Below are 57,671 nucleotides of genomic sequence, written 5' to 3'. Positions count from 1 at the left end.
TAGACCCAGTTTTTTGGTAAATATTTCAAACAGCCAGCTATTTCAGCTACTTTCCCCTAAATTAGATAGTTACTTGCGGGTGAAGTATGATGTATTATGTAAGTAATACTTAAAAAAAACTACGGTAAAAGTATATGTAGTCCCTGGTTTCAATCAAATTCGGTTCAAGCGGCGAATGTTAACTGACTGATTCGTTTCAGTTCGTCGCGAAATGATTTGATTACAGTCGCCAAGGTAAAAATTCAGAGAAAAAATTGATTGATATCCGCGTATCCATCATATTGAGGATTCGCGATCGCAATTTGAAAATGAAGACACAGTGTTTCATTTTCTTAATTTTGCATTGTCAACATATCTCCAGAAAAACTGAAAATGTCAAAATCAGAAAAGAAAAAAATGGCAACCAGTCGCGAAGTTTACCATCGCATTATCTGGGATGTGCGTCTTGATAGCAGCGCTTTTATAGTCGGTTATCAAGAACGTCTTTCATCTACAGGAATCCGAGAAAAACCTCTCGCACAATGGACGACAGATGGAGATATTCCATTTCACCGCATCCGCTATATCCGTTGTCAAGATGTGGTTGTTTGGGATCGAGAACAATATTTAGATTTAATTTCCTCTGGAGAATTACCTGCGGCGGCTTGGAAAAGCGAGACTAGAGAAAATTTAGGGGAGAACGTTGTCACTATATTAAATAGCACAGCAATATTCACTCCGCGACCAGTTTATAAATACGATATCCAAGGTTGGCAAGCAGATACACAAAAAGCCGCGGATGTCAAATTAGACAATTTGGCGATCGCTAGTTTTAACGTGCTTTGCGACCTCTACGAAAAGGAGAAAATTGCTACAGAAAAAAGATTACCAGCAATTGTTGAGCAATTACGTCAATGTAATGCGGATATTATCGCTATTCAAGAAGCTACACCACCTTTGATAGAGTTACTTTTATCACAAAATTGGGTGCGTAATTATTACATCTCCGATAACAGTGCAGCCGCAACAGTGCGACCTTACGGTAATTTATTATTGTCGCGTCTGCCTTTTACACTCGTTGAGCATCAATTTTCTGGACACAAGCGGGTATTGGTAGGAAGTTATCAAATTAACGGTCAATTATTGCACGTTGCAGTTGTACATTTAACCAGCGACTACGCGCAAAATGCTTTAGAAAAACGTCAGCATCAACTAGCTACCATCATTGCATATCTGCAAAAGCTACCGGGAAATAGCTTAATAGCTGGTGATTTTAATACGCGAGGTAACGAACAACAAGACATATTAACCGGTGCAGGATGTGTTGATATCTGGGAAAAACTACATCCAGATGCAGCAGGTTATACATTTGACCCCCAACACAACACCTTAGCAGCCTTGATGAGTTTAAAGGGAATACCAGTTAGACTCGATCGCATTTTACTACGAAGTCCAAACCATGATTGGCAACCACAGTCAATTGACTTGTTCGCTTGTGAACCCATAGCAGATACAGAAGAGAAAATTTATCCATCCGATCATTTTGGTATTCGTGCAGTTCTAAAATTTGCCAAGTCTTTTCCAGCTTCTCCATTAAGTTCGGCATTAAGTACAGTGCGCCCAGTTTATCAAAGTGCTGTAGTTGTAATTCCACCAGACAATGTTTTACCTGCTATCCAAGCGATTCGTGAGCGTTATGATGCCAGAGTAGAGCGTTGGATGGCTCATATTAATTTACTCTACGGTTTTCTACCAGAATCTTATTTTGCCGAAGCGGTAGAAATTATTGCACCTGTACTTGCTCAACTACAACCATTTCAAATTACCTTAGCCGACTTCCAAACATTTACACACCGTAAAAGTTCTACAGCATGGTTGCGTCCTGTTGTCGAGCCAGAAACCGCATTACATGAGTTACAGACGATACTGGAAAATCTGTTTCCCCAATGTAACGAACAAAGCAGCAAAACAAAAGCAGGTTTTACACCCCACCTCAGCGTCGGACAATTCCCCAGCCCGGAAGCAGCGTTTGCTGAGTTACCAGAATGGCATCCAGTTAGTTTTACAGTTGACTCTATCGCCTTAATTAGCCGTCGCGGTGATGAGCCTTTTGAAGTGAGACATCTTGTGTATTTGGGACAAGGGAAGGGGGACAGGGAGGACAAGGGGGACAAGGAGGACAAGGGAGGGAAGGGGGGAAGTGAATTAGGGGAGTTGATTAAGGAACTGGAACCGGAATTAACTCCAGCACAGCAATTACAGCGCGATACGGTGTTAGAAGTGGTGACTCAAGCTTGTGCAGAATGTTTGGGTTTTCAAACATCATTGCAGTTATTGGGTTCGGCGCGTCTTGGGGTGCAAAGTCCCGATAGCGATTTGGATGCTGTGTGTGTAATTCCCACTTATCTAACTGGGGAAGCGTTTTTAGTTAGCGTTCAACAACGGTTACAAGGATTGTGTCACACTCAACTAGTATTAGATGCACGAGTACCAATACTGCGCCTAAAATTAGAGGGAATATCCTTAGATTTACTTTACGCACGAGCAGAAAACTATCAATTGGCGAGAAAACATCCGCAAAACCTTGACTCAATTAGCTTAAAAGCTATTATTGGTTGTTGGGAAGCAGATGTAATTACTGAGATAGTTAGTAAATATGTCTCTCTAAACACCTTTCGTGAGTTATTGCGAGCAGTACGCGCCTGGGCTAAAGCTAGAAAGATTTATGGCAATGCTTGGGGTTTTCTTGGTGGTTTCTCTTGGGCGTTACTTTGTGCTTTTTGTTGTACATTTGACAAAGAAGTAGAACCAAGCAGAGAGAAATTACTGGCTAATTTTTTTCAACTTTTGCATCATCGTGATTGGCAACAAGCGATCGCACTTACAGATTTTGGTAGACAATATCAGGTACAACTACCGAGAGACTGGCTACCTGTAATTACATCAATAGAACCATTTCAAAATACTGCTCGTAATGTCACCCGTTCTACTGCCAAGATAATCCAAAGTGAATTTGCTAGAGGCGCAACATTGACTAAGCGAATTTTAGCAGATGAGGAGAAATGGACAACTTTATTTGCGCCAATTGATTTACACCAAGAATCAGAAATTTTCTTGATATTAAAGGTGAGCGATCGAGATGAGCATGAGCTAGAAAAATGCTGCGGTATTTTAGAAGGCTACATTATTGGTTTGATTATTCAGCTTGAGCAACTTGGGATATTTGTCAGACCTTGGACGGGTGTGCAAAAGATGGAGAATACAGCGCGTTTAGTGTTAGGCTTGCATCTTAATGCTGATTGTACAAGCGATACTGTAGAACAGTTGGCGAAAGATTTTTTATCGCGCTGCGCGTGTCAGTTGTTAGTTGTCAGTTGGTGAAAGGATCTGGTTTAATATAGCCTCCTTGTGATTAAATCCAAAAAGCAGGGAAAAGCACGGCGTAAGCTTACAATTATCTTGACTGCTGCAATTTGCAATCTACCCTCAGAGAATGTAAGCTATGCCAGTAAATCTCCCGTTAATTACTCTTGCTCAAGAACATAACGAGAAAATAGCGATCGCAACAAATGAAGGAGCATTTACCTATAGAGATTTGCTGCATACTTCCAGTCAAATAGCAACACATCTTCTCAAAAATACAGCAGATTTACAAGAGCAACGAGTTGCATTTCTGATTCCACCAGGGTTTGAGTATGTCGCTACACAGTGGGGGATTTGGCGCGCTGGCGGAATCGCTGTACCTCTGTGTATTTCTCACCCAAAACCAGAATTAGATTATGTAATTACAAATTCAGGCGCATCAATTATTGTTGCTCATCCCAATTATGAGCAGATATTACGCGCGATCGCCACTGAAAAAAATTTGCGATTTATCCTCACCTCAGATACTCTGCCAAATTCTGTTAATCCTCTCCCTGATGTCGATATTACCAGACGCGCCTTAATTCTCTACACTAGCGGAACAACAGGGAAACCCAAAGGCGTGGTAACAACTCATCAAAACATCCAAGCCCAAGTAACTAGCTTAATCGCTGCTTGGGAATGGACAGCAAGCGATCGCATTTTACATATATTACCCCTGCATCATATTCATGGAATTATTAACGTTCTGACTTGTGCTTTATGGGCTGGAGCAGAATGTCATATGTTGAGTAAGTTTGATGCTGAAGTTGTTTGGAACCGAATTTCTCAGGGTGATTTCACCTTATTTATGGCAGTCCCAACAATTTATGTCAAACTAATTGCTGCTTGGGAAAACGCTACCAAGGAACGCCAAAAAAGCATGACAGCAGGTTGTGAGAAAATGCGCCTCATGGTTTCTGGTTCCGCAGCTTTACCAGTTCAAGTTTTAGAAAAGTGGCGCAGCATCAGCAGCCATTTTTTGCTAGAACGCTATGGAATGACAGAAATCGGTATGGCGCTATCCAACTCTTTACACGCTCAACGATACTCAGGATATGTAGGTCAACCATTGCCCCAAGTGGAAGTAAGATTAGTAGATGAAAGTGGAGAATTAGTACCACCAGGAACACCAGGAGAAATCCAAGTCAAAGGCCCCACAGTATTTTTAGAATATTGGCAAAATCCCCAAGCAACCGCCAAAGCTTTTCAAAATGGCTGGTTTTGTACTGGAGATCTCGCCGTAGTTGAAAATGGTAACTACCGCATTTTAGGCAGAATCAGCGTAGATATCATCAAAACCGGAGGATATAAAGTTTCCGCCTTAGAAATTGAAGAAGTATTAAGAACCCATCCAGATATTCAAGAATGTGCAGTCGTAGGAGTTACCGATCCAGAATGGGGTGAACGAGTTTGTGCGGCTTTAGTATTGCAACCCCAACGCCAGTTAACATTAGAATCTTTTCGCATATGGGCAAAAGAGCAATTAGCAGTTTATAAAATCCCCACCCGAATTTTGACAGTTGCAGAATTACCGCGCAACGCAATGGGAAAAGTAACCAAGCCATCAGTAATTGAACTATTTCGCTAACTCTAAGTAGGGTGGTGCAAAGATAGCTGCTAAAGGCTGTCATTAGTCATTTGTCATTAGTCATTTGTCATTATTCTTCCTTGTCCCCCTTGTCCCCCTGCCCCCTGCTCCCTGCCCCCCTGCTGCCTACGTGTAGTCATATTTTGGAGAATTGGTATTACTCATCCTCTGCGTACCTTAGCGCATACCTTAGCGCACCTTTGCGTTAAAAAAATGGGATGACTAAGAAACACAGAACGCTTATTTCGCCTCAAAGCTCCAAAATCACCCCAAATCATACAAAAAGCTCCTAACCTTTCAACTTATCCTTTGGAGGATTTGGCGGACACCAAAAGAGATTTTTGCTAGAAACACCAATAGATTCCAGAATTCCCCGCATTACTTCTGTGCAATATAGCCAATGTCCCAAGTCATCATACATGCGATCGGGATTGAACTCTACATTATAATGCAGCAGGCGAGGTAGTCCTAAAAACTCATCGCTAGCTTGGGGAGAAAGCAGGAGTAACTGAAATGGCTTACCCTGACAATGCTTTTCTAACTTATTTAGTAAATCCATCGCTCCAGCGCGATCGCTAATTCCTGTACGGACGAAAAGCACTTGGTCGCAATTTTCAATACTATACCAAAATCTTTGCGATCGCGCCTGGTAGCGATCGCGCATTCTTCCATGAACGGGAGACATATTATTTACAGGATCGTCTGTATCCTCAACTTCATGGGCAAAGGATAAACCCGTCCATTTGCTGTGGTAAATTCTACCTGCTTCTGGATTGTAATGCAGAAAGCTTGGATTCCACATATCAGCAAAGCGATTTTCGATGATATCTGCAATATCTGCAATTTTGGTAGTGCGCGTTAAATCAAAGGGAAAAGCGGGGCCATCATACTCCATTTTATACAACATCATCCGTACAGCACAGCGATCGCCCAGGGGAATTATCCCTACACGGCTGATGTCTGATAATTTACATTTATATTGAAATAATACAGCCGATTTAGCTGGTATTTTTACCCGACTTTCTAACCCGTAATTGCCAATCATCATTGTCCGGAAAGGAATATCGGGATGTAGAGGGTCTTCATAAACACCCGTTGGCAGAGCTTTGAGGGCGCTCCGTACCTCCTGCCACATGGGTTGAATATTATACTCATGATCTGATTCATTGATCGCCCACAATTGCTGCTCGTCGGCTTGCAAAAGTCCCAGATGTCCGTCATAAAATAAAACTTGGGCGTTGTTGGGCGCAAACAGATTAAACGCCGCCACATATTCTACCTCAGCACCAGGGGGAATTTCTACCAAAGTAGCGATCGCGCCATCTTCCGGCACTGCAAAAAAGGGAAGCGTTCCTTTCTGGGGATTTTTGGCAATGTAGATTCCTGGAATCAATCCGGCTTTACTTTGCAGTACAGTTTGCAGTTCTTGCCAATAGGGAGCAATGGTATAGCTATATTTTGAAGGATTAACGATTCGCAAACGCTTCTCCTCAATAGAAGCACAGACATAAAACCCTGCATTGTCAAGATAAATCGGTACTTCATCTGGTTGCCAAAAACGTTGCTTTTGTTTGGCGAGTTCGTCTTTGTCAATTTGAAACAAATTCAAGTCGATCCCTTGATACATCAGGCGATGACCAATAGTGTTAGGATGAGCTGGATCGAAGGATATCCCTTTTCGCCAGCGTCCCTGTCCGTTATCTAGTAATGCTAACCAATCGATTATAGGCACACCCCAATTCAACATCCGGTTGTGGGTATCTTGCAACAGCCAGTGATGTTCTGAATTATAGTCATTATTGGGATAAACTCCGCCGAGAATGGGAATTGCTCCCAATGCGCGCGTCATTTTCACCAGCTGCTGTAAGCCGCTTTCAAAGCGTCGCTGTACCGCGCGCCGTTCGTGAGGGGGACAGTAAGCTAACCCTTCGTTCCCCAAAGACAAAGCAATAATCACAATATCTGGTTGTTCTGGGGTGACTGCTGAAGCAAATCGAGCGATGGTTCTGCTGACATTCGCTCCTACCTCAGAGACATTTACCAGTCTGTGTCCGTATTTTGCCGATAAAGCCTGTTCTAATTGCCAAACCCAACCTTCTAACAACCAAGCTCTATGACCTACAGCTACAGAACTGCCAATAACGACAATTTTTAAACCTGCATCACCTGATTCTAAAGGCTTCTTAACAGCAGACTGTTCAATAAAACCAAAGGGGTAAGGCTGCAAATAACCAAAAGCGCCATCATCTACAACTATAGTACCAGACTGCTTATCAGAGTTGAGCGGTAGCCAACGATTTGCGCCTAAAGCCTCCCATCGCCCATTACCTTTGCTATCGAGACAGACATACTTATATTCCACCTGCGGCTGTTCCCTAGATGGTAAAGATGGCTGAATATCGATTTCTGTCTCTGTCCACCATAAAGGATAGCGATCGCTACTTGTGCAAAGGCGAATACATTTGCTAATATCCCACAATCCCAATTCAGGAGTAGAACCCACTAGAGCAATAGATTCACCCGCTTGTGTGTATGCAATAACCTGGAATTTATACATAGGTTTTTTGCTGATTTAGAGAGAATATTCCAGACACAAAAGCTAAATTTTCATAGATGCTTTGACAGAAGAGTATCACATAGAACATCTAATACCAATTCAAATTTCAAATTTCACAATTCAAAATTAAGAAATTCAGGCTGTATCTGAGTTTCCGGTTGTGAATGGGTTGCTCTATTTTAGAGAATCGCGATAAATTCTCTATGACAGATTACTTTAAATTTTCCGCAATCAACTCTTAACCAAAACCTAATCTGAGCAAATCTTTTTAGTTTTCAATTAGTAGTTTATTGCCAAAATTTTGATTGACAAAAAACCGAGACGCATAGCGGCTTCCCGCAGGGTAGTGAAAAGAAGAAGAAACTTACCCCTTATAATTAATAATACAAATTACTAGTACTCTGGCAATCCAACTTTAAGGGGTAAAGAAACGAACCACGAAGACGCGAAGGGCGCTAAGAAAGAGGTAAAGAAGAGAAGTAAAAAAATGATTCACCCAGTAAAGTTGAGTTGTCAGAGTACTAGTCTCAGCGCCCCTATTTTATAGGAGTTGGAAGCTACTATGGATATTGCTCAGGGCGATCGCGGTTTGTTAACTGCGCTCAAAAAGACTTCCCAGGTTTGCAGCCTTGGCGTTGTGTTGATCGGCTGCGTTGTGCTGCTGGGTTGGGTGTTTGATATTCCTACTATCAAAAGTATTTTACCTCAGTGGGTAACGATGAAAGCTAATGCCGCACTGGGCTTTGTGTTTGCCGGAATGGGGTTATATTTTTTACAATCAACTAGCTCAGGTAAACGAAGATTAGCTCAAGGTTGTGCTTTATTTATTACCTTACTAGGACTGCTGAATCTCAGTCAGTATGCATTTGGCTGGAACCTGGGGATAGATCAATTAGTATTTACAGACGAACCAAGAGCGATCGCTACTTCTAACCCTGGAAGAATGGCTCCGGTGACAGCATTGAATTTTACCCTTATGGGTATAGCTTTGTGGCTGTTGCTGGGGAGAATTATTCGTTATCAACTGGTGCAAATATTAGCACTGGTTACCGCGTTAATTACCTTACAAGTAGTCATTGGTTATACTTACGGCGCTGAACCGATATTTGGATTAGCATTTTATACTTTTACTGCTCTACATACAGCGATCGCCTTTTTTATTCTCTCACTGGGTATATTATTTGCTGCTCCTGAGGGAGGATGGATGAGTTTGTTTGTCAGCAATACCGCCGGGGGAATTACCGCCAGGGTGCTGATACCGGCGGCGGTGGCGATTCCCTTTATTTTGGGATGGTTGCAGTTGTTGGGAGAAAAGATTGGCTGGTTTGATGAGGCTTTTGGGCTTTCTCTCCATGTTACGGGAAATGTCGTGGCTTTTTTAGGCTTAACTTGGTACTGCGCCCAAAGATTAGTGCAGGTGGATCTCAAGCGTCAATTAGCCAAGTCAGCTTTGAGAGATAGCTACGCCCGCCTAGAAATGCGTGTAGAAGAACGCACAGCCGAGTTATCCCAAACTAATGTAGCTTTAGAACAATCTTTGCGGGAATTAGCAGATATTAAGTTTGCCCTTGATGAGTCCTCAATTGTGGCAATTACTGACGCCAGAGGAATTATTAGCTACGTTAATGATAAATTTTGCGAACTTTCCCAATTTTCTCCAGCAGAATTAATTGGACAAAGCCATCGAATTATTAATTCTGGCTATCATCCCAAAAGCTTTTTTACCCAAATGTGGAAAACGATTTCCCAAGGAGAAGTTTGGCAAGGGGAAATTAAAAACCGCGCCAAGGATGGTAGCTTTTATTGGGTAGCGACAACTATCGTACCGTTTCTAGACGATCGCGGTAAGCCATATCAATATATTGCCATTCGCTCTGATATTACCAATCGCAAGCAAGCGGAAGCAGCTTTACAGGAAAGTGAAGAACGTTTCCGGCGGGCGATTTTAGACGCACCTTTGCCGATTATTCTCCATGCTGAAGATGGGCAAGTGTTACAAATTAATCATGCATGGACAGAAATTACCGGGTATCGTCCCGAAGAAATCCCCACAATTGGCGATTGGACAGAAAAGGCTTATGGCTTGCGTCAAGCACAAATGCAGAATGCGATCGCCCGATTATATCAATTAACAGAACGCACTCCCCAAGGGGAACATTATGTAACAACTAATACCCAAGAAAAACGCCTATGGGATTTTTATTCTGCTCCTCTGGGTAAATTGCGCGATCGCCGTAAAATGGTAATGACAATGGCTATTGATATTACCGAGCGCAAACAAGCCGAAGCCGATTTACAAAAATATCAAGATATCTTTCAATTTGCCGAACATGCCTTAGCAATTAGTAGAGAGGCGGTAATTGAATTAGTTAATCCGGCTTTTGCGCGAATGCATGGTTATACAGTAGCAGAATTAATCGGAAAACCAATTTTAGAATTATTTCCCCCTGAATCTCATGTACAGGCGCGGATGTTTATCCAACAGGTGAACGAAACCGGACATCTGACTTATGAATCAAAACATCTTCGTAAAGATGGCACAATATTTCCAGTATTTATTGATATCACGGTTGTTAAAGATGAGTGGGGTAATATCCTTTATCGCATTGTCAATGTATTAGATATTACCGAGCGGTATCAAGCCGAAGTTGCCCTGCGCGAAAGTGAAGCTCGCGCCAGAGCCAGAGCCGAAGAATTAGAAATATTTTTAGCAGCGATTCCCGTCGCCGTTTGGATTGCGCACGATCGCGAATGTCATGTGATGACAAACAACCGCGCCGCCTATACCATGATACGCAGACAGCCAGGGGGAATCATGACAGCTACACCTGCTTCTGGGGAATATCCCTTTGATTTCAAAATTCAAAAAAATGGTGTAGATATTCCTCCCCCAGAATTACCCATGCAGAAAGCAGCCAGAACCGGGGAAAGTGTAGAAGCTAAGTTTGAATTTGTCTTTAATGATGGTGAAGTCAAGTTTCTCGATAGTCGCTCCGTGCCATTATTCGATGATGCGGGTAACGTGCGGGGCGTGATTGGTGCATTTTGGGATGTTAGCGAACTGCAAAAAGCCGAAGAAAGGTTTCGCGCTACCTTTAATCAAGCCGCAGTGGGAATTGCCCATGTAGCATTGGATGGTAGGTGGCTGCGAGTCAACCAAAAACTCTGCGATATTGTCGGGTATTCCCATACAGAATTAATCCAGAAAACCTTTCAGGAAATTACATATCCTGAAGATTTAGAAATTGATTTAGCTTACGCGCAACAGTTGCTAGTAGGAGAAATTCAAACCTACTCAATGGAGAAACGTTATCTTCGTAAAGACGGTTCTCTGATTTGGATTTACTTAACAGCCTCCTTAGTCAGACAACCTGGGGGAATTCCCGACTACTTTATTAGTGTCATTCAAGATATTAGCGCTCGCAAAGCCGCAGAATTAGCAGTCAAGCAACTCAATGAAACCCTAGAACAACGAGTAGAACAACGCACCGCCCAACTAGCAGAAGTTAACCAAGAATTAAAACGCTTTGCTTATAGCGTATCTCACGATTTGCGATCGCCCCTACGCGCCATTCGCGGTTTAATTGAAGCCTTAGTTGAGGATAATGGCGATCGTTTAGACGAACTCGGACATGAATATGCTCGCCACATTGCCGATTCTGCCCAGCGCATGGATCGGTTAATTCAAGACTTACTCGCCTACAGCCGCCTCAGCCAAACAGAAATTCAGTTGCAAATCGTTGATTTAACAACTCTTGTCTCAGAAATTCTCCAGCAATTGGAACCTGAACGCCAAGCCAAACAAGCCGAAATTACCGTAACCCAGCCTTTACCCCAGGTAATTGCCCAGCGTACCATCTTAACTCAAGTCCTAATTAATTTATTGACAAATTCCCTAAAATATGTAGCAACAGGTGTAAAACCACAAATAGAAGTTTGGACAGAAAAACGCCAAGATTGGGTTCGCATCTGGATTGCAGACAATGGTATTGGCATTGAACCCGAATTTCAAGAACGAATTTTTGGCGTATTTGAACGGCTACATAGCTCAGATACCTATTCAGGTACGGGAGTAGGACTTGCGATCGTCCAAAAGGGTATTGAACGTCTAGGCGGGCGCGTCGGCGTTGAGTCCGAGCTAGGAAAAGGTAGCCGTTTTTGGCTAGAACTAATACCAATTCAAAATTCAAAATTCAAAATTCAAAATTAAAGACATTTTCAGACAGTTAAAACGCTTACCCCACAAGCCTTTTACCCCTCCCCTAACCCCTCCCCGTAAACGGGGAGGGGAAGTTTTGGCTTTAGACAAAACTGGGGTGGGGTAACGCGGAGCTTAATGGTAGGCGATGGTAAAAATCGAGCCTTGGCAAGGGTTTCACGTTAAGTTGACAGGTATGATAGCTAAAGCTTAAGTTCTGATTTATACCCAAATGACCAATGACAATTGTACAGACAAGGGTTATCGCGTCTCTGAGCAATGACCAAACTTTAGACAGAAGTGTGTGACTATGAACTCTAGTATTCTGTTACAGGCGTAAAATTATCGCCACTCCAGAACAAAATCATTGAGCAATCAACAGTTAACAACTATGAGTAATACTCAGCAGAATTTGCTGCTGCTAGTAGAAGATGAGCCAGGAAATATATTATTAATTAAGCGGGCAATGAGTAAGCTGAAACTCAATATTCAAATTCAAGCAGTTGAAGATGGAGAACAAGCCGTAAACTATCTGAAAAAATCTCCTTTACCTCAGTTAATTTTGACAGATATTAAAATGCCGCGCATGAATGGGATAGAATTACTTGCCTGGATTAAACAACAACCAGAATTTTCGCAACTACCTGTGATTATGTTCAGCAGTTCTGGAGAAATTGAAGATATTAACCAAGCAACTGCCTTAGGAGCTAGTTCCTATATTGTTAGACCAGGATCTTTTGCTGAGTTAGTAGAAGTGATGCAACAAATTACCTCATACTTTAATCGGGCGGTGTAGGTGGTTCACCCAGGACGCCTAGCTACTTGATTAAGCCACTCAATTAAAGGTCTTAAGGTTCCTGGTAATGCAGCTTCGCTCACTGTGACTGTATGTTGCTTACCTTGGTCTTCTACTGTCAATTTATATTGAAAGCGATCGCTCTGGGGATTAGGTGAAGTAATTTTTTCTGGTAAATTAAACAAACCCGCCGCTTCCACCAGTATAGGTAGTTCTTGGGCTTCGTTGGCTGGGAGAGTCGCTGTATCCACGGTTGTTTTCTTGCTAATTCCAGCAAAGCCGCCTGTGCGTTCAAAGGAGATCCGCATTGTTTCCTCTCCGTTGTCCTATCTATGGGAAAATAAAAAACTGGAAGATTTTAACTGTCATCTTCCAGTGTAACAACAAAGGACAACTTAGTATAAATGCTGAATGCTAAATGATGAGTGATGAAAACTTCAGCATTTCTAAGACTTACGCAGTGTCAGATATTTTTCATGCTTTTTGTCAATGGTCAATAGTCCATAGTCCAAAAATCTGAATTTTGACCATTGACTTTTGACTTTTGACAACCCTTGTGAAGGTTTTTGTGTTCAGCGCGTAAGTCCTAATTTCTAACCATTGACTATTTGATTACACCTACCTTTTGCCAAGCATTCTGTACAGCTTTTTGTTCCTTACTATTGTTACCGTACAGTTCGCCAGCTACCTTAATTGTAGTGTTGGCGGCTGTTTTAAAATTAGCATTAGCACGCAGGCGATCGCGCAAAGTAATATACCAAATTTTCCCGGCTTTTTCCCAAGCATAGCCGCCAATCTCCACAGCCGCTAGATAAAAAGCATGGTTAGGAATACCCGAATTAATATGCACTCCGGCGTTATCTTCCGTACCAGTATATTTATCTTTCATATATGCTGGTTGGGGATCTTTACCCAAAACTGGATCGTCGTATGCGGTTCCTGGTGCTTTCAGGGAACGAATACCCACCCCTTTGACTGCTGGTGCTAAAAGTCCTTCGCCAATAATCCAGTCGGCTGCTTCTGCTGTTTGATTTTTACTTTTTTGCTTAACTAAAGCACCAAATACATCAGAAAATGACTCATTCAGCGCCCCTGATTCAGCGTAATACTGTAAACCAGCTTCATATTGAGTCACACCATGAGTTAATTCATGGGCAATCACATCTATCGATTTAGTGAAGCGTTGGAATAATTCACCATCACCATCACCATAAACCATTTGGTCGCCATTCCAAAAAGCATTATCATATTTAATGCCGTAATGGACGGTAGAATCTAAACGCAGTCCTTTATCATCAATAGAATTGCGATCGAATATCTCATAAAACAGGTCGTATGTCGCACCAGCATAGTCATAAGCTTCATTTACAGCTTCATCAGTGCTTGGGGGATCGCCTTCACCCCGTACTAATTTACCAGGTAAATTTTCTGAAAATTGAGCATCATAAATAGTGCGGCGCTTTACACCTGGGGATGGTGCAAAGGAGATAGCACCTACTATATTTCTTCTACCGCGCAATTGTGCAGAAACATTTAATGTTTGAAAAGCCCAACTACGCTGTTCTGGGTTACCATTTACGGCAACATTTTCCAGCATATGTGGGGGAATAATACAACATATAGGGCATCTAGAGTAGCCTGGATGTTTACAGTTAAAACCAGTAGATTTCTTCTTATTTCGAGCCATCCGAGATATTCTCCTTTTTTTGACTAACTGATGGCAGACAAAGGAACAAAAAAATTAATGTCAGTTGCTTGTCCCTATTTTTTTAATTCCGAAAACTTTCTACTCTATTTTTTAGGATAGTTCTGTTGAGAAGGGACAGGTAGCATCGCCAGATATTTTAATGTTAGGACATGACATAAAAACACAAGAAAAAATCAGATTCCGCAAATTTCCGCCAAAATCTTGAATCTTGTCATGCACCACCTCCTTGACAACCCAACGGCTTTATATAATAAGTCTTGTTATCAAGAAAAGTGTAATTTATTACTTATTTGTTACTTAAAGGGCAGGGAGCAGGGGGCAGGGGGACAAATGAAAATTGTACAGACGCGATTCATCGCGTCTCTGTTGTTGCATATCGCTGGCGTGAGGTTTGGCATTAATTCATATAATTGCACAGATGGCGATCGCCTCTGCCTACTCTCAAAATCCTTAAACATTGGTGCGATCGCAAAACATTGTAATTTTACCGTAGGGGCACGGCATCGGCAGTCTTTCGTTCCCACCGCAATTTTATCGGTGCCGTGCCCCTACGATGCATCCAGTTTAGCAATATAATATACTGGTTATTCATGATTATTACTTAAGAGAATTGGGATGGCATACAACCCCAAAAAACATCATCGCCGTTCTATTCGTTTACCAGAATATGACTATACCCAAATCGGAGCTTATTTCACAACGATTTGTACCTATAAAAAGCAATGTTGGTTTGGCGATGTCATGAATGGGGAAATGCAACATAATCAATTGGGGATAATTGTTTATACCTTTTGGCAGGCGCTTCCGCGTCGGTTTTCTCACATCGAATTAGATGCTTTTGTCGTTATGCCAAATCATGTGCATGGTATTCTCATCATCACCGATGCCGTGCCCCGGCAACCAACAGCAGAACAATTTGGTAAACCTGTTCCTGGTTCTATTCCTACAATTATTCGTGCTTTTAAATCAGCTGTTACCAAACGAATAAACCTAATGCGAAAAAGGCCATATCCTCCTATTTGGCAACGCAATTATTACGAAAGCATTATCCGGCAAGATGGATTGGATAATGTACGCCAATATATTCTCAGTAATCCTTTTGCATGGGCAGAGGACGAAGAAAACCCTTCGCATCACCCACAAGCACAACTAGATTTAGATGTATATTTTTGAACCCACATTACCTATAAAATTAGCAAATAATTTTCCCAGTAGGGGCACGGCACAGATAAAATATCGGATTTACCGAAAGTCTGTCGATGCCGTGTCTTATCATTATTAATGTGCAATAGGTCGTAGGGGCACGGCACAGATAAAATATCGGATTTACCGAAAGTCTGTCCATGCCGTGCCCCTACTGAGCGTATCTACTGCAAACAAACTTATAAAGGCACGGCACAGATAAAATATCGGATTTACCGAAAGTCTGTGGATGCCGTGTCTTATCATTATTAATATGCAATAGGTCGTAGGGGCACGGCACAGATAAAATATCGGATTTACCGAAAATCTGTGGATGCCGTGCCCCTACTTAGGGTTTCTACTGCAAACAAACTTATAAAGGGTGCTACTTTTAGCTAAAAAATCGAGTCAAACTTATAAATAATCGACTCAAACTAATAAAGACTTATACTTTTAGCTAAAAAATCCAGTCAAACTTATAAATGATTGACTCAAACTAATAAAGACTTATACTTTTAGCTAAAAAATCAAGTCAAACTTATGAATAATCGACTCAAACTTATAAAAGTCGCTGTTTTTAGCTATCACCAAAACCCCCTCCCCCTGGTGTTTCTATCACAAAAACATCTCCCACTTCCATCTCAACAGTTGCAGTACTATCTAACTCTTCTTGCGTTCCATCCTGACGCTGTATCCAGTTGCATCCAACTTTTCCCGGTTCCCCACCATTTAAGCCAAAGGGAGAAACACGGCGATGATTAGAAAGAATATTCGCTGTCATCGGTTCTAAAAACTTGATGCGACGAATCACGCCATTACCACCGGAATACTTTCCTTTACCACCGCTATCAGGACGCAGACTAAAGCTTTCTACCAATACAGGATAGCGGGTTTCTAAAACTTCTGGGTCAGTTAGGCGGGAGTTTGTCATGTGGGTGTGAACTGCATCAGTACCATGAAAGTTAGCGCCTGCACCAGAACCACCGCAAATGGTTTCATAATATTGATAGCGTTGATTGCCAAAGGTAAAATTATTCATGGTTCCTTGAGAAGCTGCGATCGCACTTAAGGCACCATATAAAGCATCAACAATAGTCTGGGATGTCTCTACATTACCCGCTACTACTGCGGCTGGGTAGGTAGGATTGAGCATACAACCTTCAGGCACAATAATTTCTAAAGGTTTTAAACATCCAGCATTTAGGGGAATATTATCATCAACTAAAGTTCGGAAGACATATAAAACTGCGGCTTGGGTAACGGCTTTAGGGGCATTAAAATTACTGTTTAATTGGGCAGATGTGCCAGTAAAATCAATAATTGCACTGCGATTTTCTCTGTTAATTGTGACTTTAACTTGAATTTTAGCGCCGCTATCCATTTCATAGATAAATTCCCCATCTTTGAGGACAGAAATTGCCCTTCTTACTGCCTCTTCTGCATTATTTTGGACAAATTTCATGTAAGCTTGTACAGTTTCTAATCCATATTGCTCAACCATCTTGCGGAGTTCTTGTACTCCCCGTTCATTAGCGGCAATTTGAGCTTGAAAATCAGCAATATTTTGGTCGGGATTACGCGCCGGATAGGGATGATTGGCTAAAATTTCTCTGACTGCAGTTTCGCGAAAATTACCCGATTCAACTAATAAAAAATTATCAAATAAAATACCTTCTTCTGCTACCGTGGTACTATGGGGAGGCATCGAGCCGGGAGTAATTCCGCCAATATCTGCTTGATGTCCGCGCGAAGCGACGTAGAAAATGGGCATTGGGCATTGGGCATGGGGCATTGGGCATTGGGCATTGGGCATGGGGGAAAGATTATTTTCACCGCTTTCCAAAAATACAGGGGTAATGGCTGTGACATCGGGTAAGTGAGTTCCGCCGTTATAGGGATTATTTGATAAATACACGTTTCCCAGTTTAATATTATTGCTCTTATCATTAATTAAACTGCGGACACTTTCACTCATTGAGCCTAAATGTACAGGTATATGAGGAGCATTAGCTACTAATAATCCAGATTCATCAAAGATAGCGCAGGAAAAATCTAAGCGTTCTTTGATATTCACTGATGCTGCTGTATTTTGCAGCACAATTCCCATTTGTTCCGCGATAAATTGATAAAGGTTTTTAAATATTTCTAAACGTACTGGATCGGGTTGAGATATCGGTTGCATTTTAGTTCCTAGTTATTGAGATCAGAGAACCACATCTGTCGTAGGGGCACGGCACCAGTAAAATTATTGTATGTACCAAAAGATTGTCGGTGCCGTGCCCCTACAGATTTTTTGTTATTGGTTAGGTATAATTGGGTTAGCACTGCATTCAAATTAGAGATTACGTATCCCAGTATTTATCTTAGTTGGTTTTGGGGTAGCGAGTATTGGGGGTGCTTGGTTAGGGAGAATTTTGCAGAAAATCCCCATTGCAGCGATCGCAGTTTAGAAGGCTGTATCTTCATACTAATCGATCCCCCCTACCCCGCTTAAAAAGGGGGGAAATACAATCAAAGTCCCCCTTTTTAAGGGGCAGCCCTGCGTTGCGGGGGTTCCCCCCGTTGTAGCAAGTGACGTGGATTTAGGGGGATCTAAAACTTTTTGCTACTAACGACAGGACTTTTAAAACATCTTCTAAGATACTTCCCAACTAAAAAAATATACAACCACTTTGGTAAGCAGGGGGAGAAAGAATTTTTGAATTTTTAATACATAATACGATGTAATAGTTGAATTTATAAATTTTGTGGGAAGTATAACGATGAGATAAATTTCCTACATACTTTTAGTTGATAATATGACACGGGCGGCAAGCACCTACACAAATCTATTCCCCGAAATTCCTGGCTATAAAATCGTTGAGCAATTATATGTGGGTTCTCGGACGATTGTTTATCAAGCAGTGGAAGAATTAAGCCAGCGTCAGGTTGTCATCAAATTGCTACAACAAGATTATCCTAGCTTCAGCGAATTGTTACGTTTTCGCAACCAATATACTATTGCTAAAAACTTGAATATTTCTGGTGTGATTCGTCCCGATCGCCTGATACCATATCGCAATAGCTATGCCCTAGTGATGGAAGATTTTGGTGGTGTGGCGCTATCAACATATAGCCGCAAGCATCAATTAACACTATCAGATATAATAGCGATCGCTCTACAACTAGCCGATATTCTCCATGAGCTTTATCAACATCGGGTAATTCATAAAGACATTAAACCCGCTAATATTCTGATTCATCCAGAATCGCAACAAGTCAAATTAATTGATTTTAGTATCGCTTCCCTATTACCGAAAGAAAACGAAGAAATCAAGCACCCTAATGTATTAGAAGGCACATTAGCCTATATTGCACCAGAGCAAACCGGGCGGATGAATCGGGGCGTTGACTACCGTACAGACTTTTATAGTCTAGGTGTGACGTTGTTTGAATTGTTGACGGGACAGTTACCTTTTGCTAGTAACGATCCTTTAGAACTGGTGCATAGTCACATTGCCAAACCTGCACCCAGGGTAGACGAAATTAACTCCCAAATACCAGAAGCGATCGCGCAAATTGTCGCTAAGTTAATGTGTAAAAATGCCGAAGACCGCTACCAAAGTGCTTTAGGCTTAAAGCACGATTTGGCAATTTGCTTAGAACAGTTAAAGCAAACAGGACATATTCAACAGTTTATCATTGGGCAACGGGATATTTGCGATCGCTTTTCTATCCCGGAAAAACTCTATGGACGAGAAGCAGAAGTTCAAACACTATTAGATGCTTTTGCGCGAGTCAGCAACGGTACCTCAGAATTACTGCTAGTAGCTGGGTTCTCTGGAATTGGAAAGACGGCGGTTGTCAATGAAGTTCATAAACCCATTGTGCGGCAACGGGGTTATTTTATTAAAGGTAAATTTGACCAGTATAATCGTAATATCCCCTTCTCTGCCTTTGTCCAAGCCTTTCGGGATTTAATGGGACAGTTGCTTTCAGAATCGGATACTCAATTACAAGCGTGGAAAGCCAGGATTCTTGAGGCTTTGGGAGAGAATGCCCAAGTAATTATTGATGTCATCCCGGAATTGGAATGTATTCTTGGTATACAACCACCTGTAGCAGAACTATCGGGTACGGCGGCGCAGAATCGGTTTAATTTGCTGTTCCAGAAATTTACTCAAGTTTTTACGACAAAAGAACATCCTTTGGTGATGTTTTTGGATGACTTGCAATGGGCAGATGCCGCATCTTTAAAATTGATGCAGTTGTTGATGAGTGAGAGGGAACAGGGGTATTTACTGCTGATTGGGGCTTATCGGGATAACGAAGTATTTCCCGGCCATCCGTTAATGCTGACTTTAAACGAAGTCAGCAAAGTAAAAGCTACAATCAACAGAATTACCTTAGCATCTTTGAGTAGAACCAGCCTGAATCAATTAGTGGCGGATATGCTCAAATGTGCTGAGGTATTGGCACAACCTCTAGCAGAATTAGTCTATCAAAAAACCCAAGGGAATCCCTTTTTTGCTACGCAATTTCTCAAAACTCTGCATCAAGAGCAATTTATTACCTTTAATATCCAGGCTGGACATTGGCAATGTAATATTACTCAGGTACGCGAGGCTGCATTAACCAATGATGTGGTAGAGTTCATGGCCAAGCAGTTGCAAAAATTACCTGATGAGACTCAGAATATCCTCAAACTGGCAGCTTGTATTGGTAATCAATTTGACTTGAATACTTTGGCGATCGTTTCAGAAAAATTGCCGCAGCAGGTAGCAACTGACTTGTGGAAAGGGTTACAGGAAGGATTCATTTTACCCATCAGTGAAACCTACAAGTTTTTTCAAGGGGATGGTTTAAATGATAACTACAGTGATGGAATTACCGTTGTTTACAAATTCCTTCACGATCGCGTCCAGCAAGCTGCTTATTCCCTGATTCCCCAACAAGAGAAACAGGTTGTGCATCTTAGCATTGGTCGTCACTTATTAAACCATACATCTGCAGAACAATTAGAGGAGCAAATTTTTGATATTGTCAACCAATTGAATATTGGCTGTACGCTCATCAATGATACCCTAGAGCAAGCAAGGCTGGTAGAGCTGAATTTAAGAGCCGGACAAAAAGCGATCGCCACTACTGCCTATGATACTGCCACCTATTGCTTAAAATATGCTTGTAATTTACTGCCGACTGATAGCTGGCAAACTCAGTATGATTTGGCATTAGCTTGCTATAGTAGCGCGGCTGAAGCTGCGTATCTGAATACAGATTTGGCACAGATGGAAACTTTGGCGGAAATTGTCTTGCAACAAGCTCGGAATTTGTTGGATGCTGCCAAGGTGTATGAAATTAAAATTGATGCTTACACAAGCCAAGGTGAATTTACCAAAGCTGTTACCACGGGTTTAAACTTTCTCAAATCTTTTGGGATTGAATTTCCCAGTCAGCCGAATAAACAAGATTTTGCTGATTTTCTCCAGCAAACCCGACAGCAATTGGCAGGACGTTCTCCAGATGAGCTGTTAAACTTACCTGTGATGACTTCGCCTCAATTCCAAGCACTGCTACGAATGTTAGTCCAGATTAGTGGAGCTACTTACTTAGCATCTCCATCCCTGTATCCTTTAATTTGCTGTCAGCAGGTGCAGCTATCAGTCACCCACGGTAATATTCCCGCCTCCAGCTTTGGATATGTGGTTTATGGATTATTACTTTGTGGTGTAGTTGGTGATATCAAAACAGGTTATGAATTTGGTCAACTGGCTTTACAGTTAGTAGATAAATTCAATAATCAGGAATATGCTGCTAAAGTTTTATACATGACCAGCAAGTTTACTGTTCACTGGGTGAAAAATGCGGCGACAACTCTACAACCATTACAAGAAGCCTATACCCTGGGACTAAAAGTTGGCGCTCTTACTTATGCTGGCTATTCTGGTTATACCTACGCCTTTCATGCTTATTTTGTCGGTAAAGAACTTACAGCCTTAGAAACAGAATGTCAGGCTTACAGCATAGGCTTGGCAAACATCAAACAACAAGCACTTTTAGGCTATTTGCATATCGTCCATCAAACCGTTGCCAATCTCTTAGGAAAATGTGAGAACCCAACCAAATTAGTAGGCACAATTTTTGATGAAGGGGTAACTTTAGCCAATCTGGAAAAAGCTAACGACAAAACGGGGTTATGGCATTTCCATATGTGCAAAGTAACTTTAACCTATTTATTCGAGTGCCATGACCAGACATTTTATCATTGTCAACAAGCAAAGCTGAATGCTGGGGGCGGTACTGGGATGCTAAATGTACCAATACTGTATTTTTATACAGCTTTAGCCTGTTTCACCCAGTTATCAGCAAATTCTCAACCAAATGAATTATGGGCATTAATTGCCGATGCTAAAGAAAAGCTGCAAAATTGGGCTACCTATGCACCCATGAATTGTCAGCACCGATATGATTTGATTTGTGCTGAAGAACAGCGTGTTTTAGGACATCCACAGCAAGCAATTGATTTTTACGATCGCGCTATTTGTTTAGCTCAAGAAAATGGCTATATCCTAGAACAAGCGATCGCTAATGAACTTACTGCTAAATTCTACCTTGGTTGGGGCAAAGAAAAAATTGCTGCTGTCTATATGCAGGAAGCCTACTACTGCTATGCTCGTTGGGGAGCGAAAGCAAAAAGTAACGATTTAGAACATCGCTATCCTCATTTACTGCGTCCGATTCTGCAGTCAGTTTCCCAACCCATGAAACTGTGGGAAAGCTTGACAAGCACAATTACACAAGATATTTCCCTGAATACCTCAGAATCTAGCCTAGGTCATAGCACAAACATCAATAACGCTATTGATATTGCCACTATGATCAAAGCTTCTCAAAGTCTATCTGCCACTCTGCAACTTGATGATTTACTACATCAACTCACAAAAATTATTTTACAAAACTCCGGGGGCGATCGCTGTGCTTTAATCTGTCCTAATTCTGAGGGTGAATGGCAAGTTGTCGCTATAGCTACACCAGAAACTACACAACTTTGTTCAGAACCACTCGATGGTAATTCCAATCTACCTGTAAAATTGATTCAATATGTCAAGAACACGCAACAAATCGTAACGATTGACAATCTCAAAACAGATTTACCCGTTATAGATGAATATCTTATTCGTCAACAACCAAAGAGTTTGTTATGCTTGCCAATTATTAGCCACGGACAATTAATTGGCATTGTATCCTTAAAAAATCGCTCAACTAGTGGAGTATTTACTAGCGATCGCATTTTCGTTCTTAACTTCCTCTGCACTCAGGCGGCGATTTCTCTAGAAAATGCCCGACTTTATCAAAAAGCACAAACTTACGCCCAAAAACTAGAACAATCACAACTGCAAATAGTCCAGAGTGAAAAAATGGCATCTTTGGGTAACTTAGTTGCCGGTGTTGCCCACGAAATCAACAATCCCATCGGCTTCCTGAATGGCAGTATTAATAATGCCCAAGAATATGTCCAGGATTTACTCGACTATATCGCCCTATATCAACAATATCATCCCGATGCCGCCGCACCTGTGCAAGAAAAGGCACAAGACATTGATTTAGAATATTTAAGCGAGGATTTACCAAAGTTACTTAATTCTATGCAAGGTGCAAGCGATCGCATTCAGTCTATCAGCACCAGCCTCCGCACCTTCTCCCGTGCTGATACTGAGTATAAAGTCAGAGCTAACCTGCACGAAGGTATCAACAGCACAATACTGATTTTGAAATATCGCCTGAAAGCTAATGATTCCCGTCCCGCCATTCAAGTAATTACCGAATATGGCGAGTTACCAGCAATACAATGCTTTCCAGGGCAATTAAATCAGGTATTTATGAATATCCTGGCTAATGCCATTGATATGTTCGATGAGATGGCGAAAACTCAATCATATCAAGAAATAGCCGCCCATCCGCAAAAAATCGCGATTCGCACGGCAATGCTAGAAAATCAAGTTCTCATCTCGATTCGGGATAACGGCAAAGGGATGAGCGAAGATATAAAAGCGAGAATCTTCGACCATTTATTTACCACTAAAGGCGTAGGTAAAGGTACAGGCTTAGGATTAGCGATCGCTCGGCAAATCGTGGTAGAAAAGCATGGCGGTAGTTTAGAAGTACAATCTCAGTTAGGTAAAGGTAGCGAGTTCTGCATTCAACTGCCAATATGTTAACTATTGACTATTTTGGCGACAATCATCAAGCAGTGCATTTAACTCCGCAATTACTTTCCAAGGATTTCGACCTTTCAAAAAAGCCGCAATCGCTGCTTCATAAGGATTTCTACCATTTTTTCTCACTGCTGAGATTGCTGCTTGATTGGAAAATCCTCTTCCTCTAACTAGCCAAGCAGCTAAAACATGTCCCGTGCGTCCAATTCCTCCAGCACAGTGAACTACTACCTTTTCATTTTGCTGATTTGCTAATAATAGAAAAGGTAAAATTTTCTCTTGTAAAGTTTCCCGACTGACTAATTGAAAATCTTCAATTGGTGCCCAACATACCCTTTCACTGCCAAATTTATCTTGATATATTCCGAGCAAATCTGAATATTTATTTAGTTGCACAGGAGCAAGTAAACAGCAAACACGTTGAATATTTTGGCTTTGCATAAATTCGATCCATTGCTGAATCTGCTCATGGCTATATCCTGGTTTTGCAGCACCAAATACAATCTCTTCCTGCTCATAAGCCGCAGCAAATTTATACATATTTTTAGAAGTTTTTAGAGGTAATAATCAACTTAATGCTGATGCAAATATTTTTTCTGAGTACAAATGAAACCTTAGTTTATAATTTTGATAATTATACATAATTAATAAATCCTCACTTCGCTGCTTAACCACCTGGGAATGAATTCCCAGGCTAATAGCTAAAGTCTACTAAAGTAGACTAATACCAATTTCTAACGCAAAAATTTATATCTAGGAAGAATTTATGGCTTAAAATTTGTTCCTTTTCTTTATAGCATTGATATTAGTTACATACCCCGGTCTACTTGAGTGGACTTACGCTATTAACCCTACAGTTTAGTGTAGGGCGGGATATATATCAACACGATATTGTGAAATTTAAAATCTATCATAAAATTTTATAAATGCTGTAAAATCAAATGATTGCATTCAGTCAACCTAGCTATCCAGTTAGGTTCTACGACAATTGTACTAATTTTCTCCACAATAATCGCCGGGCCATTAATAATATCTTCAGGCTGTAAATCTTCCCGGCGATAAACTGGTGTATCATGCCATTCATCGCCAGCAAACATCTTCACAGTCTCCACAGATTGCGGATATTCATCTAAAGAGCGATCGCGAATTATTAAAGATTCCTCTGGTGTATCCATTTTCTGAATTAATTCTACAGAAACAGACTCAACAATTAAGGGTTTCTCTAATTGCACAAACCCATAACGCGATTTATGCTCAACCTCAAACTTCGCCTGCATTATCGCTACATCTGTATCAAAATCAATGGTCAATATTGAGTTAGTCCCTTGATATTTTAAATTGACTTTTTGCACCACTTCATCATGTCTAATATCTCCCTCGCTGAGTTCGTTTCTCGCCTGAATCAGCAAACTCTGCATTAACTCTTGTAATTGGGGAATTAATGCAGCCGTTAAAGGTTGTTCTACGCCCTTTTCTCTCATAGCGCGGACATCAGCTAATCCCATTCCATAAGCTGATAAAACCCCCGCATAAGGATGGAGAAAAATCTGCTTCATCCCTAAAGTCTCAGCAATTAAACAAGCAACTTGTGCGCCAGCACCACCAAAACAACAAAGCACATATCGGCTGACATCATAACCTCTTTGCAAGCTAATTTTTTTAATCGCATTCGCCATATTCTCAACTGCGATCGCTATAAATCCTGCTGCTACCTGTTCGGGTGTACGATAATTACCTGTAGCTGTGGCAATTTCTTGGGATAATTGGCTAAATTTCTCCAGCACAATCTCTTTATCTAGTGGTAAATTCCCCGTCACGCCAAATACCGCCGGAAAATATTGCGGGTAAATTTTACCTAACATAACATTAGCATCGGTCACCGCTAAAGACCCACCACGGCGATAGCAAGCGGGGCCGGGATTTGAACCAGCCGATTCCGGGCCGACACGATAACTAGAACCATCAAAAAATAAAATTGAACCGCCCCCAGCAGCGATGGTATTAATCGCTAATACGGGGACTCGCATTCTCGCGCCAGCAATTTCTGAATCTAATTGGCGTTCATATTCTCCTTTAAAATGGGCAACATCTGTACTTGTTCCACCCATATCAAAGGTAATAATTAAGTCAAAACCCGCCCTTTTACTCGTTTGTACCGCACCAACAATTCCCCCAGCCGGGCCGCTTAAAATACTATCTTTACCTTGAAATTTATCCGCCGCAACTAAACCACCGTCAGATTTCATAAACATTAATTTCACCCCAGGTAACTGACTCGCTACTTGGTTGACATAGCGTCGCAAAATCGGCGTTAGATAAGCATCAACAACGGTTGTATCACCGCGACTGACCAATTTCATTAACGGACTAACTTCATGAGATACTGAAATTTGGGTAAATCCAACCTCTTGGGCGAGTTGCTGAACTTGTTGTTCGTGGTGCGGATAGCGATCGCTATGCATAAACGCGATCGCACAACTGCGTATCCCCATGCTGTACAATCTTTCTAAGTCTTGTTTGACCTGGGCAATATTGACTGGAGTTAATTCTTGACCCTCAGCATCATAACGTTCCTCTACCTCAATCACTTGTTCGTAAAGCATCGTCGGTAAAACTATATGACGCGCAAATATATCTGGACGGTTTTGATAGCCAATGCGCAACGCATCTTTAAAACCTTTGGTAATTAACAGTGCAACTCTATCGCCTTTTCTTTCTAACAATGCATTTGTCGCCACCGTTGTTCCCATCTTCACTACTTCTATTGCCTCACTGGGGATAGGTTCATCCCTAGCCAAACCGATAATATCCCGAATCCCTTGAATCGCTGCATCTTGATATTGTTCTGGATTTTCCGAAAGTAACTTGTAGACTATAATCCATTCTCTTTGAGGAAGGGGCACAATCAAAAAACGTTCTCTGTGGCTGGATAATCTTTCCACAATCCCCTGATTGTTAGTTACAGCTACAATATCTGTAAATGTCCCACCGCGATCAGCAAAAATTTTTAACATTTGATTGTTTTCTAAATTACAGCTATTTTCAGGTAAATAGACCACGCTGTAGGGGCACGGCACCGACAATCTTTTGGTACATACAATAATTTTACTGTTGCCGTGCCCCTACGACAGATGTGGTTCAAATAGGTAAAAATTGCTGTAACTTAGTTAAATTCCTTAAAAGTAGAATAGCAATACTTATTTTTTAAACACGCTTTAGCAAATTTAAAATTTCTGAAATTTCTGAAACTCCCCGAACAACTGACCAATGAGCAAATCTTAATCAAAAATCTGCCGTTCAATAACATTTCCTTAACCAAGAGCCTCGTATTATAGATTCATTCAAACCCCAAACCCAAATTGTCTTAATCTTTGTCGTAGCCTTACCTAGCCTGCCCTAGCCCAAACCTTAAAACAAAAAACTGTTCTGCTGTCAAGTTGCATGAGATATATACTTTTCATAGTAGGATAGCGATCGCTTGCCATAGACCTAGCTCCAAGTAAAAAAACCAATGCTTCGTTAAAAGCTAACAATATCTAGCAATTAGCTTGATATGTGCTAGACAAAATCGGCTAACTCTACGTAAATAGCCGATGTATTTGTCTGCTTAATGAAATCTATATATATTTGCTGACGATAATCGAGTTAATTCATAAAATCTATATAAACTTACTGTCTAACAAGTGCTATAAATCTCAAAGATGACTGTAATATCTCAGATATTGCAGTTTATAAACACAGATCCACATTCAGTGAAATCAAGTAATAATAGAGTTATCGAAACTTGGTTCATTAATTTGAGGGTCATCTATTGCTAGGAGGGTAATTAAGAGTCAGTCAAATCAAACTGACGCGGTAAGCTAAAGCTTGACAGCCTAAATCACAACACAGTTTTTAAAATTTTCTTGTCGATCGCACATATAGATTAACAAGATAAATTTTTATTACATTTATCATGCGCTCGATAGGTGTACCTAATTTGGAAAAATCACTGTCAGACTATAAGTTGCTCATGTTCGCACAAAGACTAAAAGCGGCTTCCCATCTCGTAGACTGACTAAATCAGACTATAAAGGATTTTCCTGAGACTTACGCGGTTGGATAATTTTTTTTGCCCCGCAGAATTGATTCGCTATCTAGCTCTCACCAAATTAGGATGCATCGGATAAAGCTGCTAAATACATATCCACATCCCTGCGCTCATCACATTTATTTATCAAGAGCGGCTGGAACTAACTTGTTGCAAGTATGCATAAGTAAATAGTTTCAGAAATATAGGTTTGTCTTTATTCTCTAGCTACATCTGTATAGTAGAAACATCGCGATTGTTCATAATTCCTACTATATATAAATTGCGATCGCAATAATTATTGCGACGATGTGCTGTCATGCAAAGTATTAAATCTTCCGCATTTTAGCAGTAAATACAGAATAACAAATGTCAGATTTATTTGATTATAAAATTTTTGTAAAATTACCGAATCAAAATCTATAAACAACGAGAACCTTTTGTATGAAAGCTTAAATCAACTAAAAGGCTTTAGCCATTAACAGCACAGTACATTACCAAAGCTTAAGCGCTTTAGAAGCATGAATTATTCACTCTACAGATTCAATTTAGCGGCTCAAAGATTTAGCAACATCTTTTTTAGAAAACTGCTGAATTTACGCAATAGAGATTTGTTTGTGATGTGATTTTATTTGTCTTCACACCCTTATTAGCTTTGATTATCCGCTTAGATGGTGATTTCTCTCTCCAATCACCTGAATAAAACCGATTGCTCTTGTTGAGAACTGCGTACTTGTAAAGGGTATGAACAAACTAGATAAACATAATTCACAACTTCATCCAGTGCCACAAACATCATGCCTAAGAATAAAGATTTAGACAACTTCAGTCCCTTACAATTAGTACAAATTTTCGACGATCGCGTCAATGGTGTGGAACTGCCAGCACCAGAGAGTCTAGCTTACTCACATAAAGCCAAACGATTCTTTGCTATCGAGAAAAACCAAATCATCGCTATTGATTCTCAGCAAGGGCGAGATAGTAAACGTTCAAATAAAAATATACAAGCTGGTTTGCTCGATAAATCCCTGATAGTTCAGGATGACAAATTTGAGCGGTTGCTAGTTTTGACTCCCAAACAGCAATTAATTGCGATCGCGATTAACTCTGATGGTAGCCTCAATCCCAATCAACAAATTTCTTTCGCTCTTCCTAAGTCGATTAGTAAAGTTCTAGACATAACTATCGAACCAGACACAGGACGCCTATTTCTGCTGCAGAAAAATACTATTATCAGTATTCTGCCAGACTCCCTGGGGAGCTTTGCTAAAGCAGAAGTTGTGCAGATTCCTTTACCATCAGGGATTAAACATGCCAAACACATCGCCTTTGATGTCAGCACTGGTAATCTCCATGTCTTGAGTTTTCCTAAAGAACAAAAGCTGTATGAAATCAATCAAAAAGGTGAGTTGTTAGCAATCCGCGATGCATCTCAACTCGGACTCAAACAGCCAACAGATTTACTTTTTGCGCCAACTTCAGACACCACAGACGCCAGCAGCAGACAAAATCTGTTTGTGGCTGATGCAACTAGTGCCCCCATTACAGAATTATCATTAACAGCAGTTCAAACTACAGCAGCACCCACCACCAAAGCTTATTTAGTCAGGGCTACAGCAACTAAGGTTCTCAGTTCTAGCCCCTGGAGTAATTCTAGTCCCGATCCCTCAGGTATTACCTACCTACCTAGTTCAAATACATTGTTAATGGTTGATGGCGAAGTAGACGAAATGCCAAACATTTTCGTCAATAGTAATGTATTTGAAGTCAAGCTAGATGGTACTCCAGTGAGGAGCGGTAGCACCACATCTTATACGAAAGAACCAACAGGAATCAGCTTTAACCCTAATACTGGACGTATATTTATTTCCTCTGACGACGATCGCCGCATTTATGAAATTGCTCTGGGTGCAGATGGCAAATTTGGCACCGCAGATGATGTAAAGGTAGGTGAGGTTGACACTTCTATTTTCAAGATTATCAATAATAATCAATCCGCTGGTACAGACGTAGAAGATGTAGTTTATGTTAATGACTTGAGCCGTGGTATCAAAGCTCTGTTTCTTGCTGGTGGTGTAGACAGTGAAATTTACCGAGTTAATCCAGGTGCAGATGGTAAATTTGGCACCACAGATGATGTTTATTCTTCCTTTGATACTGCCATCATGGGATTGACTGATGTTGAAGGTATAGCTTATAACTCAGCCAATGGTCATTTATACGCGCTAGGTAACCCTGATAATTTATTATTCGAGATGACTGTTGGTGGTACCTTAGTGCAGACAATTGACATCAGCGCAGCTAATCCTCTCAATCCAGCAGGTTTAGTATTTGCACCAGGTAGTAAAACGCCCAGCGCCACCAACCTCTACATCGTCGCCAGAGGAGTTGATAATGATAGCGATCCTAACGAAAATGATGGCTTCTTATATGAATTTACCCTCACCAATAAACCACCTGCGGTAGAGGCAGGAAATAACCAGACAGTTGCAGTCAATACCGTTTCTTTAGATGGTACAGTGACCGATAGCGGCGCGATCGCTTTTAGTAAATGGACTAAGTTAAGCGGCCCGGGTAATGTTACCTTTGGTAATGCCAACGCTATAGATACAACCGCCACTTTTTCCCAACCAGGTACTTATGTATTGCGTCTGACAGCCGCAGATAGCGAACTAACTGCCCAAGATGAAGTGATTATCAACTACAATAGCAGCTTTTATGTGAGTAGCGTTGATGCTGGCACAATTAGTAGCGCCAATTCTAGTACGGGGGTTGCTTTTGACTATGGAGATGAAGATATCTTAAAGTATGACAGCATCTCTAAAAAGTGGTCGATATTCTTCGACGGTTCCCAAGTAGGGTTAAACCAGACAAATCAGAATAACGAAAATCTGGCGGTAGATATTGATGCTTTTCATATAGTTAGAAATACTGACAATAGTATTAATAGCATTTTGTTTTCTCTAGACTATAACTCTAAAGCGACATCCTTAACGCTTCCTGGGGGCTTAGTTGTTACCAATACTGATATAGTCCGTTTCACTCCCAGTTCTGCTACTTCCTGGGGCAGTAATACTGCGGGGACTTACAGTTTATACTTCCGTGGGGCAAATGTCGGTTTAGGTGAGAAGTTAAATCCTGTGAGTAATCCCAGCGATAATGGCGAGAATATTGATGCTTTTAGCATATTACCAGATGGTCGGTTACTAATGAGTTTCACTGGTAGTCCCAGCCTTCCTGGTGTCAATGGAAGAGTAATTAATGGCAATGATGAAGATTTGTTTGTGTTTACAGCTACAAATACCGGAGCCAACACAGCAGGAACTTGGGCACCATATTTTGATGGTTCTGATTTAGATCTCAATACTAATAGTGATGAAGATATTGATGCTATTTGGGTAGATAACGGTAGCAATATATACTTAAGTACCAGAAGAAACTACGGTGCTATCGGTGCTAACACTACTATCAGTGGAAACGGAAACACAATCTTCACATTCATTCCCAATTCTATCGGTTTAAATACTAGTGGTGATCTCATTCAATTTTGGGATGGCACAGCTGCCGGATTAAATGCAACTAACAGCATTGATGGTTTTGCTGTCGGCTAAAGTCCTAAAAACACAAGAAAGCTAGGAAATGAGAAGGCTACTAAGACAATTGGGTGTTGCAGGGTTAATGAATCATCAAACTGACGATAAATTGATAACGGGTGCATTTGTAATCAAAGCCAGCGATGATGATGGCTTGATTCACCAACCTCATTGTCAAGATTTCATTGACTCAGCGCACAACAAAAAATTTTTTTTATTAAGAAACGGTAAAGACGATCGAATACAATCTGACGTTACCGCGATCGCGCTTTCAGGGCAAATCATCGGTATCCGCCCTATTTTGATGGCTCTAACATGGGTCTCAACAGAGCTAACACTCAAGATATTAACACTGTAGGAATGACAATCATGGAAGTATTTACCTAACTATATTTAGAGCTTTCAACGTTTCTGATCTGATGGAGGAGGTGATGACATTTTCAAACTTAGCCTTAGCTTATTAGCTATCAACACAAGCGGTAACTACAGTTCATTTTGGAACGGCTCCGCTAGTGGATTTTCCAGGATTGTGATGGCTGGTTTTTCTAGCTAATTAGTTGTTCCTGGCTACTGTGAAAATTTTTACTGACGTATTGACGGCGATCGCCATTGTTCTATAACCCAGAGATAAAAAGCATCATTATGGCTACTACTAAATTCTCCCTGACTCAAACTTTACTGAATCCCGCGCCTAATAGCACCCTATTTGCCAATGCAGTGGCTATTTCCGGGACTCATACCTTAGTTTCCTCAGTTGGAGGTGAGGAAGGTGAATCTGGTAATGCTAAAGTCTATCTGTTTGACACCCTTACAGGGAAGAAAGTACAGACTTATCTCAACCCCTCTGCCAAGAGTGGTGATATGTATGGTAATTCCATAGATCTCTCTGAGAAAACTGTACTGATCGGTGCCCCTCGTCATAACGATAAAGGAGAGGTTTATCTTTATGACAAGCTATCAGGGCAACTTTTACAAACTTTTTCCAAACCCAATGCTTCAGGAGGTGACTACTTTGGCTACTCAGTAGCAATGTCTGGCAACTACGTACTAATTGGTACGCCCTACGACGATCGGGGAGAATCCAACAGTGGCAGAGCATACTTGTATGACGCCACTACTGGCGAACTTTTGCGCACCTTCGACAACCCCACACCTTATGGTGGAGACTTGTTTGCCTTCTCGGTGGCGATATATGGTGACACTGTAGTTATCGGTGCTTTCTTAGATGATACAGGTGCAGCTGATACAGGCAGTGTTTATGTATTTGATGCCAAAACTGGAGAACTAGTACATACCATCCTCAATCCCCAAGCTGATGAGGCTGACCTATTTGGTAGTGCTGTAGCTATTTATGGTGACAAAATCGTCGTTGGTGCTCGCGCTGACGATTTAGGTGCTGTTGACGCTGGTTCAGCTTATCTGTTTGATGCTGTCACAGGGAAATTGTTGCAAACCTTTGCTAACCCCACCCCAGAGCCAGGTGACAAGTTTGGGGTTTCCGTCTCCATCGCCGATAACAAAGTCTTGGTTGGTGCGAGTGGTGATAACACTGGTGCAGATAACAGTGGCTCTGCCTACTTGTTTGATGCCATAACAGGCAATTTATTAGAAACCTTGACCAACCCTGATATTGGCAATGGTGACCTCTTTGCTAATTCTGTCGATATTCAAGACGGTGATGCGCTGGTAATTGGTGCTATTGGCCATGACGGCATTAAACCTAACATTGGTGCAGCTTACGTATTTGAGACAGCTAACCACAAATACTATGTCAGCGCTAATGAAAATGGCACTATCAATGGCATCTCTTACTCAGATGAAGATATTTTGGTGTATGACAGCAAACAAGGAAGCTGGTCAGTATTCTTTGACGGTTCCCAAGTTGGCTTAGATGGCAAAGGTGTGGATATTGATGCTTTCTCCGTTCAAGATGATGGCAGCATTTTAATCAGCCTTGATAAGAGTGGTGTTGTATTAGGCAATTTAATTGTGGATAATTCTGACATTATCCGCGTTAAACCAGCAACCCCTAGTGATTACAGCGCTGGAACCTACGAATTATTCCTCGATGGTTCCAAAGTCGGGCTGGAAGATACAGAGAGAGAAAACATTGATGCCATTACCTTTACAGCAAAAGGCGATTTAGTTATCAGCGTCAACGGTAACTTCAATGCAGGCGGGGTGACTGCCAAAGATGAAGACTTACTGAAATTAAATTCCACCAGTAAAACCTGGGAACTATATTTTGTTGGTGCGCAAATAGGACTGGATACTAACACCGATGAAGATGTGGATAGTGCCTGGATCGATCGCTCAGGCAATCTTTTCCTCAGTACCAGAAGAAATGCTGTTCTTGGTATAGGTGATACCAGCCTCACCGGTAGCGGCAGTTCTATCTTTAAAGTCGCTCTCAACAGTGACAACACCATCAGTGGTATTAGTGCTTTTTGGGATGCCGCCAGTGCCGGTTTGCCCAGTGGCGTTGATGGCTTCCAGCTAGTTTAGTAGTGCCGCCTGGTAATTGGTAATTCGTAATTTTAAATTCGCGATTAATTCTAGATGTAATTCTCTGAATCTGTTATTTAAAAATCTGCCTAATATCAAATTACATAGGAGAAAAATCACGAATTATTAATTACGAATTATCTTTCTTTAATCCTCATCAAAATTTCAACTTAAAAATCAATGTTCTATTCTTTATTCCTCATTATCAAATTATTAACTACTGAGCGATCTCCCCCAAGAATGACAATCAAAATTGCTCGCGATTTGTATAGTTTTTAAAAAAATCAACCCATTACATTAATACCTATTTTTAAGCTAGTAGGTATTTCGGCTAGTTACAGTTAGAAGTTTGCAAAGCAAAATTTTTAAAAATTAAAGTAAAAAATTATGGCTAATTTAAAATTGTCTTTGGTTCGCATCATTAATACCTCAAAATTTTCGCCCAGTAGTCCCGATCCATCAGGTATCGCTTACAACCCATATACCAATCGGCTAGTGATTTTTGATGGCGAAGTTGAAGAAATATCGAACCTCTTTCAGGGAGCTAACGTCTTTGAACTGGGTATCAATAGTACGCAAACCGTTTGGGATCGCAGATGGAGTACAACATCCTTCTCTAATGAGCCAGTTGGTGCAGATATTTATTTTAATCCTAGTAACCCAAATGACCCATTAAATGGATATTTGCTGATTTCAGATGACGATCAAAGAAGAGTATATTCCATCAATCCAGTAAATGGAGTTTATGGTGATAGCGATGATGTCCGAACCGTCATTTCCACCTTATCTTTTCGTAATAGCTCTTTTGGTAGTGCTGACCCCGAAGGAGTTGCATGGGGCCCCAAGGCTATTGTCAACGGAGTTGAACAACAAACCCTATTAATCCTTGATGGCCTCAACGCATTCGTTTATCAGGTAACTACAGACGGAACCTTTATTAACAGATTTAGTACAGCTGGTTTTTCTATCGATCCGGAAGGCATAGATTACAACCCGTTTACTAGTTCTATCTACCTGATGGGAGAACCCAAAGATCAAATCCTAGAAGTCAGTCTTTCTGGACAGGTACTCAACAGTCTGGATATTTCTGCAGCAAATCCTGTCAAGACGGCTGGTTTAACAATTGCTCCTACTAGTAATAACCCCAATAGCTTAAGTATATATGTTGTCGATCGCGGCGTTGATAATGACAGCGACCCTAATGAAAATGATGGAAAAATTTACGAATTTGTCCTGCCCACAGCACCGCCACCACCTACAGGCGCAGATTTAGAACTGACGCAAACAGTTAGTAATGCCACCCCCACTGGCGGTGAAAATGTTACCTTTACTCTGAGATTAAATAACAGAGGCCCGCAAAGCACCAACAACGTCACAGTTACAGACCAATTACCAACAGGATTAACTTTTGTATCTGCTACTGCTAGCCAGGGGAGTTACAACAGCAGCACTGGTGTTTGGACTGTGGGTACCGTCAACAGTGGTAGCAGCTTGACACTGAATCTAGTCGCTAGAGTCAACACCACACCAACTACTATCATTACTAATACCGCCCAGGTAACAGCCTCATCTGTGACTGACCCCGACTCTACACCGAACAACAACAACGCCACCGAAGATGACCAGGCCAGCGCCAATATTGGGCCGAATATCATCACCCTACAAAGTCGGATTACTGCTGGTAGCGATGATGCTGAACAAAGAGGAACCAGCGTTGATTTAGGCAGTTCGGATTTAGAGTTGGTGACTGATGGTAGTACTCAAACCGTTGGGTTACGCTTCAACACGATTAATATTCCTAAAGGGGTGACGATTACTAATGCTTATATCCAGTTTAAAGCTGATGAAACTTCAACTACTGCAACTAACCTGATAATTCACGGCGAAGCAGTTGATAATGCTGTGACATTTAGCACAGCTAGTAACAATATTTCTAGCCGCAGCAGAACCGCAGCCTCTGTAGCCTGGAATCCGGCTAACTGGAGTACCGTAGGCGCAGCGGGTACTGACCAACGTACTAGTAATATTGCTGCAATTATTCAAGAAATTATCAATCGACCTGGTTGGACAAGTGGTAATTCCATAGCCACAATTATTACTGGCACTGGTAAACAGGTAGCGGAGTCATTTGAGGGCGATGCAGCAGGCGCGCCACTGTTGCATATTGAATATATTAATCAACCACCAGCACCACTGGGTTCAATTGGCGATCGCATTTGGAGTGACGCTAATAGCAACGGCACCCAAGATAATGGTGAAAGCGGAATTACGGGTGTGAGAGTTAACCTACTCTCTGGTAATAGTGTGATTGCTACTCAGTTAACAGGTGCTAATGGTAGCTACTTATTTAACAATCTCCAAGCGGGCAGTTACACTGTACAGGTAGATACTACTACTCTACCCAGTGGAGCTACCTTAACTGCCGATCCTAATGGTGGTAACGATAACAGATCCCTAGTCACCCTAGTAGCAGGTCAGAACAACCTCACCCAGGATTTTGGTTATCGACTTCCCTTAGTTGGTTCAATTGGCGATCGCATTTGGAATGATGTTAATAGCAACGGCACCCAGGATAATGGTGAAAGCGGAATTACGGGTGTGAGAGTTAACCTACTATCAGGTAACAATGTGATTGCTACTCAGTTAACAGGTGCCAATGGTAGCTACTTATTTAATAATCTCCAGGCGGGCAGTTATACTGTACAAGTTGATACCAATACTCTACCCAATGGCACTATCCTCACTGCCGATCCTGATGGTGGTAACAATAACAGATCCCTAGTTACCCTAACCGCAGGTGAAAACAACCTCGGCCAGGACTTTGGTTATCGATTCTCAACAGCGCCAACAGCTATCCAAGTTAGAGTTGCAGCTGGTAGCGATGATGCTGAACAAAGTTCTTCTGGAAGCATGAGTTTGACCAGTACGGATTTAGAATTAATTCGTGATGGCAGCACAGATCAACTGGTAGGTTTACGTTTTGTTGGTGTGAATATTCCTCAAGCAGCAACAATCACTAATGCTTATATTCAATTTAAGGTTGATGAAAGAACTTCAGAAGCAACTAACCTGATAATTCACGGACAAGATGCGGATAATGCTGGCACATTCACCACGACTAGAGGTGATATTTCTTCCCGTACCCTCACAGATGCTAATGCTGTTTGGAATTCTGTACCCACCTGGAATGTTGAGGGTGCAGCAGGTACTGACCAACGGACTCCGAATTTGGCTGCGGTGATTCAAGAAATTGTCAGTCGTCCTGGCTGGAGTAGCGGTAATGCGCTGGCGACAATTATTAGCGGCACTGGTCATCGAGTGGCGGAAGCCTTTGAGGGCGACCAACTCGGTGCGCCTTTACTCTATGTAGAGTTTATCGCCAATCAATAATTAAAAATTGACATACTCCCCACCCTTGAAGGGTGGGGATTCTGGGGTCAAACAGCAATTGCAGGCACAGCCCGACTGACATCGGGTTAGGCGATGGTTGATGCCCCAACCACTTGACCCTTCGGCTCCGCTCAGGGTCAACAGTGAGCGAAGCCGAACTGTTGAATATTACGTGCGGCGTTTTCGTCTCTTCCGTTAACTGACTGGCAGGAAGGACAACGCCACTGTCTGACCGACAGATCAATTTTTTCTAGAATATGCCCACACTGAGAACAAGTTTTAGTGGATTGTAGTCATGACATGCAATTATTTAATCATCTCATGACAAATACTGTTGATATCCGTACTCTGCAAAAAGCGATCGCTGTTCAGGGTTGACTAGTCATTAGTCATTAGTCATTTGTCATTAGTCATTTGTCAATGGGTTAATATATTAAGGCTTGTGAATGTGGGAAATTGTAGCTTTATTTACGACCTGTTGTAATATTTCAGGAACAACTAAATTCACAATTCACAAATGAATGTGGATGAGTCCGAAATATTTGCAACTATCTCAGGTAAGATTTCTTCTATCTAAAGTAAGAAAAGCAATTAAATTATGAAAATTGCTGGCTGTGAAGAAGACGTAATTTTTTGAATTATTCAATTAACTAAATAGGTGAAAAATCTGGGGATAGTTATTACTTATCGCTAATCCCGTGCAGTCAGAGAAATTTAAGCAGCAAGCGATCGCCTATATTTTGAGTTTTTACTTCTCCTGAATCAGACTATTTTCATTTCTCCCAAAAAATAGCAATTTCAGCAAATATAAACTTTGGTAAAAATATCGCTCCAATATTTATACTTATATGCAAGTATAGAATATATAAAACAAACAATTTTCATGTTAGGCCACCCCCCGCAAATATCATCGTCCCCTTGAGCGTACATGTAGAAGTGGCGATAAAGCGCAATCAACAACGGCAAAAACAGGAGCCGAGTATGTTATTAGCAGACATACTAATCGGATTGTGCTTTTATATCCAAAGTCTAAAATTTATAGAAATCAATTCCAAGCAAACACCATAAAAAACCGATTCCTAATGTCAGATGTTTGTTGTCATAACTGCTTGATATTTTTCTCAACCTCCTCATAATTAATGCGATAGACAAATAGTAGTTCATCGCATTAATTATGAGGAGTAAAAACTAACCGCGTACTACAAAGCAAAACCCGCAGGTAGACGCGAAGTAAGGGAAGGAAGAAAAATAAATCAGCTTACTCCACATCATGAATGAGACAAAGTACTAGTAAGCTGTGCGAAAGTCAACAGTCAACAGTCAATAGTCAACAGTCAACAGTCAACAGTCAACAATCAACAGTCAACAGTCAACAGTCAATAGTCAACAGTCAACAGTCAATAGTCAACAGTCAACAGTCAACAGTCAACAGTCAACAGTCAATAGTTAGTTTCTAAGCTGCGATCGCTTGTACAAAGAGGGCATACAAATTCATTTTTACTCTGCCCAATAAACAGAATTTTCGTCTAGTTTTTTCAATGATGTTCATCATCATAAATGTTATTGATATCTCATCAGTCAAGCCTGAGCAATTGAAAAATTCATTTCCTGCATTACCTAACTCAAAATATTACTTAGCAACCAAATACAGTCATGAATATTACTGAATCCCTAAGTATCATTCAAGAATTACTAGATCGGCAACTCAACTACTGGAAACAGCAACTAGCAGGCGCAAACCCTTTATTAGAATTACCCACAGATCGCCCCCGTCTAGCAGTGCAGACTTACCAAAGTAAAAATCAGTCGTTTATTTTGCCATCAAGCTTGAGTGATGGGTTGGTCAAGCTTTGTCATCAAGATGAAGTAACATTATACACACGCTTGTTGGCAGCATTTGTGACTTTACTTTATCGTTATAGTAAACAAGAAGATATTATTATTGGCTCGGCTATTGGGGAAAAAAATCAAGTAGCGCTCCGCACTAATTTATCAGGAAATCCCAGTTTTCAAGAATTATTGACAAGGGTAAACTCTGTCGTCTCAGATGCACATAAACATCAAGATTTACCCTTAGAGAAGTTATTAGCAGAATTATACCCAGAGCGATCGCTTAGTTATCATCCCTTATTTCAAGTATTGTTTAGGCTGGAAAATGCTACAGAAGAAAGCACAGCACATACAGCAATATTTGACTTAACTTTGTCAATGTCCGAAAAAGACGGGGTAATTAGTGGTACGTGGAACTACAGCACAGATTTATTTGATGACGCCACCATTACCCGGATGATGGGACATTACCAAACATTACTTGCAGGTGCGATCGCTAATTTCAAACAACCAATTTCTCAATTACCTTTGCTCACAGTTGAAGAAACACAGCAGTTACTAGCGCAAGGAAATAATAGCTTCAGTGAATATCCTGAAGATAAAAAACTCCACCCACAAGGGGATGGAGTTTTTGGGCATGGGGAAGAAATCACCAATGCCCAATGCCCCAAGCGGCGGGGCGGCTGTCCCTCTCCACCCACAAGGGGATGGAGTTTCCCGCCGCTTTCAATAAATGTATTCATCAGTTATTTGAGGCACAGGTAAGCAAAACACCAGACGACATAGCAATAGTCTTTGAAAACCAGCAGTTAACCTACCAACAACTCAACAACAAAGCCAATCAACTAGCGCATCATTTAAAAACCCTGGGAGTGCAACCAGATACCCTAGTGGGAATTTATGTTGAACGCTCCCTAGAAATGGTAGTCGGATTATTAGGCATACTCAAAGCAGGTGGCGCTTATGTACCCCTAGATCCCGCCTATCCCCAAGAGCGAATCGCCTTGATGCTGGAAGATTCCCAAGCACCAGTCATTGTCACTCAAAGCCACTTGCAAGCAGGATTACCAGAAACATCTGCTCAAGTGGTTTGTTTAGATAGGGATTGGCAAATCATCAACCAAGAATCACCCAGTAATTTAGCTGTCTCCAGTCAACCAGAGAATTTAGCTTACACCATCTATACTTCTGGTTCCACAGGTAAACCTAAAGGGGTACAAATCATTCAGCAAGCGGTGGTCAATTTTTTAACATCGATGCAGCATCAGCCAGGAATTACCGCCAAAGATGTGTTACTGGCTGTGACCACCATTTCCTTTGATATTGCTGTTCTTGAGCTATTTCTACCCATCACCGTGGGGGCAAAAGTGGTGATAGTTAGCCGACAAACCGCAGCAGATCCCATCGAGTTAATGCAGGCGATGGCTACGCCAACGTCTGCGACGAACGCACAATCACAAGCAACGATTATGCAAGCTACCCCTGCAACTTGGCGAATGCTGTTAACCGCAGGTTGGGAAGGTAAACCAGACTTAAAAATTCTCTGTGGTGGGGAAGCTATACCCCGCAGCTTGGCGAATCAACTCCTCGCAAGAACTGCGGCGCTGTGGAATATGTACGGGCCGACAGAAACGACGATTTGGTCAACGGTTAAGAACCACAATTTCGCCCCATTATCCTTTGCGCAAGAGCCACTGTGGTTATTAGAGCAACTAGAACCGCATACCTCAGTTTACAACTTACCGTATGCAGTCCGTTTGCAAGGGGAATTAAATATACCAGTACTGCAACAAGCCCTAGATGCGATCGCCGTACATCATGAAGCAGTACGTACCAACTTTATTGCCGAAAATGGTGTTCCCAGACAAGTAATTAACCCGCCACAGCCAGTAGGAGTCACAGAAAACTTCTTCGAGTTAGGAGGACATTCATTACTAGCAGTGCGCTTGATGGCACAAATCGAAAAAGTCTGCCAACAAAAACTGCCATTAGCGGCGATGTTCCCCACACCAACTATTGAGCAGTTAGCCACAACCTTACGCCAAAAAGGACAGTCATCACCCTGGTATTCTATTGTACCAGTGCAACCAAAAGGATCGCGATCGCCTTTATTTGGTATCCACAGTACGCGCTATCATGCCTTAGCTAATTATCTGGGAACAGAACAACCGATTTATGCGTTGCGCTATGGTCTAGCAGTGGAAAATGGCGAAAATATGCCAACTCTCCCCGAAAAAATGGAAGATTTAGCCGCCCATTACATCCAAGAAATGCGCATCATCCAGCCCCAAGGCCCTTATTATCTCATGGGCTTATGTATTGAAAGCATCATCGCCTTCGAGATGGCGCAACAATTAACAGCCCAAGGCGAAAAAGTCGCTATGCTAGCGCTATTCGATCCGACTATTGAAGAAGGCGCAAAACCCCTATCTTGGCAAAATAAACTTTTGAATATCCTTAAAATTGGGACTGGGGAAGTAATCCAAAGAGCCAAGAAAAGCTTGGTCAAAAAAATGATTGCTCGCAACAACAAACAAGCAGTAAATAAAGCACAAGTAAAATATAAAGATTATGTCCTCAAACCTTATCAAGGGAAAGCATTTATTTTTAAGCCAGTCGATCGTATTTCTTTAACCTATGATTACGAACCCGATTTAGGCTGGGGTAAATTAATCAATGGGGGCTTAGAAATCCATGAAATTCCTGGCGTTCATACTGATATCTTCCAAGAGCCAAACGTACAAGTAGTAGCAGAGAAATTAAAAGAATGTTTGGGTAAAATTTAGGCAGAATAATTCCCATAGTCACAGATGTAATGAATACTGAATATTAGAGATAAATAGCAATATTCAGTATTCATTTAAATAGCAATATTCAGTATTCATTTAATAATTTTTTGGTAAAATTATCAGGGACAATCAATTCAATGTTGGAAATTACATACAGACAAGAACAATCAGCAACTTTAAAACTTGTCGCCCAGTTATGCCAAGCATTAGAAAATGCTGGCATCAATTATTTTTCTGGAGTCGTATTTAGTTTACCTTTTTTTGTACCAGAAACACTATTTTCGCGTTTACAAAGTACTGGTAGTGAAATCACATCAGGTGACCTTAATGGTAGATTAATTATCTGGCGAGAAGGCTTGGCTTCTTTCTTAAAACATCCATTTTTAGGTGTAGGCTTAGGTGCAATTCGCACAACTAATAGTTTAGGTAAAGTAGCCCATAATTCTTTTATTTCTGTGTTAGTAGAAGTAGGTGCAATTGGCTTATTGCTATTTTTAGCTATCTTTTTGTTGGTTTGTTATTTAGCATCGCGTCAACCAAAAGTTCACTCAATGTTTTGGCTAACTTTACTGATAATTTGGACGATAGGCGCTTCCACTTTAACTTGGGAATGTTTTACTGGGATGTTCCGAAAATTTCTCATAATCATGAACAAAGTTTGTATAAATTGCTGACATGGGAACAAGTACAAGAAATGCTAGATTATGGGATTGAATTTGGTTCCCACACCTGTACCCATCCGGAATTACCGAGTTTATCGCGGGAGCAATGTATCGAAGAAATCACTCGTTCGCGTCAGGATTTAGAGGCGAAATTGAGACGAGAAGTTGTATCTTTTTGCTACCCGCGCGGAAAACTGAATCCAGAAGTGATTCAACTAGTTGAACAAGCTGGTTATCGCGGTGCTGTTGTTACACCTAAACGTTCGCGAATTCCTTTAAATCCTTACACCCTGAGACGAGTTGGTATTTATCAACAAACTACACCATCAGTTTTTCGGCTGAAACTCACGCCTTTGATGAGAAAAAATTACGAACGTTTTAAATGGCTACTTGGTGCTTAGGTAAAAAATTTAGATTATGAATCAGAACAATAAACCCCTGAATATATTGCATATTATTATTTCGGTAACTGACACCAATAGTCAATTTAATGATCATTCTCTACCGATGATGGATAAACGCAATATCGCTATTTGTACTTACTATAAATCAGCGAAAAAAATCCCCTCAGAAATTACTAATTTTGAAGGCGATAATACTTTGATTGGCTTCTTTCGCGCCCTCAAAAAAGCTCTTAATCACCAAAAATATGATGCGATTCATGCCCATGCAGTACCGACTGGCATATTATTGCTGTTAGGGATGATTATTTTTGGTAAATATCACCAGTTGATTGACGCAACTGTCTATACAATTCACACTTCTTACCCCAATTTAAAACCCAGAAATCGTCTGTTGATTATTGCCATATTTGCTACTTTTAGCAAGCTGGTACCTTGTAGTTATGCTTCTTTTACTAGCTTGCCAAAATTTCTCCAAAAGTTAGGTAGTAAAAAGTTACAGATTGTGCAAAATGGGGTGGATTTATCCAGAATTAATCGCGTTTTAGTAAATCGTTAAATTACGCCCAAAAATGATGATTTACATCAAGATTTTATGGTTATATCTATTGGGAGATTAATCAAAGTCAAAAATCCGCTATGTCTTTTGAGTATCTTTGAAAAAATTAGCGATCGCACTATTCACCTACTACTAATAGGTGACGGCGCGATGAAATCTACCTTCATCGCCGAAATGACAAATCGTCAGTTAGAAAATCGCATCAAAATGACTGGATTAATTGCACGAGAAGCGGTATATCAGCATTTAGCAAATGCCGATTTATTTGTCTCTACCTCTTGGTTAGAAGGACTTCCCGTAGCAGTTTTAGAAGCAATTAGTTGTGGCTGTCCCGTAATTTTATCGGATATCCCACCACACCGAGAAATTGCTGATGGAGTCGATTTTATTCCTTTAATTCATCCTGACGATGTAGTAGGATTTGCTGAAGAAATAATGCGATTTCATCAAATGTCCGCCTCTCAAAGAGCAGAAATTGGTCAAAAATGTAAACAATTAGTAGAAGAAAGGTTCAGCTTAACCGCCATGCATAAAAAATATGAAGCAGTTTATCGCCACAATTATCAGCAAGCTCATCAAACAGAGAAAACACCGCATAAATTCTCAATAACTATCGACAAATGACCAATGACAAATGACCAATGACAAAATATCATGCAAATTGAATTAATTGGCTGTACAAGCGCAGGGAAATCCACCTGAATTAAGCATTTACTACAAATTTGTCAACAACAGGGCGTTGCAGCTGTTACAGGCGATGAATTTGTCTTGCAAAAATTTCGACTAAATTGGATTAAAAGCTATTTCTGGCAAAGATTTATTGTAGACTTGCTAGCATTATTGGCTTGTTGCCTTAAGCTTTACAATAACTTTAAAATATATCTATTTGCTAGCAAAATTATGATCGCTTTACCTGGTAAAATAAAGCTAGTACAAAAAATCGCGATCGCCAGGAATGTGCTGAGAAACCTGGGAGTTTATGAAATCATCCAAAATCTCAGTTCTCCACAAGAAATTATCTTCTTAGATGAAGGGACATTACATATAGCCCATTACCTCTTTGTTCATGTTTCTGTGGCACCTAATCACCAAGATTTAGCAACCTTTGCTAAATTAATTCCTGTGCCAGATGTGGCGATTTATCTTCAGCAGCAAGAAGCTATATTAATTGAGAGAACTTTAGCTAGGGGACATAAACGCATTCCCAATATTTCCTATCCGCAAGTAGAGCGGTTTATTAAATTTGCTGTATCTACTTTTGAGGAAATAGTCAAATTTTCTAATGTTAAAAATAATGTAGTAATAGTAGATTGCGATCGCAAAATTCACACATTGCAAGATAATCAAAATAATTCATCACTGCTGTTAGCGAGGGGACTACTAGAACAAGGGACTAGGGGCTAGGGGCTAGAGGCTAGGAGGACGAGGAGGAGAAGGGGGAAAAACAAATGACAAATGACAATTGTACAGACGCGATTAATCGCGTCTCTGACAAATGACTATTTAGATTATTAGGTTGCATTTAATTAATCGGGGTGAAAATCTATGACACATCAAATTCTCGTCACTGGGGGAGCGGGTTATATCGGTTCCCATGTAGTGCGCCAGCTAGGAGAAGCAGGGTATGACGTAGTAGTTTATGATAACTGCTCTACAGGTGTTGCTATTGCGGTGCTGTCGGGAAAATTGGTAGTCGGAGATTTAGCAGATATTGAGAGTTTGTACCGCACTTTTGCTAAAAATAAATTTGCAGCAGTTTTACATTTTGCTGCTAGTACAGTGGTTGCTGAATCTGTCGCCCAGCCCTTAGATTATTATGCAAATAATACTCGCAATACTTTAAATTTATTGCGTTGTTGCCAAACTTTTGGAGTCAAAAAATTAGTATTTTCTAGTACCGCAGCTGTATATGGCAGTCCGGAAGAAAGTCCAGTATCAGAATCATTTCCCACTATCCCCATTAATCCCTATGGACGCTCGAAATTAATGAGTGAGTGGATGATTCAAGATTATGGATTAGCTTCAGAATTACAATATATAATTTTACGCTATTTCAATGTAGCTGGTGCCGATCCAGCAATGCGGATTGGTCAATTTACTCCCAATGCAACACATTTAATTAAAGTAGCTTGTGAAGCAGCTTTAGGTAAACGACCCTCGTTGAGTATCTTTGGTACCGATTTTCCCACAGCTGATGGCACGGGCATTCGCGATTATATCCATGTAGAAGATTTAGCAACGGCGCACATAGATGCATTGCGGTATTTACAAACAGGGGGTAAGAGTCGGGTACTGAATTGCGGTTATGGACATGGTTACAGCGTGCGCCAAGTCATAGCCAAGGTGAAGGAATTTTCGGGAGTGGATTTCCCGGTAATTGAAGCACCAAGACGCTTGGGAGATCCAGCTTGTGTGGTAGCTGCATCAGATGAGATTCGTAAACTGTTGGGATGGAAGCCGCAATACGATCGCCTGGATGAAATTGTAGAGACAGCTTTGGAATGGGAGAAGAAGCTAAATCACACAAAATCAAGCTTCAAGGAGTAAACAAGATGAATTCATTACCAAAAGTCGCTATTTTGGGCGGCCCCGATGTAGATGCGCGAATAGAGTTAATGGATTTGCTCAAAACAGACTTCCAGGTGAGTGCGATTGGTTCTGAACCCCTACTACAAGAGAAATTCTCTCAAGCTGGTTTTGCATATAACCTCCCCATTGTTGTGGGTGGTTATCCCCAGATAGCAAAGGGTAGTGCATGTAGCGATCGCGATCGCGATGGGATGCCAGATGAATGGGAACTCAAACATGGTTTTAACCCCGATAATCCCTTGGATGGTTCCCAAGATGCAGATGCAGATGGATATACCAACGTTGAAAAATATTTAAATGGCAACAGTTGAAGAGGCAAGGGGGCAGGGAGCAGGGAGCAGGGGGACAAGGGAGACAAGGGGGACAAGGAGGACAAAATCAATTCACGCATTCACGCATTCACGCATTCAGAAATATTTTTGACTTTTGACTTTTGACTTTTTATGCCCCATGCCCCATTAACAAATTTAACATCCTTATTTATGACAGAATTCCTTCCTTTTGCTTTACCCACTATTGGTGAAGAAGAAATTGCCGAAGTTTTAGATTCTTTAAAGTCTGGTTGGCTAACTACCGGGCCGAAAACTAAACGTTTTGAACAAGATTTTGCGGAATTTATTGGTAATAATGTCGAAGCGATCGCGGTGAATTCGGCAACATCAGGATTGCACTTAGCGCTGGAAGCTTTAGGTGTGGGTGTTGGCGATGAAGTAATTACTACAACCTATACTTTTACAGCCACAGCCGAAGTAAGCAGTTACTAAAAGGGCGAGTAAAACAGGTTTCTGGAAGTTCGCCAGTAACAGGAAATGGCAATTTACAACTAGGGCAAATGAAACAACAATTAACTACCAAGCTAGTAGAATTAGAATCTACTCGGCAAGGTTTAGTTAGTGAATTAGCTTCTGCATTTAATTATGAAAATAACTATAAACAAAGACTCACTAAAATTCCTCGCTTAGAACAACAAGAACGCCAGTTAGAAGGAAAAGTCCGCGCCTCCCAATCTACTTATGCATTGTTGCTGCAAAAATTACAAGAAAGCCGCATAGCCGAAAATCAAACAGTAGGTAATGCTAGCAAAATATCCGAAGCAATTGTACCGCGATCGCCTGTTTCTTCGGTTTTAATTTATTACCTGAGTGGCGGTTTAATTGGTGTTTTTCTGGCTTTAGCAACTATGTATATTTTAGAAGTTCGCGATAAGACTATTAAGACATTTGATGAAGCCAAAGACTTATTAGGCTTGACTGTATTGGGTGTAATTCCCACATTTAATAAATCTAAAAAGTACATTCGCGGCGAAGAATCATTAGAATTTCCTGTATCTAGTCTAGTAGTCAGAGATATCCCGCGATCGCCAATTAGCGAAGCCTTCCGAATGCTCAGAGCTAACTTAAAATTCATGAGCGCTGATAAGGAATTAAAAGTTATTGTGATTACCAGTTCCGTACCCGGAGAAGGTAAGTCAACAATCGCTGCTAATTTGGGAGCATCCCAAATGTGCAAAAACGCCCTCACCCTATAAGGGTGGGGCTACAAATACGAAGCCTGCCTTCGCAGGCTAAAAGTTTGATAGCCTGCGAAGGCAGGCTTTGTTGGTATAGCAATACCCTTCTAGGGTATTGCGTCAAAATTGGGATGCTCCCGCTAATTTAGCTTTAGCAATGGCGCAAATGGAGCGTCAAGTATTATTAGTAGATGCCGATTTACACCAACCAATACAACATCAAATTTGGGAATTAACCAATAGCCAAGGACTAAGTAATTTAATTGTCGGACAGTCAGAAATTAATCATGCCGTCAAAAAAGTCATGGCTAATTTAGATGTTTTGACTGCTGGTGTTGTACCTCCTTCCCCAGCCTCATTGTTAGACTCAAAACGCATGGCTTCTTTAATCCAAAATTTTGGTTCTAGCTATGATTTTGTGATTATTGACGCGCCATCTTTAAACGTTGCAGCCGATGCAGCGACTTTAGGACAAATGGCTGATGGTGTTTTATTAGTAGTTCGTCCAGGCGTAGTTGATTCTGTCAATGCTGCGGTGGCTGCGGAGATTTTAGAAAAATCCGGACAGAACGTTTTGGGGCAAGTTATTAATGCAGTTATGCCTCAAAATGAAAGCCATAGTTACTACTATTTTACCAACAAGGAAAGCGACTTTCAAGAACATGCTGTTGCTAGTCAAAACTCACAAGTTGATAGGTTTTAAAAATGGGTGAAGAAAGAGCTATTTAAGTAGGTTAGCGTCATGTGTCATTATATACTTGGCAGATTTTGTTGATGAGGAGAAAGCGATCGCACTTTTGTGGGATAGTTCAGTATCAAGAAAATTTGACTTTAAGTCACAAGAGCTTGCAAACCTCCAACCTTTTGCGATAGCCAAGCATACCAAATATCTAAGCCTGCGCCTGTAGTCGATGAAACTTGAAAAATTTCAATTTCTGGATTAACTTGGCGTGCATATTCTATGCATTTTTGCACGTTAAATTGCACGTAAGGTAGCAAATCAATTTTCGTGAGAATCATCACCTGACTAGCACGAAACATGTGAGGATATTTGATAGGCTTATCTTCTCCTTCCGTTACAGAAAGAATTACAACTTTCGCCTGTTCTCCCAAATCAAATAAAGCGGGACAAACTAAGTTACCCACATTCTCAATCATCACCACTGAATTTAATGGCGGGTTGAGTTGTTGTAAACCTCTTTCAATCATTGATGCATCTAAATGACAGCCTGTACCCGTGTTAATTTGCACAACTTTACAGCCTGTCTCTTGAATTTTTTTGGCATCATTTGTTGTTTCTTGATCGCCTTCAATGACACTAATAGATAATTTTGGCTGTAAATCGTGAATGGTGCGCGTTAATAATGTAGTTTTCCCCGAACCGGGAGAACTCATTAAATTTAAAGCCAGGATATTTCGCCCTTTAAACCAGCCGCGATTTTGGGCAGCAAGTAAATTATTTTTTGTTAAAATCTCTTGTTCTAAGGATATAGTTGTACCATGCATTTTTGCATGAATTTCTGATGCTTCTGCGTGGGTATTATGATTGTGAGTGTGAGTAACTACAGTTCCATCCGGTAAGGTGTGAGTATGAGTATGCTCGTGATTATGGTGATGATGATGTTGTTGTTCAACTTCACCAGTCGCTAAATTCGTAACTTTGCTTTCTCCATCTTCAGAACAGCCGCAGGTTACACACATACTTCCTCTATTTCAATTTCTTTAATTTTCAGTTCTTCACCGGTGATTAAATCTAATTGCACGCTACCACATTGACAAACGCCAAAAGGTTTTTCTAAAGGTATTTTTGCACCACATTGACGACATTCTGCCAAACCAGGAATTTCTAAAATTTCTAATTTCGCCCCTGCTAAAACTGTACCTTGAGCGCAAATATCAAAACAAAAGCGAATAGCATCAGGCATAATAGCTGATAACTTGCCAATTTCTAATAATACTCGGTTGACTTTCTTGCCATTGGCATGTTCTTGAACAATCGCTACAATATTTTGCGTAATTCCTAGTTCGTGCATAAGTTTTGATGAGAAGGCAGAGGGAAGGAGGCAGAGGGCAGAATGAATGAGGTTTTTAAATTCATCCAGTTAGGATAAGCATTGATTTATTCTATTTCTTCTTCTCTCTGCGTCCTTGGCGTCTTGGCGGTTCATTTCAATAAAACTTTTTAGATTTCTTTACAGCATCTTCCTGTAAATAGACCACGCTGTAGGGGCACGGCACCGATAATCTTTTGGTACATACAATAATCTTACTGATGCCGTGCCCCTACTACGACAGATGTGGTTCAAATAGGTGAAAACTGCTGTAATTTCCATTTCATGCTTATCTTTTTGGAAATTATCTCCTGATTAAATATTAAACATTAACAAATGCGTGGTAATTGATCGCCAACTAACATATCAACAATTCTTTCAGCATTAAATACAGTTTTTAATAAAACTACCCCTGGTGGTGAAGCTGATACTTCCGCAATAATTGCTGCATCTTTTCCAGCAGGGTGAGATTTCATTGCTGATAAAACAGCCTCGGCAGATTTTTTTGGTACTACGACTACTAACTTACCTTCATTAGCTAAATATAAAGGATCTAAACCTAAAATTTCACAAACTCCTTTCACTTCTTCCCGTACAGGTATAGATTTTTCATCCAGGCGAATTCCTACATTAGAACTGAGGGCAAATTCATTTAACACTGTCGCTAAACCACCCCTGGTAGCATCGCGCATTGCATGAACTTCTGGACAAACTTTCAGGATATTGGCGACTAAATTGTGCAATGGTTGACAGTCACTTTCAATATCAGTATCTAAAGCTAGTTCACCCCTAGCAATTAAAATGGCTGCCCCATGATTGCCCAATTCACCATTAATAATTACTACATCTCCTGGTTGAACTTTTTGAGCAGAAATTTCAATTCCTTTAGGTATAACACCAATCCCAGCAGTGTTAATAAATAATTTATCAGCCGCACCCCGATGCACAACTTTGGTGTCACCGGTGACAATTTGAATATCAGCTTTTCTCGCAGCAGCTTGCATACTAGCAGCTACTCGGCGTAAGGTTTCTGTTGGTAATCCTTCTTCTAAAATTACACTACAGGTAAGATATAAAGGTTTAGCACCACTCACGGCTAAATCATTTACTGTACCGTTAACGGCTAATTCACCAATATCGCTACCAGGAAAAAATAGCGGATCTACAACATAGGAATCTGTAGTAAAAGCTAGTCTATCTCCTTGTGACATGAGATGGGCTAAATTAAAACTAGCTTGGTCTTCTAATTGAGAAAGAATGGGATTATCAAAACTTTTAACAAATATCTCATCAATTAAATCGCGCATGGCTTTACCACCGCTACCATGTGCGAGAGTAATATGAGTATCTCGTACTTTACCTTGGCGACGGCGAACTTTTTCTAGCTTTTGAAATAAGGGGTTTTGTTCGGATGTATTTGGTGATAAATCCATTGACTATTGACGGTTGACTGTTGACTGTTGACGGTTGACTGTTAACAACTGTACGGGCGGGTTCACAAATATTCTCACTGATCAACGATGATTTTCAATCAACCCGCCCCTACTGACTATTGACTGTTGACTCTTTGAGAAAAAGTTGCGACCAGGCAACAAAAATTAACAAAGGAATGGCGCTAACCGATTCTAATAAAATTAAGGTGTTCATTTTTAATGATAGATGCCACATTGGGGTAATAATGTATTGTCCTAAAGTTATTTGGCTCATAATAATATAGAGATAAAGGCAGAAATATGCTGATAAAAATGCCCTTTTAATATATAGATAATAACCTGCTATACATAAGGGTGTCATAACTAGCCAAAGTGAATGTGTAATTTGTGGTGTAAATAAAGATGTTTCTGGATATTCGTCAAAGAAAATAATATGATCGGTGTAATGCACAATGGAAACAAATATATTAATGGCTATTAAAACAAGTAACCAAATTTGGCGCTGATTATAGGTTGTATGCATAGAGATTCCCCGCAATTTTTTATCTGTGATTGATAAGGGCACAACAATGTTGTGCCCTTGATTTATCTACCTGATTCATCGTGTCTGCCACGATGCCTATCACATAGTAACTCACCATTTACAGCCCAGCTTTCTCGTTCAAATTCATCAATATGAATGGTAATCCATTCGGGCTTGGTATCTAGGGCTGCAACTAAAGCGTTAGTAATGGCTTCTACTAATCGCCGCTTTTTTTCAATTGAATGTCCTCTGGCAATTTTAACTGTAACAAATGGCATAAAATGTCTCCTCAAATATGTGGTTGAGATTAGCTATACCAAAGATGTACTACAGGATGGCAGAGGTTCTTGAGATAATGCTAGCTTTGGTTTTTCTGGCATTGTATTTTTGCCAATGGTAGAGAGTCTGCCATATTTATAATAGGCAGCGCAAGCACCTTCAGAAGATACCATACAAGTTCCGATTGGTGTTTCTGGAGTGCAAGCTGTACCAAATACTTTACATTGCCAAGGTTTTAATACTCCCTTAAGAATTTCTCCACATTTACAAGCTTTATGATCGGCAACTTTTATGTTAGGAATGGTAAATTTTAATTCAGCATCAAATTGAGCGTATTCTGGGCGAATTTGTAACCCAGATTCAGGAATATCACCTAAACCGCGCCACTCAAATTTTTCTCGCGCCATGAAAACTTTATTGATAGCAGCTAGGGCAGTTTGATTTCCGGCTGGTTGAACAATGCGATTATATTGATTCTCAACTTCGCAACGATTTTCTAATATTTGTTGCAATAACATCCAAATTGATTGGAGTATGTCTAAGGGTTCAAAACCAGAAACAACAATTGGCTTATGATATTGTTGAGGAATAAATTGATAAGGGTCAGTACCAATTACCATGCTGACATGACCTGGCCCAACAAATCCATCTAGTTGTAAGTCAGGATTATCTAGTAGTGCTTTTAAGGCGGGAATCACGAGAACGTGATTGCAAAACATACTAAAGTTAGATATGTTTTCCGCCGCAGCTTGAAGAATTGTCAAGGCGGTACTGGGGGCTGTGGTTTCAAAACCGAGTCCAAAAAATACTATTTCTTTGTCGGGGTTGTCTTTGGCGATTTGCAAACTATCTAGGGGCGAGTACACCATGCGAATATCTGCCCCTGTCGCTCTGGCTTGCAATAAGCTAGTATGAGAACCAGGAACGCGCATGGCATCGCCAAAGGTGGTGAAGATGACGTTATCATGTTCACAGATAGCGATCGCATCATCTATTCTCCCCTTTGGCATGACACATACCGGACAACCAGGCCCGTGTATTAATTCAATGCGATTTGGTAAAATCTCTTCAATCCCATACTTAAATATAGAATGGGTATGCCCGCCGCATACCTCCATGATTTTTATCGGTTTTTCTAGCTTTTGGCTTAATTTGGTAATTTCACGGCGTAAACCTTCAGCTTTTTCCGGTTCGCGGAATTCATCAACGTATTTCATATTGTGATGGTGTGAGGAAGGGTTTTTACAGAGGAGGCTTGATTATGAAAACGTTAAGGAAAAATAGTTGTCATTTGTCATTTGTCATTTGTTAGAGACGCGATGAACCCTTGTCTGTACAATTGTCATTTGTTATTGGTAAGGGTTGTGGTAGATTTGCTTGCTGGAAAATGGTTGGTTGCAATTATGACTGACTCAATTAGATATAGGTTGCTATTTCCTCTAACATTTTTAATGTTTCTGCGGCTTCTTGTTCGTTAATGCGATTCATAGCGAAGCCTACATGTACTAATACCCAATCACCTATACAAGCTTCTGGGGGATGTTGTTCGTCCACTATACAAGCTATGTTGACTTGGCGCTTCACACCACCTACATTGACTATCGCTAGTTTGTTATTATTGTCTGTGATTTCGACAATTTGACCGGGAATTCCTAAACACATTGGTATTTTCCTTGTTGGAGAGGGACTAACCACAGAGGCGCAGAAAATCTATCCAAAATATATAATTAAATAAGCGTGTTTTCTGTTAAATTATATGCGGCAAGAATGACCGCTTGTCCTAAAGATATACCTCCATCGTTGGGAGGAACTAAACTGTGAGTTAATACTTCTATTCCTAATGTTTGTAATCCCTGGGCGACTTGCTTCAATAAAAGAGTATTTTGAAATACGCCTCCTGTCAGGACTACTTGATGAATAAGATTTTCTTGAGATAGATGTTTAACCATTTCGATAATTGCTGTGGCTAAACTTCTATGAAATTTGGCAGCAATTATCCCTGGAGATATTTGCTGCTGTAAGTCTGTGAGCAAGGCAAGCCACATGGGGCTAGGGTCTATACAATAAATACTATCGAAAAAGGTAAAATTAAAAGGATAGTTTGGCTTTTCTTCAGGATTATTTAAGTTATGACTCTCGGCTAATGCTTCCATTGCGATCGCAGCTTGTCCTTCATCGCTACAATCTTCTCTAAAAATGCCAATCGCCGCCGCTACTGCATCAAACAATCTCCCGGCTGAGGATGCTAAGGGAGAGTTGATATTTTGCTCTATAAGCTGATTGAGTAACTTTAGCGGCTTTTGCTTGAAAAAATTTAATATTTCTAAATCGCTATATTTTTGTGTTAAATTTTGCCAATTATCTGCGGCTATGAGGTGGGCGTAGGTATTTCGCCAAGGCTGATAAATTGCTTGTTCTCCCCCAATCATCGCCACTGGTTTAAATCTTGCTAGGCGTTTAAATTGGCGATAATCTGCTAATAAAAATTCTCCGCCCCAAAATGTACCATCTTCGCCATAACCTAAGCCGTCTAAAGCAATACCTAAAACTGGCGGGGAATTCAGAGGAATCCCATTTTCCGCCATACAAGCTGCGATATGGGCGTGATGGTGTTGAATCGGATAAATTTTGATTTGGTTGGCGGTTGCTAATTCTTTACCCAATTTGCTAGAAAGATATTCTGGATGCTTATCTATGGCGATAGCTTGGGGTTGATGTTGAAATAAATTTAAGTATAAATTTAGAGTATCTTGATAAGTATTAAAAGCCGCAGCATTTTCTAAATCGCCTAAATGTTGCGAAAGAATCGCCTCGCCTTCTCGTAATAAGCAAAAGGTATTTTTTAACTCGCTACCCATTGCTAAAATTGGCGGGATATTTTCAAATCCAGGAGGTAATATAATTGGTGCTGGTGCATAACCTCTAGCGCGGCGAATTGTTTGCACTTTATCGCCGACAACACGCACTACTGAATCATCTACGCGATTGACAATCTCGCGATTATGTAGGAGAAAATAATCAGCAATTTTTCCTAATCTTTCTCTAGCTTCGCCATTATCAATACATTGTGGTTCATCGGATAAATTACCGCTAGTTAACACAATTGGGCGATTCATCCGCTTGAGAATTAAATGATGTAAGGGCGTATAAGGTAACATAAAACCAAGGCTATTTTGCCCTGGTGCAACTGAAGGCGCAATGCAATTTTGGATTTTAGATTTTGGATTTTGGATTGAAGATTGGTTTTGAGGAATTTCTCTCCTCTCCCTCACCTTTAACAAAACAATAGGCGCAGCCGGACTCGTGAGTAATTCTTTTTCTTTAGCGCTAATTATGCAATATTCGGCAATGATATCTATATCTCTTGCCATTAAAGCTAAAGGTTTATGATATCGCTGTTTACGCTGACGCAATTTTTGCACAGCAGCCTCTACAGTTGCGTCACAAGCTAAATGAATTCCCCCTAAACCTTTAATTGCAACTATCTCGCCTTTTTGTAATAAGGTACAAACTGCATCTACATCATCTAACATAGAGAACATAGAAGAGGTAATTGATTTACCATCAGTACGTTCTAACCAAGCTTGAGGCCCGCAATTATAGCAAGCTATAGGTTGGGCGTGAAAGCGGTGATTTTCTATGTCGTAGTATTCCTTCTCGCATTGGGGACACATGACAAATGCAGACATACTTGTATTGCTTCTGTCATAGGGAATGGCGCGAATAATACTTAATCTAGGGCCGCAATGGGTACAATTAGTGAAGGGATAACGGAAAAAGCGGCTAAAGGGGTCAAAAATTTCCTGTTGACATTGGGGACAGATAGCAGCGTCGGGGGAAATTTCTGTTTTTACTGTACCACTGACGCTATGCGCGATCGCAAAATCAGCAAATTCCCATTCACCTACATAAGAGGTTCTGATAATCTCCTGAATTCTCGCTAAAGGCGGACATTCTTGTTGTAATCTTTGAATAAATTCTGCTAAAGCTGCTTCACTTCCAACCGCGCGAATTAATACACCTTCTCCATCATTACAAACATCGCCCCGCAAACCGCAAGCTGTAGCAATACGGTACACAGTCGGGCGAAATCCCACACCCTGAACTGTACCGCGAATTCTAATTTTTTCACTCACCATAATTAAACCGCCACAGCAAAATTCGGTTGTTTCCAGAATCAGCTATTACCGCAGTTTTGCCACAAATTTTTATGCCGTAACACCAATTTAAACTGTCTCTTGTAGGCAAGCCAAAATCGCGATTTTCACCTTTATTTTGAAAATTTGTTTGTCCGGTAACTGCATCTGCTGCCACATCTTGCAGTGATAAAATTGACTCTGGTTTCTTCCATCCTAGCAAGCGCGAATTAGCTGTATCGGCAACTATTAACCAATCACCAGCCACATCTACACCATAAGGCATACTTAAACTAGCAGCAGAAGGAAAATAAACGCCTCGATTTAACTCGGTAAATTCAAAGTTTTTCTGTCCCAATACCACTGCACAAGGGGCATTATTTACTGTTGGTATTCCTTGCCAAATCATCACCCGGTTATTACCAGCATCAGCGACAACTAAATTGTCACCCCAAAAGGTAATATCGTGACACCAGCGCATACTAGAAGCTGTGGGAGAACCGCCGCCATTTTCATTCCGGGATACCATATCTGGTTGTCCCAAAACTAAATCGGCTGGTTGTCCATTTTCTGTTGGTAATTGCTGCCAAATTAACAGCCGCCGATTACCCGTATCGGCTACAAATAGTCGTCCTTGATGATAGCAAATACCATAAGGCCAATGCATTGTATTAGCTGCGGCTACTTGACTACCGCGATTTGGTTCGTTATCAGTAAAATTAGCTTGTCCTAATACCAAATCGGCAGGAACATGACTATCTTCTGGTAATTTATGCCAAATTAATACGCGATGATTCCAAGCATCTGCAACAGCTAATCCTGCACCACAAGCACAAATTCCTGTAGGTACGCTAAAAGTTGTTCTTCCTGGCGTACCTTTAGCATTTTGTCCTTCACGATTAAAATCTGGTTGTCCAATTACCCAGTCAGCACTTTGATTATCTTGAGTAGGTAAATTGCGCCATCCTAATAAGCGATGATGTCCTGTATCCGATACCCATAATGGCCCAGTTTCTGATAATAAACAAGCACCACGAGGGCCAAACATATTTTGGGAATTAGGCGCTAATGGAATCGCTAATTGTCCCGGTTCAAGAATATCACCTAAAATTACCTCGGCACCTGTCAAAGAAAAGGGTAATTTTGGGGCAATTTCTATTGATTCTGGCGGTAATGAAGATGAGGAATTCAGTCTGATGGATTTATGCATTAACCGCTTAGGGATGTGAATCTAATTCGTAATTCGTAATTCGTAATACCCTTCGGGAAGCCGCTTCGCGTCTACGTAATTCGTAATTTAGATTGTCTGATTCTCCCGCTATTTTGTATAATTAGCGGTTGAGAATTAGTTAGAGTTTAAATACTCAACTAATTCCATTACTAATTATTTTAAAGCTCTTGATGTGCTTATTTGTGTATTGGTAGTTGCAATTTAGGAATTGGACATGGGGCATGGGGCATTGGTTATTTGTCCTCCTTCTCTTTTCTACATGGCGATGAAAATTTTTTCATCGAGACTACTGGTATGACGCATTAAATATGATTGCTAAAAAACGAACCGCGAAGACGCGAAGTACGCAAAGGAAGAGAAAATAAGAAGAAACTTACCCCTCAGAATTAACGCGATGAACCACTACTGGTCTGTCCCATTAATTTTGCTGGGTTGCACTAGCTCATGATTAAATAGTAATCTAGGTGCAAACGTACCCACAAACTCACAGGCGATCGCTTGCAAGGAAAAAGG

General features: G+C 40.8%; 36 protein-coding genes and 3 pseudogenes. 23 read left to right on the top strand and 16 right to left on the bottom strand.

Annotated elements, in window-relative coordinates; all coding sequences use genetic code 11:
* The first annotated feature begins 396 nt into the window (after window positions 1-396).
* Both H6G08_RS29080 and H6G08_RS29075 read left to right on the top strand, forming a co-directional pair.
* Window positions 397-3,360, top strand: coding sequence for a poly(A) polymerase (locus H6G08_RS29080; RefSeq protein ID WP_242046316.1), 2,964 nt, complete (start codon window positions 397-399; stop codon window positions 3,358-3,360).
* A 121-nt stretch (window positions 3,361-3,481) separates the two neighbouring features.
* Window positions 3,482-4,972, top strand: a complete 1,491-nt coding sequence (locus H6G08_RS29075; RefSeq protein ID WP_190549440.1) for an acyl-CoA synthetase — start codon at window positions 3,482-3,484, stop codon at window positions 4,970-4,972.
* Between the two features lie 289 nt (window positions 4,973-5,261).
* Here the strand turns inward: H6G08_RS29075 and H6G08_RS29070 are convergent, their stop codons facing one another.
* Window positions 5,262-7,529 (bottom strand): DUF1796 family putative cysteine peptidase, encoded by a 2,268-nt coding sequence (locus H6G08_RS29070; protein WP_190549438.1) that lies wholly within the window; start codon window positions 7,527-7,529, stop codon window positions 5,262-5,264.
* Window positions 7,530-8,091: 562 nt separating this feature from the next.
* Here H6G08_RS29070 and H6G08_RS29065 point away from each other — a divergent pair.
* Both H6G08_RS29065 and H6G08_RS29060 read left to right on the top strand, forming a co-directional pair.
* Window positions 8,092-11,739, top strand: a complete 3,648-nt coding sequence (locus H6G08_RS29065; RefSeq protein ID WP_190549436.1) for a PAS domain S-box protein — start codon at window positions 8,092-8,094, stop codon at window positions 11,737-11,739.
* 379 nt (window positions 11,740-12,118) lie between these two features.
* Entirely contained in the window at window positions 12,119-12,523 is a 405-nt protein-coding gene (locus H6G08_RS29060) for a response regulator (protein WP_190549434.1), read from the top strand.
* Between the two features lie 5 nt (window positions 12,524-12,528).
* Here the strand turns inward: H6G08_RS29060 and H6G08_RS29055 are convergent, their stop codons facing one another.
* The gene (locus H6G08_RS29055) at window positions 12,529-12,831 is read right to left on the bottom strand and encodes a protealysin inhibitor emfourin (protein WP_190549432.1); all 303 of its coding nucleotides are present in this window, start codon (window positions 12,829-12,831) and stop codon (window positions 12,529-12,531) included.
* 296 nt (window positions 12,832-13,127) lie between these two features.
* A complete protein-coding gene (locus H6G08_RS29050; RefSeq protein WP_190549430.1) occupies window positions 13,128-14,210 on the bottom strand; it encodes a M4 family metallopeptidase in 1,083 nt (360 codons plus the stop codon).
* Between the two features lie 636 nt (window positions 14,211-14,846).
* On the opposite strand from H6G08_RS29050, the gene H6G08_RS29045 reads away from it, so the two are divergent.
* Window positions 14,847-15,404: a transposase gene (locus tag H6G08_RS29045; protein ID WP_190549428.1), complete on the top strand. Its 558-nt coding sequence runs from the start codon at window positions 14,847-14,849 to the stop codon at window positions 15,402-15,404.
* A gap of 586 nt (window positions 15,405-15,990) precedes the next feature.
* On the opposite strand, the gene H6G08_RS29040 is transcribed toward H6G08_RS29045, so the two are convergent.
* Window positions 15,991-17,595, bottom strand: coding sequence for a hydantoinase B/oxoprolinase family protein (locus H6G08_RS29040; protein WP_190549426.1), 1,605 nt, complete (start codon window positions 17,593-17,595; stop codon window positions 15,991-15,993).
* 616 nt (window positions 17,596-18,211) lie between these two features.
* On the opposite strand from H6G08_RS29040, the gene H6G08_RS29035 reads away from it, so the two are divergent.
* Window positions 18,212-23,611 carry a trifunctional serine/threonine-protein kinase/ATP-binding protein/sensor histidine kinase gene (locus H6G08_RS29035; RefSeq protein ID WP_190549424.1) on the top strand — a complete coding sequence of 1,800 codons (5,400 nt, stop codon included), beginning with the start codon at window positions 18,212-18,214 and terminating at the stop codon, window positions 23,609-23,611.
* Here H6G08_RS29035 and H6G08_RS29030 read toward each other — a convergent pair whose 3' ends face one another.
* Both H6G08_RS29030 and H6G08_RS29025 read right to left on the bottom strand, forming a co-directional pair.
* The gene (locus tag H6G08_RS29030) at window positions 23,612-24,148 is read right to left on the bottom strand and encodes a protein-tyrosine phosphatase family protein (RefSeq protein WP_190549422.1); all 537 of its coding nucleotides are present in this window, start codon (window positions 24,146-24,148) and stop codon (window positions 23,612-23,614) included.
* 380 nt (window positions 24,149-24,528) lie between these two features.
* Window positions 24,529-26,622, bottom strand: coding sequence for a hydantoinase/oxoprolinase family protein (locus tag H6G08_RS29025; RefSeq protein WP_190549421.1), 2,094 nt, complete (start codon window positions 26,620-26,622; stop codon window positions 24,529-24,531).
* A 1,852-nt stretch (window positions 26,623-28,474) separates the two neighbouring features.
* Between H6G08_RS29025 and H6G08_RS29020 the strand changes: the two genes are divergently transcribed.
* The 4 genes from H6G08_RS29020 to H6G08_RS29005 all read left to right on the top strand — a co-directional run bounded on the left by H6G08_RS29020 (window position 28,475) and on the right by H6G08_RS29005 (window position 37,165).
* Window positions 28,475-31,288 carry a PKD domain-containing protein gene (locus H6G08_RS29020; RefSeq protein WP_190549420.1) on the top strand — a complete coding sequence of 938 codons (2,814 nt, stop codon included), beginning with the start codon at window positions 28,475-28,477 and terminating at the stop codon, window positions 31,286-31,288.
* 28 nt (window positions 31,289-31,316) lie between these two features.
* Complete coding sequence (locus tag H6G08_RS29015) at window positions 31,317-31,628, top strand: hypothetical protein (RefSeq protein WP_190549418.1); 312 nt, start codon at window positions 31,317-31,319, stop codon at window positions 31,626-31,628.
* A gap of 284 nt (window positions 31,629-31,912) precedes the next feature.
* Complete coding sequence (locus H6G08_RS29010) at window positions 31,913-33,775, top strand: WD40 repeat domain-containing protein (protein ID WP_190549416.1); 1,863 nt, start codon at window positions 31,913-31,915, stop codon at window positions 33,773-33,775.
* 387 nt (window positions 33,776-34,162) lie between these two features.
* The gene (locus tag H6G08_RS29005; RefSeq protein ID WP_190549414.1) at window positions 34,163-37,165 is read left to right on the top strand and encodes an SdrD B-like domain-containing protein; all 3,003 of its coding nucleotides are present in this window, start codon (window positions 34,163-34,165) and stop codon (window positions 37,163-37,165) included.
* A 137-nt stretch (window positions 37,166-37,302) separates the two neighbouring features.
* Here the strand turns inward: H6G08_RS29005 and H6G08_RS29000 are convergent.
* A pseudogene (locus H6G08_RS29000) lies at window positions 37,303-37,452 on the bottom strand (zinc ribbon domain-containing protein); the annotation flags it as partial.
* A 987-nt stretch (window positions 37,453-38,439) separates the two neighbouring features.
* On the opposite strand from H6G08_RS29000, the gene H6G08_RS28995 reads away from it, so the two are divergent.
* The 13 genes and pseudogenes from H6G08_RS28995 to H6G08_RS28935 form a co-directional block, all read left to right on the top strand.
* The gene (locus tag H6G08_RS28995) at window positions 38,440-38,622 is read left to right on the top strand and encodes a hypothetical protein (RefSeq protein ID WP_190549412.1); all 183 of its coding nucleotides are present in this window, start codon (window positions 38,440-38,442) and stop codon (window positions 38,620-38,622) included.
* Window positions 38,623-38,818: 196 nt separating this feature from the next.
* Window positions 38,819-39,760 (top strand): condensation domain-containing protein, encoded by a 942-nt coding sequence (locus tag H6G08_RS28990; RefSeq protein ID WP_190549410.1) that lies wholly within the window; start codon window positions 38,819-38,821, stop codon window positions 39,758-39,760.
* A pseudogene (locus H6G08_RS28985) lies at window positions 39,727-41,781 on the top strand (AMP-binding protein); the annotation flags it as partial. The gene H6G08_RS28990 and the pseudogene H6G08_RS28985, both read left to right, overlap by 34 nt.
* Window positions 41,782-41,921: 140 nt before the next feature.
* Entirely contained in the window at window positions 41,922-42,458 is a 537-nt protein-coding gene (locus H6G08_RS28980) for an O-antigen ligase family protein (RefSeq protein ID WP_190549406.1), read from the top strand.
* Complete coding sequence (locus H6G08_RS28975) at window positions 42,443-42,847, top strand: polysaccharide deacetylase family protein (RefSeq protein ID WP_190549404.1); 405 nt, start codon at window positions 42,443-42,445, stop codon at window positions 42,845-42,847. Before H6G08_RS28980 ends, H6G08_RS28975 begins: the two co-directional genes overlap by 16 nt.
* 16 nt (window positions 42,848-42,863) lie before the next feature.
* Window positions 42,864-43,406, top strand: coding sequence for a glycosyltransferase family 4 protein (locus H6G08_RS28970; RefSeq protein WP_190549402.1), 543 nt, complete (start codon window positions 42,864-42,866; stop codon window positions 43,404-43,406).
* A gap of 36 nt (window positions 43,407-43,442) precedes the next feature.
* Window positions 43,443-44,030, top strand: coding sequence for a glycosyltransferase family 4 protein (locus tag H6G08_RS28965; protein ID WP_190549400.1), 588 nt, complete (start codon window positions 43,443-43,445; stop codon window positions 44,028-44,030).
* Window positions 44,031-44,306: 276 nt separating this feature from the next.
* Window positions 44,307-44,810, top strand: coding sequence for a hypothetical protein (locus H6G08_RS28960; protein ID WP_190549398.1), 504 nt, complete (start codon window positions 44,307-44,309; stop codon window positions 44,808-44,810).
* 141 nt (window positions 44,811-44,951) lie between these two features.
* Window positions 44,952-45,953: a UDP-glucose 4-epimerase GalE gene (galE, locus tag H6G08_RS28955; RefSeq protein ID WP_190549396.1), complete on the top strand. Its 1,002-nt coding sequence runs from the start codon at window positions 44,952-44,954 to the stop codon at window positions 45,951-45,953.
* Window positions 45,954-45,958: 5 nt separating this feature from the next.
* Window positions 45,959-46,306: a hypothetical protein gene (locus H6G08_RS28950; RefSeq protein ID WP_190549395.1), complete on the top strand. Its 348-nt coding sequence runs from the start codon at window positions 45,959-45,961 to the stop codon at window positions 46,304-46,306.
* A gap of 132 nt (window positions 46,307-46,438) precedes the next feature.
* Window positions 46,439-46,759, top strand: a complete 321-nt coding sequence (locus tag H6G08_RS28945) for a DegT/DnrJ/EryC1/StrS family aminotransferase (protein WP_277877865.1) — start codon at window positions 46,439-46,441, stop codon at window positions 46,757-46,759.
* A gap of 68 nt (window positions 46,760-46,827) precedes the next feature.
* The gene (locus H6G08_RS28940; protein ID WP_190549393.1) at window positions 46,828-47,523 is read left to right on the top strand and encodes a GNVR domain-containing protein; all 696 of its coding nucleotides are present in this window, start codon (window positions 46,828-46,830) and stop codon (window positions 47,521-47,523) included.
* Between the two features lie 124 nt (window positions 47,524-47,647).
* Window positions 47,648-48,208: pseudogene (locus H6G08_RS28935) on the top strand (tyrosine-protein kinase family protein); the annotation flags it as partial.
* Between the two features lie 128 nt (window positions 48,209-48,336).
* On the opposite strand, the gene hypB reads toward H6G08_RS28935, so the two are convergent.
* The 9 genes from hypB to H6G08_RS28890 form a co-directional block, all read right to left on the bottom strand.
* On the bottom strand, window positions 48,337-49,206 hold the full coding sequence (gene hypB / locus H6G08_RS28930) for a hydrogenase nickel incorporation protein HypB (protein ID WP_190549391.1): 870 nt from the start codon (window positions 49,204-49,206) through the stop codon (window positions 48,337-48,339).
* Entirely contained in the window at window positions 49,197-49,538 is a 342-nt protein-coding gene (gene hypA / locus H6G08_RS28925) for a hydrogenase maturation nickel metallochaperone HypA (protein ID WP_190549389.1), read from the bottom strand. Before hypA ends, hypB begins: the two co-directional genes overlap by 10 nt.
* 347 nt (window positions 49,539-49,885) lie before the next feature.
* Window positions 49,886-50,989, bottom strand: a complete 1,104-nt coding sequence (hypE, locus tag H6G08_RS28920; protein WP_190549387.1) for a hydrogenase expression/formation protein HypE — start codon at window positions 50,987-50,989, stop codon at window positions 49,886-49,888.
* Window positions 50,990-51,098: 109 nt separating this feature from the next.
* Window positions 51,099-51,512, bottom strand: coding sequence for a hypothetical protein (locus H6G08_RS28915; protein WP_190549385.1), 414 nt, complete (start codon window positions 51,510-51,512; stop codon window positions 51,099-51,101).
* Between the two features lie 62 nt (window positions 51,513-51,574).
* Window positions 51,575-51,790: a tautomerase family protein gene (locus H6G08_RS28910; protein WP_096594867.1), complete on the bottom strand. Its 216-nt coding sequence runs from the start codon at window positions 51,788-51,790 to the stop codon at window positions 51,575-51,577.
* Window positions 51,791-51,823: 33 nt separating this feature from the next.
* The gene (gene hypD, locus H6G08_RS28905) at window positions 51,824-53,008 is read right to left on the bottom strand and encodes a hydrogenase formation protein HypD (RefSeq protein WP_190549384.1); all 1,185 of its coding nucleotides are present in this window, start codon (window positions 53,006-53,008) and stop codon (window positions 51,824-51,826) included.
* Between the two features lie 199 nt (window positions 53,009-53,207).
* On the bottom strand, window positions 53,208-53,453 hold the full coding sequence (locus H6G08_RS28900) for a HypC/HybG/HupF family hydrogenase formation chaperone (RefSeq protein WP_190549382.1): 246 nt from the start codon (window positions 53,451-53,453) through the stop codon (window positions 53,208-53,210).
* A 65-nt stretch (window positions 53,454-53,518) separates the two neighbouring features.
* Window positions 53,519-55,930 carry a carbamoyltransferase HypF gene (gene hypF / locus H6G08_RS28895; RefSeq protein WP_190549380.1) on the bottom strand — a complete coding sequence of 804 codons (2,412 nt, stop codon included), beginning with the start codon at window positions 55,928-55,930 and terminating at the stop codon, window positions 53,519-53,521.
* Complete coding sequence (locus H6G08_RS28890; protein ID WP_242046315.1) at window positions 55,920-57,137, bottom strand: NHL repeat-containing protein; 1,218 nt, start codon at window positions 57,135-57,137, stop codon at window positions 55,920-55,922. Before H6G08_RS28890 ends, hypF begins: the two co-directional genes overlap by 11 nt.
* Window positions 57,138-57,671 lie beyond the last annotated feature (534 nt).

The organism is Calothrix anomala FACHB-343 (genome assembly GCF_014696435.1).
Classification (GTDB): domain Bacteria; phylum Cyanobacteriota; class Cyanobacteriia; order Cyanobacteriales; family Nostocaceae; genus Aulosira; species Aulosira anomala_A.
This window is presented reverse-complemented; position numbering and strand designations above follow the sequence as displayed.

Coding starts and splice junctions, on each gene's coding strand:
- H6G08_RS29080 (WP_242046316.1), top strand. CDS start 397: ATGGCAACCAGTCGCGAAGTTTACCATCGCATTATCTGGGATGTGCGT.
- H6G08_RS29075 (WP_190549440.1), top strand. CDS start 3,482: ATGCCAGTAAATCTCCCGTTAATTACTCTTGCTCAAGAACATAACGAG.
- H6G08_RS29070 (WP_190549438.1), bottom strand. CDS start 7,529: ATGTATAAATTCCAGGTTATTGCATACACACAAGCGGGTGAATCTATT.
- H6G08_RS29065 (WP_190549436.1), top strand. CDS start 8,092: ATGGATATTGCTCAGGGCGATCGCGGTTTGTTAACTGCGCTCAAAAAG.
- H6G08_RS29060 (WP_190549434.1), top strand. CDS start 12,119: ATGAGTAATACTCAGCAGAATTTGCTGCTGCTAGTAGAAGATGAGCCA.
- H6G08_RS29055 (WP_190549432.1), bottom strand. CDS start 12,831: ATGCGGATCTCCTTTGAACGCACAGGCGGCTTTGCTGGAATTAGCAAG.
- H6G08_RS29050 (WP_190549430.1), bottom strand. CDS start 14,210: ATGGCTCGAAATAAGAAGAAATCTACTGGTTTTAACTGTAAACATCCA.
- H6G08_RS29045 (WP_190549428.1), top strand. CDS start 14,847: ATGGCATACAACCCCAAAAAACATCATCGCCGTTCTATTCGTTTACCA.
- H6G08_RS29040 (WP_190549426.1), bottom strand. CDS start 17,595: ATGCAACCGATATCTCAACCCGATCCAGTACGTTTAGAAATATTTAAA.
- H6G08_RS29035 (WP_190549424.1), top strand. CDS start 18,212: ATGACACGGGCGGCAAGCACCTACACAAATCTATTCCCCGAAATTCCT.
- H6G08_RS29030 (WP_190549422.1), bottom strand. CDS start 24,148: ATGTATAAATTTGCTGCGGCTTATGAGCAGGAAGAGATTGTATTTGGT.
- H6G08_RS29025 (WP_190549421.1), bottom strand. CDS start 26,622: ATGTTAAAAATTTTTGCTGATCGCGGTGGGACATTTACAGATATTGTA.
- H6G08_RS29020 (WP_190549420.1), top strand. CDS start 28,475: ATGCCTAAGAATAAAGATTTAGACAACTTCAGTCCCTTACAATTAGTA.
- H6G08_RS29015 (WP_190549418.1), top strand. CDS start 31,317: ATGAGAAGGCTACTAAGACAATTGGGTGTTGCAGGGTTAATGAATCAT.
- H6G08_RS29010 (WP_190549416.1), top strand. CDS start 31,913: ATGGCTACTACTAAATTCTCCCTGACTCAAACTTTACTGAATCCCGCG.
- H6G08_RS29005 (WP_190549414.1), top strand. CDS start 34,163: ATGGCTAATTTAAAATTGTCTTTGGTTCGCATCATTAATACCTCAAAA.
- H6G08_RS28995 (WP_190549412.1), top strand. CDS start 38,440: ATGAGACAAAGTACTAGTAAGCTGTGCGAAAGTCAACAGTCAACAGTC.
- H6G08_RS28990 (WP_190549410.1), top strand. CDS start 38,819: ATGAATATTACTGAATCCCTAAGTATCATTCAAGAATTACTAGATCGG.
- H6G08_RS28980 (WP_190549406.1), top strand. CDS start 41,922: ATGTTGGAAATTACATACAGACAAGAACAATCAGCAACTTTAAAACTT.
- H6G08_RS28970 (WP_190549402.1), top strand. CDS start 42,864: ATGAATCAGAACAATAAACCCCTGAATATATTGCATATTATTATTTCG.
- H6G08_RS28965 (WP_190549400.1), top strand. CDS start 43,443: ATGGTTATATCTATTGGGAGATTAATCAAAGTCAAAAATCCGCTATGT.
- H6G08_RS28960 (WP_190549398.1), top strand. CDS start 44,307: ATGATCGCTTTACCTGGTAAAATAAAGCTAGTACAAAAAATCGCGATC.
- galE (WP_190549396.1), top strand. CDS start 44,952: ATGACACATCAAATTCTCGTCACTGGGGGAGCGGGTTATATCGGTTCC.
- H6G08_RS28950 (WP_190549395.1), top strand. CDS start 45,959: ATGAATTCATTACCAAAAGTCGCTATTTTGGGCGGCCCCGATGTAGAT.
- H6G08_RS28945 (WP_277877865.1), top strand. CDS start 46,439: ATGCCCCATGCCCCATTAACAAATTTAACATCCTTATTTATGACAGAA.
- H6G08_RS28940 (WP_190549393.1), top strand. CDS start 46,828: ATGAAACAACAATTAACTACCAAGCTAGTAGAATTAGAATCTACTCGG.
- hypB (WP_190549391.1), bottom strand. CDS start 49,206: ATGTGTGTAACCTGCGGCTGTTCTGAAGATGGAGAAAGCAAAGTTACG.
- hypA (WP_190549389.1), bottom strand. CDS start 49,538: ATGCACGAACTAGGAATTACGCAAAATATTGTAGCGATTGTTCAAGAA.
- hypE (WP_190549387.1), bottom strand. CDS start 50,989: ATGGATTTATCACCAAATACATCCGAACAAAACCCCTTATTTCAAAAG.
- H6G08_RS28915 (WP_190549385.1), bottom strand. CDS start 51,512: ATGCATACAACCTATAATCAGCGCCAAATTTGGTTACTTGTTTTAATA.
- H6G08_RS28910 (WP_096594867.1), bottom strand. CDS start 51,790: ATGCCATTTGTTACAGTTAAAATTGCCAGAGGACATTCAATTGAAAAA.
- hypD (WP_190549384.1), bottom strand. CDS start 53,008: ATGAAATACGTTGATGAATTCCGCGAACCGGAAAAAGCTGAAGGTTTA.
- H6G08_RS28900 (WP_190549382.1), bottom strand. CDS start 53,453: ATGTGTTTAGGAATTCCCGGTCAAATTGTCGAAATCACAGACAATAAT.
- hypF (WP_190549380.1), bottom strand. CDS start 55,930: ATGGTGAGTGAAAAAATTAGAATTCGCGGTACAGTTCAGGGTGTGGGA.
- H6G08_RS28890 (WP_242046315.1), bottom strand. CDS start 57,137: ATGCATAAATCCATCAGACTGAATTCCTCATCTTCATTACCGCCAGAA.